This window comes from Pseudomonas cremoris, assembly GCF_014230465.1.
This window is the reverse complement of the sequence record NZ_JAAXCY010000001.1, coordinates 627,447-683,621: the sequence shown is the minus strand read 5'-3', so window position 1 is coordinate 683,621 and position 56,175 is coordinate 627,447. Positions and strand designations below refer to the sequence as shown.

55 protein-coding genes, 1 tRNA gene and 1 pseudogene (2 of these 57 running past the window's edge) are annotated in these 56,175 nt (G+C 59.9%); 29 read left to right on the top strand and 28 right to left on the bottom strand.

Annotated elements, in window-relative coordinates:
- On the top strand, window positions 1–945 hold the 3' portion of the coding sequence (gene araH / locus HF257_RS03140; protein ID WP_185703284.1) for an L-arabinose ABC transporter permease AraH. It extends 21 nt beyond the left edge of the window; only the last 945 of its 966 coding nucleotides appear in the window; its start codon lies beyond the left edge, outside the window; its stop codon occupies window positions 943–945.
- A 186-nt stretch (window positions 946–1,131) separates the two neighbouring features.
- Window positions 1,132–1,935: an IclR family transcriptional regulator gene (locus HF257_RS03135; protein ID WP_185703286.1), complete on the top strand. Its 804-nt coding sequence runs from the start codon at window positions 1,132–1,134 to the stop codon at window positions 1,933–1,935.
- On the opposite strand, the gene HF257_RS03130 is transcribed toward HF257_RS03135, so the two are convergent.
- Window positions 1,936–2,988: an NAD(P)-dependent alcohol dehydrogenase gene (locus tag HF257_RS03130; RefSeq protein ID WP_185703288.1), complete on the bottom strand. Its 1,053-nt coding sequence runs from the start codon at window positions 2,986–2,988 to the stop codon at window positions 1,936–1,938.
- 182 nt (window positions 2,989–3,170) lie between these two features.
- Here HF257_RS03130 and HF257_RS03125 point away from each other — a divergent pair, with 182 nt between their 5' ends.
- Complete coding sequence (locus tag HF257_RS03125) at window positions 3,171–4,064, top strand: AraC family transcriptional regulator (protein ID WP_185703290.1); 894 nt, start codon at window positions 3,171–3,173, stop codon at window positions 4,062–4,064.
- A 172-nt stretch (window positions 4,065–4,236) separates the two neighbouring features.
- On the opposite strand, the gene HF257_RS03120 is transcribed toward HF257_RS03125, so the two are convergent.
- On the bottom strand, window positions 4,237–5,901 hold the full coding sequence (locus HF257_RS03120) for an electron transfer flavoprotein-ubiquinone oxidoreductase (protein ID WP_185703292.1): 1,665 nt from the start codon (window positions 5,899–5,901) through the stop codon (window positions 4,237–4,239).
- A gap of 505 nt (window positions 5,902–6,406) precedes the next feature.
- Between HF257_RS03120 and HF257_RS03115 the strand changes: the two genes are divergently transcribed.
- From HF257_RS03115 to HF257_RS03050, 14 genes are all read left to right on the top strand, one after another.
- A complete protein-coding gene (locus HF257_RS03115) occupies window positions 6,407–7,156 on the top strand; it encodes an electron transfer flavoprotein subunit beta/FixA family protein (protein ID WP_105697633.1) in 750 nt (249 codons plus the stop codon).
- A gap of 2 nt (window positions 7,157–7,158) precedes the next feature.
- Window positions 7,159–8,088 carry an electron transfer flavoprotein subunit alpha/FixB family protein gene (locus HF257_RS03110; protein WP_185703293.1) on the top strand — a complete coding sequence of 310 codons (930 nt, stop codon included), beginning with the start codon at window positions 7,159–7,161 and terminating at the stop codon, window positions 8,086–8,088.
- 73 nt (window positions 8,089–8,161) lie between these two features.
- A complete protein-coding gene (locus HF257_RS03105; RefSeq protein WP_185703295.1) occupies window positions 8,162–8,977 on the top strand; it encodes a substrate-binding periplasmic protein in 816 nt (271 codons plus the stop codon).
- Window positions 8,978–8,986: 9 nt separating this feature from the next.
- Window positions 8,987–9,349 carry a DUF4398 domain-containing protein gene (locus tag HF257_RS03100; RefSeq protein WP_185703297.1) on the top strand — a complete coding sequence of 121 codons (363 nt, stop codon included), beginning with the start codon at window positions 8,987–8,989 and terminating at the stop codon, window positions 9,347–9,349.
- On the top strand, window positions 9,346–10,161 hold the full coding sequence (locus HF257_RS03095; protein ID WP_185703299.1) for an OmpA family protein: 816 nt from the start codon (window positions 9,346–9,348) through the stop codon (window positions 10,159–10,161). Before HF257_RS03100 ends, HF257_RS03095 begins: the two co-directional genes overlap by 4 nt.
- A 287-nt stretch (window positions 10,162–10,448) precedes the next feature.
- Complete coding sequence (locus HF257_RS03090; protein ID WP_185703301.1) at window positions 10,449–11,888, top strand: aminotransferase-like domain-containing protein; 1,440 nt, start codon at window positions 10,449–10,451, stop codon at window positions 11,886–11,888.
- 104 nt (window positions 11,889–11,992) lie between these two features.
- Window positions 11,993–12,484, top strand: coding sequence for a translation initiation factor 2 (locus HF257_RS03085; RefSeq protein ID WP_185703303.1), 492 nt, complete (start codon window positions 11,993–11,995; stop codon window positions 12,482–12,484).
- A 162-nt stretch (window positions 12,485–12,646) separates the two neighbouring features.
- Complete coding sequence (locus HF257_RS03080) at window positions 12,647–12,901, top strand: YkgJ family cysteine cluster protein (RefSeq protein WP_185703305.1); 255 nt, start codon at window positions 12,647–12,649, stop codon at window positions 12,899–12,901.
- Between the two features lie 41 nt (window positions 12,902–12,942).
- Window positions 12,943–13,548, top strand: a complete 606-nt coding sequence (locus tag HF257_RS03075; RefSeq protein ID WP_185703307.1) for an START domain-containing protein — start codon at window positions 12,943–12,945, stop codon at window positions 13,546–13,548.
- A gap of 103 nt (window positions 13,549–13,651) precedes the next feature.
- On the top strand, window positions 13,652–13,888 hold the full coding sequence (locus tag HF257_RS03070; protein ID WP_185703309.1) for a hypothetical protein: 237 nt from the start codon (window positions 13,652–13,654) through the stop codon (window positions 13,886–13,888).
- A gap of 213 nt (window positions 13,889–14,101) precedes the next feature.
- On the top strand, window positions 14,102–14,443 hold the full coding sequence (locus HF257_RS03065; protein WP_003193463.1) for a ribonuclease E inhibitor RraB: 342 nt from the start codon (window positions 14,102–14,104) through the stop codon (window positions 14,441–14,443).
- A gap of 409 nt (window positions 14,444–14,852) precedes the next feature.
- Entirely contained in the window at window positions 14,853–16,262 is a 1,410-nt protein-coding gene (locus tag HF257_RS03060; RefSeq protein WP_092242611.1) for a circularly permuted type 2 ATP-grasp protein, read from the top strand.
- A gap of 5 nt (window positions 16,263–16,267) precedes the next feature.
- On the top strand, window positions 16,268–17,218 hold the full coding sequence (locus HF257_RS03055; protein ID WP_185703311.1) for an alpha-E domain-containing protein: 951 nt from the start codon (window positions 16,268–16,270) through the stop codon (window positions 17,216–17,218).
- Entirely contained in the window at window positions 17,215–18,018 is an 804-nt protein-coding gene (locus HF257_RS03050; protein WP_185703313.1) for a transglutaminase family protein, read from the top strand. Before HF257_RS03055 ends, HF257_RS03050 begins: the two co-directional genes overlap by 4 nt.
- Window positions 18,019–18,133: 115 nt before the next feature.
- Here HF257_RS03050 and HF257_RS03045 read toward each other — a convergent pair whose 3' ends face one another.
- Window positions 18,134–18,940, bottom strand: coding sequence for a c-type cytochrome (locus HF257_RS03045; protein WP_185704336.1), 807 nt, complete (start codon window positions 18,938–18,940; stop codon window positions 18,134–18,136).
- A 646-nt stretch (window positions 18,941–19,586) separates the two neighbouring features.
- Between HF257_RS03045 and HF257_RS03040 the strand changes: the two genes are divergently transcribed.
- The 3 genes from HF257_RS03040 (at window position 19,587) to HF257_RS03030 (ending at window position 23,791) form a co-directional block, all read left to right on the top strand.
- Window positions 19,587–20,792, top strand: a complete 1,206-nt coding sequence (locus HF257_RS03040; RefSeq protein WP_185703315.1) for an acetyl-CoA C-acetyltransferase — start codon at window positions 19,587–19,589, stop codon at window positions 20,790–20,792.
- 16 nt (window positions 20,793–20,808) lie between these two features.
- The gene (locus tag HF257_RS03035) at window positions 20,809–22,956 is read left to right on the top strand and encodes a 3-hydroxyacyl-CoA dehydrogenase NAD-binding domain-containing protein (protein ID WP_185703317.1); all 2,148 of its coding nucleotides are present in this window, start codon (window positions 20,809–20,811) and stop codon (window positions 22,954–22,956) included.
- 109 nt (window positions 22,957–23,065) lie between these two features.
- Complete coding sequence (locus HF257_RS03030) at window positions 23,066–23,791, top strand: amidotransferase (RefSeq protein ID WP_185703319.1); 726 nt, start codon at window positions 23,066–23,068, stop codon at window positions 23,789–23,791.
- On the opposite strand, the gene HF257_RS03025 is transcribed toward HF257_RS03030, so the two are convergent.
- From HF257_RS03025 to HF257_RS03015, 3 genes are all read right to left on the bottom strand, one after another.
- The gene (locus HF257_RS03025) at window positions 23,788–24,759 is read right to left on the bottom strand and encodes a magnesium and cobalt transport protein CorA (RefSeq protein ID WP_185703321.1); all 972 of its coding nucleotides are present in this window, start codon (window positions 24,757–24,759) and stop codon (window positions 23,788–23,790) included. The genes HF257_RS03030 and HF257_RS03025 overlap by 4 nt on opposite strands.
- A 122-nt stretch (window positions 24,760–24,881) precedes the next feature.
- Window positions 24,882–25,604, bottom strand: a complete 723-nt coding sequence (locus tag HF257_RS03020) for a 1-acylglycerol-3-phosphate O-acyltransferase (RefSeq protein ID WP_185703323.1) — start codon at window positions 25,602–25,604, stop codon at window positions 24,882–24,884.
- A gap of 213 nt (window positions 25,605–25,817) precedes the next feature.
- Complete coding sequence (locus HF257_RS03015; RefSeq protein ID WP_185703325.1) at window positions 25,818–26,510, bottom strand: crotonase/enoyl-CoA hydratase family protein; 693 nt, start codon at window positions 26,508–26,510, stop codon at window positions 25,818–25,820.
- Window positions 26,511–26,831: 321 nt separating this feature from the next.
- Between HF257_RS03015 and HF257_RS03010 the strand changes: the two genes are divergently transcribed.
- Window positions 26,832–26,921 (top strand) — tRNA-Ser (locus HF257_RS03010).
- A gap of 290 nt (window positions 26,922–27,211) precedes the next feature.
- Here HF257_RS03010 and HF257_RS03005 read toward each other — a convergent pair.
- The 7 genes from HF257_RS03005 to HF257_RS02975 form a co-directional block, all read right to left on the bottom strand.
- Window positions 27,212–27,772 (bottom strand): fasciclin domain-containing protein, encoded by a 561-nt coding sequence (locus HF257_RS03005; RefSeq protein ID WP_185703327.1) that lies wholly within the window; start codon window positions 27,770–27,772, stop codon window positions 27,212–27,214.
- A 461-nt stretch (window positions 27,773–28,233) separates the two neighbouring features.
- Window positions 28,234–28,611, bottom strand: coding sequence for a c-type cytochrome (locus HF257_RS03000; RefSeq protein WP_185703329.1), 378 nt, complete (start codon window positions 28,609–28,611; stop codon window positions 28,234–28,236).
- Between the two features lie 65 nt (window positions 28,612–28,676).
- Window positions 28,677–29,717 carry an EamA family transporter gene (locus HF257_RS02995; protein WP_185703331.1) on the bottom strand — a complete coding sequence of 347 codons (1,041 nt, stop codon included), beginning with the start codon at window positions 29,715–29,717 and terminating at the stop codon, window positions 28,677–28,679.
- A gap of 48 nt (window positions 29,718–29,765) precedes the next feature.
- A complete protein-coding gene (locus tag HF257_RS02990) occupies window positions 29,766–30,119 on the bottom strand; it encodes a gamma-glutamylcyclotransferase family protein (RefSeq protein WP_185703333.1) in 354 nt (117 codons plus the stop codon).
- Window positions 30,120–30,128: 9 nt separating this feature from the next.
- Complete coding sequence (locus tag HF257_RS02985) at window positions 30,129–30,788, bottom strand: M24 family metallopeptidase (protein WP_185703335.1); 660 nt, start codon at window positions 30,786–30,788, stop codon at window positions 30,129–30,131.
- An 86-nt stretch (window positions 30,789–30,874) separates the two neighbouring features.
- On the bottom strand, window positions 30,875–31,453 hold the full coding sequence (locus tag HF257_RS02980; RefSeq protein ID WP_185703337.1) for a DUF4337 domain-containing protein: 579 nt from the start codon (window positions 31,451–31,453) through the stop codon (window positions 30,875–30,877).
- Between the two features lie 54 nt (window positions 31,454–31,507).
- The gene (locus tag HF257_RS02975) at window positions 31,508–32,392 is read right to left on the bottom strand and encodes a LysR family transcriptional regulator (protein WP_185703339.1); all 885 of its coding nucleotides are present in this window, start codon (window positions 32,390–32,392) and stop codon (window positions 31,508–31,510) included.
- 93 nt (window positions 32,393–32,485) lie between these two features.
- On the opposite strand from HF257_RS02975, the gene HF257_RS02970 reads away from it, so the two are divergent.
- Entirely contained in the window at window positions 32,486–33,454 is a 969-nt protein-coding gene (locus tag HF257_RS02970) for an NAD-dependent epimerase/dehydratase family protein (protein WP_185703341.1), read from the top strand.
- Here the strand turns inward: HF257_RS02970 and HF257_RS02965 are convergent.
- From HF257_RS02965 to HF257_RS02945, 5 genes and pseudogenes are all read right to left on the bottom strand, one after another.
- Window positions 33,441–33,797: pseudogene (locus HF257_RS02965) on the bottom strand (DUF2784 domain-containing protein). The gene HF257_RS02970 and the pseudogene HF257_RS02965 sit on opposite strands and share 14 nt — an antisense overlap.
- Window positions 33,798–33,872: 75 nt before the next feature.
- Complete coding sequence (locus HF257_RS02960) at window positions 33,873–34,667, bottom strand: energy transducer TonB family protein (RefSeq protein ID WP_233100256.1); 795 nt, start codon at window positions 34,665–34,667, stop codon at window positions 33,873–33,875.
- Between the two features lie 72 nt (window positions 34,668–34,739).
- Entirely contained in the window at window positions 34,740–37,478 is a 2,739-nt protein-coding gene (locus tag HF257_RS02955; RefSeq protein WP_185703345.1) for a TonB-dependent receptor, read from the bottom strand.
- A gap of 94 nt (window positions 37,479–37,572) precedes the next feature.
- A complete protein-coding gene (locus HF257_RS02950; RefSeq protein WP_185703347.1) occupies window positions 37,573–38,514 on the bottom strand; it encodes a FecR family protein in 942 nt (313 codons plus the stop codon).
- Window positions 38,507–39,034, bottom strand: coding sequence for a sigma-70 family RNA polymerase sigma factor (locus HF257_RS02945; RefSeq protein WP_185703349.1), 528 nt, complete (start codon window positions 39,032–39,034; stop codon window positions 38,507–38,509). The genes HF257_RS02950 and HF257_RS02945 overlap by 8 nt, the downstream gene beginning before the upstream one ends.
- 153 nt (window positions 39,035–39,187) lie before the next feature.
- Here HF257_RS02945 and HF257_RS02940 point away from each other — a divergent pair, with 153 nt between their 5' ends.
- Window positions 39,188–39,874 (top strand): HAD-IA family hydrolase, encoded by a 687-nt coding sequence (locus HF257_RS02940; RefSeq protein WP_185703351.1) that lies wholly within the window; start codon window positions 39,188–39,190, stop codon window positions 39,872–39,874.
- A gap of 134 nt (window positions 39,875–40,008) precedes the next feature.
- On the opposite strand, the gene HF257_RS02935 is transcribed toward HF257_RS02940, so the two are convergent.
- A complete protein-coding gene (locus HF257_RS02935; RefSeq protein ID WP_185703353.1) occupies window positions 40,009–40,755 on the bottom strand; it encodes a 3-oxoacyl-ACP reductase family protein in 747 nt (248 codons plus the stop codon).
- A 126-nt stretch (window positions 40,756–40,881) separates the two neighbouring features.
- Between HF257_RS02935 and HF257_RS02930 the strand changes: the two genes are divergently transcribed.
- Window positions 40,882–41,805 carry a LysR family transcriptional regulator gene (locus HF257_RS02930; protein WP_185703355.1) on the top strand — a complete coding sequence of 308 codons (924 nt, stop codon included), beginning with the start codon at window positions 40,882–40,884 and terminating at the stop codon, window positions 41,803–41,805.
- On the opposite strand, the gene HF257_RS02925 is transcribed toward HF257_RS02930, so the two are convergent.
- From HF257_RS02925 to HF257_RS02915, 3 genes are all read right to left on the bottom strand, one after another.
- Window positions 41,806–42,534 carry an aspartate/glutamate racemase family protein gene (locus HF257_RS02925; protein ID WP_185703357.1) on the bottom strand — a complete coding sequence of 243 codons (729 nt, stop codon included), beginning with the start codon at window positions 42,532–42,534 and terminating at the stop codon, window positions 41,806–41,808. It abuts the gene before it with no gap.
- Window positions 42,535–42,547: 13 nt separating this feature from the next.
- Window positions 42,548–44,074, bottom strand: coding sequence for an NCS1 family nucleobase:cation symporter-1 (locus tag HF257_RS02920; RefSeq protein ID WP_185703359.1), 1,527 nt, complete (start codon window positions 44,072–44,074; stop codon window positions 42,548–42,550).
- A 475-nt stretch (window positions 44,075–44,549) separates the two neighbouring features.
- The gene (locus HF257_RS02915) at window positions 44,550–45,284 is read right to left on the bottom strand and encodes a phosphoadenylyl-sulfate reductase (RefSeq protein WP_185703361.1); all 735 of its coding nucleotides are present in this window, start codon (window positions 45,282–45,284) and stop codon (window positions 44,550–44,552) included.
- 152 nt (window positions 45,285–45,436) lie between these two features.
- Here HF257_RS02915 and thrH point away from each other — a divergent pair, with 152 nt between their 5' ends.
- The gene (gene thrH, locus HF257_RS02910) at window positions 45,437–46,054 is read left to right on the top strand and encodes a bifunctional phosphoserine phosphatase/homoserine phosphotransferase ThrH (protein WP_185703364.1); all 618 of its coding nucleotides are present in this window, start codon (window positions 45,437–45,439) and stop codon (window positions 46,052–46,054) included.
- A 138-nt stretch (window positions 46,055–46,192) separates the two neighbouring features.
- Here thrH and HF257_RS02905 read toward each other — a convergent pair whose 3' ends face one another.
- From HF257_RS02905 to rloA, 6 genes are all read right to left on the bottom strand, one after another.
- Window positions 46,193–46,549: a helix-turn-helix domain-containing protein gene (locus tag HF257_RS02905; RefSeq protein WP_185703366.1), complete on the bottom strand. Its 357-nt coding sequence runs from the start codon at window positions 46,547–46,549 to the stop codon at window positions 46,193–46,195.
- On the bottom strand, window positions 46,549–46,851 hold the full coding sequence (locus HF257_RS02900; protein ID WP_185703368.1) for a type II toxin-antitoxin system HigB family toxin: 303 nt from the start codon (window positions 46,849–46,851) through the stop codon (window positions 46,549–46,551). The genes HF257_RS02905 and HF257_RS02900 overlap by 1 nt, the downstream gene beginning before the upstream one ends.
- A gap of 229 nt (window positions 46,852–47,080) precedes the next feature.
- Window positions 47,081–48,424, bottom strand: a complete 1,344-nt coding sequence (gene pabB / locus HF257_RS02895; protein WP_185703370.1) for an aminodeoxychorismate synthase component I — start codon at window positions 48,422–48,424, stop codon at window positions 47,081–47,083.
- 178 nt (window positions 48,425–48,602) lie between these two features.
- Window positions 48,603–49,589: an alpha-L-glutamate ligase-like protein gene (locus HF257_RS02890; RefSeq protein WP_017739219.1), complete on the bottom strand. Its 987-nt coding sequence runs from the start codon at window positions 49,587–49,589 to the stop codon at window positions 48,603–48,605.
- The gene (gene rloB / locus HF257_RS02885) at window positions 49,589–51,124 is read right to left on the bottom strand and encodes an osmotic stress tolerance membrane protein RloB (RefSeq protein WP_185703372.1); all 1,536 of its coding nucleotides are present in this window, start codon (window positions 51,122–51,124) and stop codon (window positions 49,589–49,591) included. Before rloB ends, HF257_RS02890 begins: the two co-directional genes overlap by 1 nt.
- A gap of 5 nt (window positions 51,125–51,129) precedes the next feature.
- A complete protein-coding gene (gene rloA, locus HF257_RS02880) occupies window positions 51,130–51,666 on the bottom strand; it encodes a retropepsin-like aspartic peptidase RloA (protein ID WP_185703374.1) in 537 nt (178 codons plus the stop codon).
- Window positions 51,667–51,938: 272 nt separating this feature from the next.
- Between rloA and HF257_RS02875 the strand changes: the two genes are divergently transcribed.
- The 4 genes from HF257_RS02875 to acnD all read left to right on the top strand — a co-directional run.
- A complete protein-coding gene (locus tag HF257_RS02875; RefSeq protein WP_185703376.1) occupies window positions 51,939–52,649 on the top strand; it encodes a GntR family transcriptional regulator in 711 nt (236 codons plus the stop codon).
- Entirely contained in the window at window positions 52,649–53,542 is an 894-nt protein-coding gene (prpB, locus tag HF257_RS02870; protein ID WP_025854214.1) for a methylisocitrate lyase, read from the top strand. The genes HF257_RS02875 and prpB overlap by 1 nt, the downstream gene beginning before the upstream one ends.
- Before the next feature lie 40 nt (window positions 53,543–53,582).
- A complete protein-coding gene (gene prpC, locus HF257_RS02865; RefSeq protein WP_185703378.1) occupies window positions 53,583–54,710 on the top strand; it encodes a bifunctional 2-methylcitrate synthase/citrate synthase in 1,128 nt (375 codons plus the stop codon).
- 153 nt (window positions 54,711–54,863) lie between these two features.
- Window positions 54,864–56,175, top strand: partial view of a Fe/S-dependent 2-methylisocitrate dehydratase AcnD gene (gene acnD / locus HF257_RS02860; protein ID WP_185703380.1) — the 5' portion only. 1,283 nt of this gene lie beyond the right edge of the window; only the first 1,312 of its 2,595 coding nucleotides appear in the window; its start codon is at window positions 54,864–54,866; the stop codon falls past the right edge of the window.

Here is a 56,175-nt window from a genome sequence, read left to right as displayed (position 1 = left end):
AAGGGCTTCTGGCCGGGTTTCAACCAGCGCAAGTTCCTCGATGATTGGGTGATGCTGCTCGCGGCGCTGAGCATCTTTGTGCTTAGCGCGCTGTTTATCGACAACTTCCTCTCCCCGCTGAACATGCGCGGCCTGGGCCTGGCGATTTCCACCGTGGGCATCGCCGCGTGCACCATGTTGTTCTGCCTGGCATCCGGGCATTTCGACCTGTCGGTTGGCTCGGTGATTGCCTGCGCCGGTGTGGTGGCGGGCATCGTGATCCGCGACACTGACAGCGTGGTACTCGGCGTGTCGGCAGCCTTGGCCATGGGCCTGGTGGTGGGGCTGATCAACGGAATCGTCATCGCCAAGCTGCGCATCAACGCGTTGATCGCGACGTTGGCGACGATGCAGATCGTGCGCGGGCTGGCCTACATCTTCTCCAACGGCAAGGCGGTGGGGGTGATGGACGAAAGCTTCTTCGTGTTCGGCAACGGCCAACTGCTGGGCGTGCCGGTGCCGATCATCATCACGGTGCTGTGCTTTGTGTTTTTTGGCTGGCTGCTCAACTACACCACCTACGGTCGCAACACCATGGCCATCGGCGGTAATCAGGAAGCGGCGTTGTTGGCGGGGGTGAACGTTGATCGCACCAAGATCATCATCTTTGCCGTGCATGGCTTGGTGGGCGCGTTGGCCGGGGTGATCCTTGCGTCGCGGATGACCTCCGGCCAGCCGATGATCGGGCAGGGGTTTGAGCTGACGGTGATCTCTGCATGCGTGTTGGGCGGGGTGTCGTTGAGTGGTGGCATTGGCATGATCCGGCATGTGATTGCCGGGGTGTTGATTCTGGCGATCATCGAGAATGCGATGAACCTCAAAAACATCGACACGTTCTATCAGTACGTTATCCGCGGCTCCATCCTGCTGCTGGCGGTGATCATCGACCGCCTGAAACAACGCTAAGCCATGCCATGTGAGGACTAAATGTGGGAGCGGGCTTGCTCGCGAACGCGGTGTATCAGAAACAGATGTGCTGACTGACACTCCGCTTTCGCGAGCAAGCCCGCTCCCACATTTTGATCTCCACTGTGCTCAGGTTCAGCATTTGCCATAATGCCGCCAGTTTTCGTACCACCACATAGGCCCGATATGCAGGAAAACGCCCAACTCCCCGCCAAAGACGCCGCACCCACCGGCACCCAAACCCTGCTGCGTGGCCTGGGCGTGGTGCAAGCGGTGGCGGCTGGTGCGCGGGATCTGAAAGAGATCGCCAAGCGCATCGGCACTACCCGCAGCACCACCCATCGCCTGGCCAGTTGCCTGGTGGAAGAGCGCTACCTGCGCGTGGTGCCGCAGGTCGGTTACCTGCTGGGGCCCAAGTTGATCGAATTGGGCTTCCAGGCGCGTGAAGAATTGCCGCTGGTGACCCTGGCGATACCGTATCTGGACGAGCTGTCGGCGCTGACCGGCGACACCATCCACCTGGCTATTCGCGAATACGACGACGTGCTTTACCTGCACAAGAACCCCGGTCGCAACGGCCCGGAAATGCGCTCGCGGGTCGGCCATCGCATGCCGTTGGCACGCACCGGGATCGGCAAGGCGTTGCTGTTGGATGACACGCTGCAGGAGTGGCAGCGCCTGTACGAAGTGAGCCAGCCGGTCGCGGGCAAAAGCCAGCAATGGCCGCAGCACCCGGAACAGTCCTGGGCGCAGTTCGAGCAGCGCATGCACGAATACGTGGTGGGGGGCTATGCGTTCGACCTGGAAGACAACGAACCGTCGATCCGTTGTGTGGCAGCACCGGTGCGCGATGCCAGCCGGCGAATCGTCGCCGGCATCAGCATCGCCAGTACCGTGCCCTACATGCCGCTGGAGAAAATGGCCGAGCTGATCCCTGTGGTCAAACAGGTCGCAGCGCGGCTGTCGGCGGAGTTGGGCGCGAAGGCCTGATCAGACCTTCAGGGTCGCCATGTCGATGACAAAGCGGTACTTCACATCGCCGGCGATCATGCGGCTGTAGGCTTCGTTGATGTGGCGGATATCGAGCATCTCGATGTCGCAACTGATGCCGTGCTCGGCGCAGAAATCCAGGACTTCCTGGGTTTCGGCAATGCCACCGATCAGCGAGCCGGCCAGCACCTTGCGGCCCAGGATCAGCTTGGCGGCGTTTACCGGCGGGTCGACCGGCTCGATCAGGCCCACCAGGATGTGTACGCCGTCAAAGCGCAGCACGTCGAGGTAGGGGTTGAGGTCGTGCTGCACCGGGATAGTGTCCAGCAGGAAATCGAAGTGCCCGGCAGCGGCTTTCATCTGCTCGGCGTCGGTGGACACGATCACATGGTCGGCGCCTTGGCGGCGGCCTTCTTCGGCCTTGCTCGCGGAACGGGTGAACAGGGTCACCTCAGCGCCAATCGCCTTGGCCAGCTTGATGCCCATATGGCCCAGGCCACCCATGCCCAATACGCCGACCTTGTCACCGGCCTTGATGCCGTAGTGCTTGATCGGCGAGTACATGGTCACGCCGGCACACAGGATCGGCGCAGCACTGGCCAGGTCAAGCTTGGCGGGGATCTTCACCACGAAGTGTTCGCTGACCACGATGCTGTCGGAGTAGCCGCCCATGGTGTTGCTGCCGTCGATGCGGTCCGGGGTGGCGTAGGTCATGGTCGGACCTTCGAGGCAGTATTGCTCCAGGTCCGATTTGCACGCGTCACAGTGGCGGCACGAGTCGACCATGCAGCCCACGCCCACCAGGTCACCGACTTTGTGCGCGGTGACGTTGGCGCCGACGGCGGTGACCTTGCCGACGATCTCGTGGCCGGGCATCAGTGGGTACACGGCGATGCCCCATTCGTTGCGCGCCTGGTGGATGTCGGAGTGGCACACGCCGCAGTAGAGGATCTCGATGGCCACGTCATCCACGCGTGGGCTGCGGCGCTGGAAGGACATGGGGGCGAGGGGAGTGGTGGCCGACTGGGCGGCATAACCGATGGCGGTGTACATGGGGAGAACCTCGCAAAAGCAATCACAGGAGAGGCGGCGCATTCTCCGCGCCGGGCCTGGAGGCGGCCATGGCGATTGCTCCGAGTCTCATGCCTATTCGTCCGGGAGTGCCCCGTGTTTGGATTTATGTGTCGCCAGACCTGCGATGATGCTCTGATCCCTTTTTTGCGAAGTTTTTTGCCATGTTGTTGACCCGCCATCTTGATGCCAACGCCACGCTGGTCTCCTTGATTGAGGGGCTTACGCCCTGCGATGGTTTCTCCCCGACGAACCTGCCCGGCGTGAAGGTACTGCGCGCCAGTTGCGACGTGGCACGTGGGCCGCAGATCTATGAGCCGAGCCTGATGTTCGTGGCCCAGGGCAGCAAGGTCGCGTACCTGGGCCCGCGCACGCTGGAGTACGGCGCGGGGCATTACTTGATCCAGGCGATGCCGGTGCCGTTCGAGTGCGAGACCTTTGCCATGGCGCCGGATGCGCCGTTGTACGGGGTAACGGTGGGCATTGATCGCGTGGTGTTGGGGGAGTTGGTGATGGCCATGGGCATTCAGGCCGGGCCGCCGCCGACGGCGCAAACACTGGAGTCGATGAGTTCAGTGGTGCTCGATGACGCCATGCGCGGTTGCGTCGAGCGGCTGTTGCAGTGCCTGCACGATCCGCTGGAAAGCCGGATCATGGGCCCGGCGCGAGTGCGCGAATTATTGTTCACTGCGTTGCGCGGGCCGCAGGCGGATGTGTTACGTGCCTTGGTGGAACAGCAGGGACAGTTTTCGCGGATTGCCACATCGTTGAACCACCTGCATGCGCATTTTGATGAGCCGTTGAACATCGAAACGCTGGCCGGGTATGCACACATGAGTGCGTCGACGTTCCATGAGCATTTCAAACGTTGCACGTTGTTGTCGCCGGTGCAGTATCTGAAGCGTTTGCGCTTGTTGAAGGCCCAGCAGTTGCTGCTGGTGGACGGCATGGGGGTGGCGCAGGCGGCGCATAGCGTGGGGTATCAGAGTACGTCGCAGTTCAGTCGGGAGTACAAGCGCTACTTTGAGCGTAACCCTGGTGAAGAACGGGCTGCATAATTTCACTGACACGATGGGATCAAAAATGTGGGAGCGGGCTTGCTCGCGAATGCGGTAGATCAGTTAAAACATCTTTGACTGACACACCGCATTCGCGAGCAAGCCCGCTCCCACATTTGACCGAATTGTGTCAGTTATAAAAAAGGCTCCCATTTGGGAGCCTTTTTTGGGTTTACATATTCGGGTAAGTCGGCCCACCCGCGCCTTCCGGCGTGACCCACGTGATGTTCTGCGAAGGGTCCTTGATGTCACAGGTCTTGCAGTGCACGCAGTTCTGGGCGTTGATCTGGAAGCGTTTGGCGCCGTCTTCCTGGGTGATCACTTCATACACGCCAGCCGGGCAGTAACGTTGCGCCGGTTCATCGTAGAGCGGCAGGTTGGTGCCGATCGGGATGCTCGGGTCTTTCAACTTCAAGTGGCACGGCTGCTCTTCTTCATGGTTGGTGCTGGAGAGGAACACCGAGCTCAGCTTGTCGAAGCTCAACTTGCCGTCGGGTTTGGGGTAGTCGATCTTCTTGCTGTCCTTGGCGAGCTTCAAGCAGGCGTAGTCCGGCTTGGTGTCGTGCAAGGTGAACGGCATTTTGCCGCCGAGGATGTTCTGGTCGAACCAGTTGAAGCCGGCGCCGATGATCGGGCCGAACTTGTGCATCGCCGGGCCGAAGTTGCGAGTGGCGAACAGTTCTTCGTACAACCAGCTGGCTTTGAAGCTGTCGACGTAGTTGGTCAGTTCATCACCGCCTTCGGACTCGGCGAACAGACGCTCGGCTACCGCGTCGGCGGCGAGCATGCCGGATTTCATCGCGGTGTGGCTGCCTTTGATCTTGGCCACGTTCATGGTGCCCAGGTCGCAGCCGATCAATGCGCCGCCCTTGAATACCATCTTTGGCAGCGAGTTGATGCCGCCTTTGGCCAGGGCGCGTGCGCCGTAGCTGATGCGCTTGCCGCCTTCCAGGTACTGGGCCAGCACCGGGTGATGTTTGAGACGCTGGAACTCATCGAACGGCGACAGGAAGGTGTTGCTGTAGGACAGGTCGACGATCAGGCCGACAACCACTTGGTTGTTTTCCAGGTGATAAAGGAACGAGCCACCGGTGTTCTCGTTGCTCATGATGTCCAGCGGCCAGCCGGCGGTGTGCACCACCAGGCCTGGCTGATGTTTGGCTGGGTCGATTTCCCAGATTTCCTTCAGGCCGATGCCGTAGTGTTGTACGTCCGAGTCACTGTCCAGCTTGAAGCGCTGGATCAGTTGCTTGCCGATGTGGCCACGGCAGCCTTCGGCGAACAGCGTGTACTTGCCCCGCAGTTCCATGCCGGGGGTGTACACGCCTTCTTTCGGGTTGCCTTCGCGGTCGACGCCGAGGTCGCCGGTGATGATCCCGCGCACCACGCCGTTCTCGTCGAACAGCGCTTCCTGGGCGGCGAAGCCTGGGTAGACTTCCACGCCCAGGTTCTCGGCCTGCTGGGCCAGCCAGCGGCACAGGTTGCCCAGGGAGATGATGTAGTTGCCTTCGTTGTGCATGGTCTTGGGCACAAAGAAGTCAGGAACCTTGGTGGAGGTTTCGGGGCTGCGCAGTACATAGATGTCATCGCGCACCACGGGGGTGTTGAGCGGAGCGCCGAGTGCTTTCCAGTCCGGGAACAGTTCGTTCAAGGCACGTGGTTCAAACACGGCACCGGAGAGGATGTGGGCGCCGACTTCGGAGCCTTTCTCGACCACGCAGACGCTGATTTCCTTACCGGCTTCGGCGGCCTTCTGCTTCAGTCGGCAGGCGGCAGACAGGCCTGCCGGGCCAGCGCCGACGATGACCACGTCGAATTCCATGTATTCGCGTTCCACAGGTTATCTCCTACTCAAGGCTCAACAGGCTTTTTTTCTAATGGATGGAGGTTCGGTGTCGCCCCGCGCCAAGGCGTGACCCACCTTTCTCTCTAGGTGGCGCATTATATATAGACCACTGTCAGCGTCCAATACAAACGTTTGTTTGAATTGCCCGCAGGCTAGGTAAATCAAAGAGACGCGGCTTATGACTGGCTATTTTGCCGTATTGACCAGAATAGGTGTTCCGGTCAATATACGGTCGGTTTTGCGCTTACCGTAGGCAGACAGCGGGTTTCAAGAGTACGTCCAAAGACAGGCTAAAGGCATGCGTGCCCATAGGGTGGTGCGCAGTTTACACGCCGCGATAAAGAATGACCTCTCAGTCACCACTGACGAACGGTCATCACTTCCCGATCGCTGAGTCACTGCCGAAGGTTTTGGAGGTGCCCTTGTGTGCCGACGAGCATCAACCGCCAGGTTCGCCTAGGCGACTTTCTTTTCACCGGAGAGTAACGAGGAATCCATGAAGGTTCTTGTAGCTGTCAAACGCGTTGTCGATTACAACGTGAAAGTTCGCGTCAAGGCGGACAATTCCGGCGTCGATCTTGCTAACGTCAAGATGTCGATGAACCCTTTCTGTGAAATCGCTGTGGAAGAAGCCGTACGCCTGAAAGAGAAAGGCGTGGCGACTGAAATCGTCGTGGTTTCCATCGGTCCTACCACTGCTCAAGAGCAGCTGCGTACCGCCCTGGCCCTGGGCGCCGACCGCGCTATCCTGGTCGAGTCCGCTGAAGACCTGACCTCCCTGGCCGTTGCCAAGCTGCTCAAAGCCGTTGTCGACAAGGAACAGCCTCAGCTGGTGATCCTCGGCAAACAAGCCATCGACAGCGACAACAACCAGACTGGCCAGATGCTGGCTGCCCTGACCGGTTACGGCCAAGGCACCTTCGCTTCCAAAGTCGAAGTCAGCGGCGACAGCGTGGCTGTCACCCGTGAAATCGACGGCGGCGCCCAGACAGTTTCGCTGAAACTGCCGGCCATCGTGACCACCGACCTGCGTTTGAACGAGCCGCGTTATGCGTCCCTGCCAAACATCATGAAAGCCAAGAAGAAGCCGCTTGAGTCGGTCACTCCAGACGCTTTGGGCGTGTCCACCGCCTCTACCAACAAGACTGTAAAAGTTGAAGCACCGGCTGCTCGCAGCGCGGGCATCAAGGTCAAGTCGGTGGCTGAACTGGTCGAGAAACTGAAAAACGAAGCGAAGGTAATCTAACAATGACTATCTTGGTAATCGCTGAACACGACAACAAGGTCGTGGCTCCGGCCACCCTGAACACCGTGGCTGCTGCCGCTAAAATCGGTGGCGACATCCACGTGCTGGTAGCCGGCCAAGGCGCAGCCGCTGTGGCTGAAGCCGCTGCGAAAATCGCTGGCGTGAGCAAAGTACTGCTGGCCGACAACGCCGCTTACGCTCACCAGCTGCCGGAAAACGTTGCCCCGCTGATCGCAGAGCTGGGCGCTGGCTACAGCCACATCCTGGCTGCCGCCACTTCCAACGGCAAAAACATCCTGCCACGCGTTGCCGCGCAGCTGGACGTTGACCAGATCTCCGAGATCATCTCGGTTGAAAGCGCTGATACCTTCAAGCGCCCGATCTACGCCGGTAACGCCATTGCTACCGTGCAATCGACCGCCGCCATCAAAGTGATCACCGTGCGTGCCACCGGTTTCGACCCGGTAGCCGCTGAAGGTGGTTCGGCTGCCGTTGAGGCCGTCGCTGCTGCCCACAACGCTGGCACCTCCAGCTTTGTTGGCGAAGAGCTGGCCAAGTCGGATCGTCCTGAGCTGACCGCTGCCAAGATCGTCGTTTCCGGCGGCCGTGGCATGCAGAACGGTGACAACTTCAAGCACCTGTACGCCCTGGCCGACAAGCTGGGTGCTGCGGTCGGCGCCTCCCGCGCAGCCGTCGACGCAGGTTTCGTACCCAACGACATGCAGGTCGGCCAGACCGGCAAGATCGTTGCGCCACAGCTGTACATCGCCGTCGGTATCTCCGGCGCGATCCAGCACTTGGCCGGTATGAAAGACTCCAAAGTGATCGTTGCGATCAACAAGGACGAAGAAGCACCGATCTTCCAGGTGGCTGATTACGGCCTGGTGGCGGACTTGTTCGAAGCCGTACCTGAGTTGGAGAAGCTGGTCTAATCCAGTCGCTTCACTTATAAAGAGCCCGGTCCTTGTGACCGGGTTTTTTTTTGACTTGCTGGAGAGCTTCCCAATGGAACTGCGCCCCTGGACCGTATTACTGGGCCTTACGCTGCTGCCGAGCCTGGCGTTGGCCGCCGGCAAATGTGAGCGCCTGGTGATCACCGGCAGCCCGGACGCGCCGCCCTTGCTCTGGCGCGACCCGCAGGACCCCACGCACCTGATCGGCGCCACCGCCGATGTGCTGCAACAAGTGGGCAAGGACCTCGGCTTGAAAGTCGACCTGCTCTACGGCGGCAAGCGTTCCCTGGCCCTGAACGAAGTGCGCAGTGGGCGCATGGACATCCTCGCCGATGCACCGCTGAACCTGGGCGAGCTGGAAACCCTCGATTACATTCACCCGGCGCTGGTGCAACTCGACTACCTGGTTTGGACGCGCAAGGATTCGGCACTGGCCTATGCCACGGCGGCCGACCTGCATGGTCACAAGGGGGCGGTCTCGGAGCGCGCTCGCTTGAGCGCCGATTTTGAGACGTTCGCCGGCCAGCATCTCACCTTGCAACGGCTGCCGAGCCTGACCCCGGCCTTCCAGAAACTGCTGTTGGGTGAAGTGGACTACGTCCTCGCCGGCCGTTATTCCGGCATGGCCATGGCCCAGACCTTGGGAATGAGCAATGACCTGATCGCCCGCGAAGTGCCCGTCGATCAGCCAGGCCTGTACCTGGCTGTTTCCCACAACTCCGCCTGCAATGATCCGTGGCTGCGCGGACAGTTGGCCAAAAAGATGACAGAATTGTCCGCCTCCGGTGTGGCGCAAGCAGCATTGCAGAGCAATCTGGAACGCTGGAAAGCGCAATTGCAGCAACCCGTCGGCACCCCAGCAAAGTAAGGATTTTCAGTGACTCTTCGACCTCTATTCGCGGCCCTCGCCGTTGTCGCTCTGGCGGGATGTGCAACCGATCCTGCGCCGAATGAACAAATGCGCCTCACCCAGCAAGCCCTGGAACAAGCCAGCGCGGTGGGTGCCAGCGCGGATGAATCGCCTGAATTGAAAATGGCCGAAGCCAAATTCGCTCGGGCCCAGGGCAGCATGGCCGACGAGTCCTACAAGAACGCGCGTATGCGCGCCGAGCAAGCCGAACTGGATGCACGCCTGGCCGAAGCCAAAGTGCTGACGCGCAAAAGCCAGGAGCAATTGAACGTGCTCAACACCCGCATCACGCGCCTGCGCAAGCAATTGCAGTTGGGGGAAGCCCAATGAGCCCGATGATTCGTGGTGTGAGCTGTGCGCTGCTGTTGGCCTCTGCCGTCCTCGGCGGTTGCGCCAGCCACCCCGACAGCGAACAGGCCTTGCAACAGGCGGGCAGCGACTTCCAGAAGGTCAAGGAAGACGCCAACGTGCTGCGCTTTGCGCCCAAGGACGTGATTCGCGCAGGTGAGTCCCTGGCTCGCGCCGACCGTTTGTCCAGCTACTGGGGCAGCGGCGCGGACGTGGCGCATTACGCCTACCTGAGCCAGCGCTACAGCGCCATTGCCCGTGAGCACACTGAGCAGGGGCTCAATGCCGAGCGCGGTACCAAGCTCGAACTGGAGCGTCAGCGCCTGCAATTGGCTCTGCGTGAAAACAAGCTGACCAGCGTGCAACAACAGGGCAAATGGCTAGAGCAGCAAATCGCCAGCCTGACCACCACCCAGACTGATCGCGGCCTGGTGATGACCCTGGGCGATATGCTGTTCGACACGGGTGAAGCCGAACTGGAAAACTCGGCCAATCGCACCGTGTTGAAGATCGTGCAGTTCCTGCAACTGAACCCCCGGCGCGTGGTGCGCATCGAGGGGTACACCGACAACACCGGCGGTGAGCAGGAAAACCTCAAGCTGTCCCGTGACCGAGCGCAGTCGGTGGCCGATGTGCTGATAGACCTGGGCATCGACGAAAAACGCATCCAGGTTGAAGGGTATGGCGACCAATATCCCGTGGAAGCTAATGCTTCCGAGCGGGGCAGGGCGCAAAACCGTCGGGTAGAGATCGTCTTCTCTGACGAAAAAGGCCAGTTGGGCGCAGCTCGCTAGAGCTCGACACAAATCAAAATGTGAAAGCCGGCCTGTGTGGGAGCGGGCTTGCTCGCGAATACGGTGTATCAGCCACTAAATCTGGAGACTGAAACACCGCATTCGCGAGCAAGCCCGCTCCCACATTTGGTTGGGGGTACCTCAGGAAATCTCTTCACCACCCCTACAGTTTTTACTGTCACTCCCGCCTGCGCTCGACTATTGTGGCAACTGTCCCCGTACACTTCTAAACTGTGCCGGTATGTTTCACACAAAAATAAAATACCCGTGAAATCGAGTGCTGCGTCATGACCAATCTGTTGCTCTACCAACGTATCGCCCAGCAGCTGGCTGAGGATATCCGACGCGGTGTCTATCAACCGGGCGAGCGCGTGCCTTCGGTGCGCAAGATGAGCTCCCAGCTCAATGTGAGCCACGCCACGGTATTGCAAGCCTATGCCAACCTGGAAGACCAGGGCCTGATTCGCGCGCGGCCACAGTCCGGTTACTACGTGCACCAGACCCCCGCGCTCACGGCACCTACGCCGGACATCGCGCGGGTCGAGCGCCCGGGGTTGGTCACCCGCAGCAGCATCATCCAGCAGGTGTTGGTCGAATCGCGCCGCGAAGGCGTGTTCCCGTTGGGCGCCGCCGTGCCGAGTGTGGATTATTTGCCGGTACGGGCACTGCACCAGCAATTGGCCAAGGTCACGCGCTTTCAGAGCCCACGGGCGTTCAGTTACATGTTCAGCCCAGGTTTCGAACCGTTGCGCCGTCAGGTGGCGATCCGCATGCGTGATGCGGGCGTGGTGGTGGACCCCTCCGAAGTGGTGATCACCCACGGTTGCGTCGATGCGTTACAAATGTCGCTGCGGGTGCTGACCCGTCCCGGCGACCTGATCGCCGCAGAATCACCGACCTATTACGGTTTGCTGCAACTGGCGGATTTGCTCGGCCTCAAGGTCATCGAGATCCCCAGCGACCCCTCCACAGGCATGAGTCTGGAAGCCCTGCAACTGGCGGCCAACCAGTGGTCGATCAAGGCCCTGGTGTTGACCACTCGCCTGAGCAACCCCCTGGGCGGCACCATGCCCGAGGAGCGACAAAAACAGTTGCTGCGCCTGGCATCGGATTTCGATATCCAGATCGTCGAGGACGATATCTACGGCGAGCTGATGTTCGAAGTCGGCCGCACCAAGGCGTTGAAAGCGTATGACCGCCTGGACCGGGTCATCTACTGCTCAAGTTTTTCCAAGACCTTGTCCCCCGGCGTGCGCATCGGTTGGATGATCGCCGGCAAATACCAGCAGGAGATCCAGCGCCTGCAGATGTTCAGCACCCATTCGGCCTGCAGCGTCACGCAGATGGGCGTTGCGGCGTACCTGGAGAACGGCGGTTACGACCGGCACCTGCGCTACATTCGTCAGGAATACCGCAAGAACCTCAACGCCTTCCAACTGGCGGTGCAGCAGTATTTCCCCGAAGGCACTCAGATGACTCGTCCAAGCGGTGGCTTCATCCTGTGGGTCAGTTTGCCGGGGCGGGTCAATACCCAGGAACTGCACGTGCGTGCCCTGCAACAGGGCATCAGCATCGCGCCGGGACTTATTTTCAGTAATACCGAGCAGTTCAACCACTGTATCCGCCTTAACTGCGGCACGCCGTGGAACCGCGAAGCAGAGCGCGCGCTGATGACATTGGGGATGCTGGCCAGCCAGTTATGCCAGGAAACGGCAGCGGGCTTTTGAGCCAAGGAACGGGGACAACTCCGGTAGCAGGCTAATCACCAGGCTTGTCATGCCGCGCACAACAAGCGAGCATATGGCCCTCTGCCGTTAAAGCTGTTGGCGATATGACCCCTATTTTTCGCGCTGTCATGGTGATTGGCCTGTTAAGTCTGTGCAACGTCGGCACCGTGCTGGCGGCATCGCCTGTGACACCAGACAAACCGGCTGCCAGCAGCCAGCAGAAGCCCCCCGCGAAAAAACCGGCGTCCGCCAAAAAAGCCCCCGAAACGAAGAAAAAAGCCGCCCCGGTAAAAAAACGTGCACCGATTGCAACCAAGTCCAAGTCGGCCCATGAAGTCGCGCAGACCAAATTGCCACCGGCACAGTTGGACCTGTCCCTGCCTTCTGACATGGTTCGGCACTTGCAACCCCTCGGCACCGTGCCCAAACCAAAGAGCGTGCCCTTGTTGCCGCCGATGTTTGGCGAAAAGCCTACCGACAACAGCGCCTTCCAGATCAACGGTCGCCTGCTCAGCAATGAGATGAAGCTGCAACTGCGCAACGAAGAACGCCGCGAGGTGGAAGGCGCCGCGTTGGAATTCGAGTTCAAGCAGTAAACTTTTCCCACAAACGTGACGTCGCTCTTCGACCATGTGTCGGAGACTGGTCGGTCATTTTTGTTTTCTGCGAAAAACCCCTGTTAGACCATTTTAAAACGGCTGTTTAAGGGCGTACTCTAGCCCGGCCATCCACATTGAGTCGTCGAGGACCTGCTGGTCATGAATTGCCGTGAAGGCTGTGGCGCTTGCTGCATCGCCCCCTCCATCAGTTCGCCCTTACCGGGAATGCCCCATGGCAAACCTGCGGGCGAACGCTGCCTGCACCTGTCGGTCGAACAGCTATGCCAGCTGTTCGGACAACCGGAGCGACCGGCGGTGTGCAGTGATTTCAAGGCAGACATCGAGGTCTGTGGCACCGACCAAGCCGATGCGATCCGGTTGATCGGCTGGTGGGAGCAAATGACGGCGGCTTGATGGGCTTTACTATCGGAACTTCAACAATAAGGAATACAACAATGGGTTCGCTGAAACGAATGGCTGTGTTGTGCGGTTTTACGGTGTTGTTTGCTGCCACTGCCCAGGCTGAGGATTGGCAAGTCGCCAAGGACGAAGACGGTATCAAGGTGTCCCTGAGCGAAATTGCCGGCTCCAAGTACAAGGCGTATCGCGGCGTTACCACGATCAAGGCGCCAGTTGCCAAGATCCAGGCGCTGCAGGAAGACGTGGTCGGTGCCTGCTCCTGGATCCACGAGTGCAAGTCGCAAAAGCTGCTCAAGACCGAGGGTGACAAGAGCTGGACCTACACGCAGTTCAAGGCTCCGTTCCCAGTGACCGACCGTGATTCCATCCTGGAAATCACCACCAGCAAGGCCGCTGACGGCACCGTCACCCGCAAGCTGCTGGAAGTGCCTACCTATCAGCCAGAAGTGAAAGGCTATGTCCGCGTGGCGCAGGTGGACGGCTACTGGAAACTGGTACCCAAAGGCGACAACCTCACCGAAGTCACCTACCAAGTGCACACCGAGCCAGGCGGCAGCGTGCCATCGTGGTTGGCCAACAAGTTTGTGGTGGACGCGCCGTTCAACACCTTGAAAGCCCTGAAAGACCACGCTGAAAAATAAGCGCAACTGATCCGGTGCCTCCGGCCTTGAGTGGAACGTTTGGCGAGCCCTCAAGGTCCAGATAGATGTAAGCCCACACACGGGTTTTATCGAGGAGGCACCGATGCAAAAGTGGCAAATTACCTTCGTTGATGATCATGGTCAGAAAACCGTGGAAGAGGTGACCTGCGATCAAAAGCCCAGCCTCGAAGACGCTGCGCACATGATTCGCAGCAAGCTGGTGCCCATCGCCGCCGAGCTCGACCTCAATGACCTTGAGGGCCGCAAGCCCGAGCCGACCGTCAAGATCCTCAAAGACCAGAACAGTATCCAGATCCTCGACATCTCTCCTGCCGCCTGAACATTCCCTGTCAGCCCTTAAAGCGCCTCTGGTGGAGGTGATAGCTTCGCGCTACTCTGCAATCGAGATCAGCGAATGAATCGCTAAGGTCTGGTCTTGTCAGCTACATGCTTGTTTTCCAGCGGTGATGTCAGTGCCGTAGCACCCACGCTCGTACGGCGTGGGCTTCGGGAAGCACGGAAAGTCTATCCATCGGTTTGAGGAGGACGTTTCATGAGCACAGCCTATCAAGAAGACATCAGCACCAACGTTCTGCGCCGCATGAAAGAAGGCGGCTTCGACTTCTCACGTTTCCACCCCATCGAGTTCTACGCCATTTTCCCGGATGAGGAACGTGCGCGCAGGGCTGCGGGTCGGTTTCGTGGGGAATCCCTGAATGCCCAGGTCAGTGCGCGCGACGATGGCGCCTGGTACCTGGAACTGAGCAAAATCATGTTCGCTACCTACGACGGCATAGGAGACTTCGAGCAAGACTTTGAGGCGGTGGTCGAGCCGCTGGGCGGGATCATCGAAGGATGGGGCGTCAAGCAGGAGGTGCGTGGTTTACCCATGTAGTTGCATGAAAAACACAGCGTATCGGCTGACCTTTGGGTCGGCCGTTTTTGTTTGTGCGGTGGGAAAACTATTCGGAACTTGCGCGCCACTTTCGCGCACCAAAAAAAAGGCCACCCAAGAGGGTGGCTTAAAGGGAAGAGTGGAGGGCTGAAGCTGTAGGACGAGTCCTGTTCAGCAGATGGGGCCGATTATCCGCAGGCCAGGTCGGGCAGTGAAATCAACTCTGGCTATGCTGTTGATAGTCAAAGCCCGCATTACGATGAAGCGCACCACAGGACAGCGGGCATTCTGCGCACCAGGACGGTGCGATTAGATCCCTGTGTTTATTCAACTCACTGATTTTTAAGTGTTTATGCCGCTGGCACGGGCCTTGCGATGGTTCTTGCGCCCGGGTGACAAGGAGTTCGGCATGATCCGCACTTATTACGACGAAATGTACGATGGGGCAGGCCAGGTCCGCCCTCACTACCGCGAGTTCGCCCGCTGGTTGGCTGAAACCCCGCCAGAATTGCTGGCGCAGCGCCGGCGTGAAGCAGATTTGCTGTTTCACCGCGCCGGCATCACCTTCACGCTGTACGGGGACGAACAGGGCACCGAGCGGCTGATTCCCTTCGACACCATCCCACGCAGCATTCCAGCCAGCGAATGGCGGATTGTCGAGCGCGGCTGCATCCAACGGGTCAAGGCGCTGAACATGTTTCTCGCCGACCTCTATCACGAGCAGCGCATCATCAAGGCCGGGATCATTCCCGCCGAGCAGGTGCTGGCCAACGAGCAATACCAACTGGCGATGCAGGGCCTGGATCTGCACCGCGACCTGTATTCCCACATATCCGGTGTCGACCTCGTACGTGATGGCGACGGCACCTACTACGTGCTGGAAGACAACCTGCGTACGCCGAGCGGTGTCAGCTACATGCTCGAAGACCGCAAAATGATGATGCGCCTGTTCCCCGAGCTGTTTGCGGCCCAACGCATCGCACCGATCGATCACTACCCCAACCTGCTGCTCGACACCCTTAAAAGCTCCAGCCCCCTGGATAACCCCAGCGTGGTGGTGCTGACCCCTGGGCGTTTCAACAGCGCGTTCTTTGAACATGCGTTCCTCGCCCGGGAAATGGGCGTGGAGTTGGTCGAAGGCGCCGATCTGTTCGTACGCGACGACCGCGTGTTCATGCGCACCACCGATGGCCCCAAAGCCGTGGACGTGATCTACCGTCGGCTTGACGATGCTTTCCTCGACCCGCTGGCTTTCAACCCGGATTCCATGCTCGGCGTGCCTGGCCTGCTCGCGGCCTATCGGTGCGGCAACGTGGTGCTGGCCAATGCCATCGGCACTGGGGTGGCGGATGACAAGTCGGTGTATCCATTCGTCACCGAGATGATCCGTTTTTACCTGGATGAAGAGCCGATCCTGAAGAACGTTCCGACATTCCAATGCCGTAAGCCCGACGAACTGTCCCACGTACTGGCCAACCTGCCGGACTTGGTGGTGAAGGAAACCCAAGGCTCCGGCGGCTACGGCATGCTGGTGGGGCCGGCGTCCACGGCGGCGGAAATCGAAGCCTTCCGCGCGCGTATCAAAGCCAAGCCCCATGCGTATATCGCCCAGCCGACCCTGTGTTTATCCACGTGCCCGACGTTTGTCGAAAACGGCATTGCACCACGCCATATCGACCTGCGCCCGTTCGTGTTGTCTGGCAAGGAAACCCGCGTGGTGCCTGGCGGCTTGACCCGCGTAGCGCTGCGAGAAGGCTCGCTGGTGGTGAACTCGTCCCAGGGCGGCGGCACCAAAGACACCTGGGTGGTAGAGGACTGAATGCCATGCTGAGTAGAACTGCCTCGGATTTGTACTGGATGTCGCGCTATCTGGAGCGTGCGGAAAACCTCGCGCGCATGCTCGATGTCAGCTATTCGCTGTCGCTGATGCCCCAAGATGGGCATGGCGATGGCCTGCACGAACTGGCCATGCCGTTGCTGATCACCGGCACCCTGGAGGATTACCACGAGCGCCACGGCGAACTGCACGCCGAACGCTTGCTGCACTTCTTTGCCTTGGACGCGGCCAACCCGGCGAGCATCTACAGCTGCCTCGGCGCCGCGCGGGCCAGCGCCCATGCGGTGCGTGGGCGAATTACGGCGGACATGTGGGAAAACATCAACGCCACCTGGCTGGATATTCGCGATATCGCCCAGCAAGGCTTGAGCCGCTACGGCATGAGCCGGTTCTGTGAGTGGGTCAAGGAGCGCTCCCATCTGTTTCGCGGTGCGACTTACGGCACGATCATGCGCAACGATGCCTTTCGCTTCATTCGCCTGGGCACGTTTATCGAACGAGCCGACAACACCCTGCGCCTGCTGGACGCCCGCTACGAGATGGCCGGCGACCGCGCCGAAGCCGTCACCGATGGCACGGCGCACGCCTACTATCAGTGGAGCGCCTTGCTGCGAGCGCTGTCGTCGTTCGAGGCTTACACCGAGATCTATCGTGATGCGCCGGGCGCCCGCCAAGTAGCCGAATTGTTGCTGTTGCGCGCCGATGTACCGCGTTCGTTGCGGGCCTGCAGCGAGGAGATCGATCAGATCCTTGCCAGCTTGCCCGGCCTCAACGGCCGCCCGGCCCAGCGCCTGGCCGCCGAGATGGACGCGCGCCTGCGCTTTACCGCGATCGACGAAATTCTGGAGGAAGGCCTGCACGCCTGGCTGACCGATTTCATTCCCTTGGTCCGCCAGTTGGGCGACGCCATCTACAGTTCCTACCTGGAGGCCGCATGAGACTCTCCATCAGTCACGAAACCACCTACCACTATGACGACCAAGTCCGCGCCAGCATCCAGTATCTGCGCCTTACGCCCCACGACAGTGAGCGCCAGCACGTCCTTAGCTGGCAGCTCGACTTGCCCCGCCCGGTGCGTGCGCAGGTGGACCCATTCGGCAACATCCTGCATGTACTGACCCTGGATGAACCCCACGACGCCATCATCATCGGCGCCCGTGGCCAGGTGGATATCGACGAGTTGCGCGAGGCCGAACATGAAAGCCAGTCGGCGTTCCCGTTTCTGCGCAGCACACGCCTGACCGAGCCGGACGATGCTCTGCGCCGTTTTGCCGAGCAGCACTGCCATCAACGACGCGACCGCACGGCGTTGATCGACCTGATGCAGGCGCTCAACCAGGCGATGGTCTACACCCCTGGTGCCACCGAAGTCGACACCAGCGCCGCCCAAGCCTTCGCCGGGCGTGCGGGCGTGTGCCAGGACCACACCCACGCGTTCCTGGCTTGCGCGCGCAGCCTCGGGATTCCGGCGCGGTATGTGTCAGGGTATTTGTACACCGAAGACAGCGCACACCTGGCCAGCCACGCCTGGGCCGAAGCCTGGCTGGACGACGCTTGGTATAGCTTTGATGTGACCAACCAGTTGGCAAGGCCGGAGCGGCATTTGAAGCTGGCGGTAGGGCTGGATTACCTCGACGCCTGCCCGGTACGCGGCATGCGCCGTGGCGGTGGGCATGAGCAGATGCATGCCAAGGTGTTTGTGGCGCCGACGCCGGTTATTTCTGTGCAACAGCAATAATCTCCAAAACGCAGCAGATCTCCTGTGGGAGCGGGCTTGCTCGAAAAGGCGGTGGTTCAGTTAGAGCATTTTTGACTGACACATCGCCTTCGCGAGCAAGGGGACTGTTTTGGACTCAGGGCTGTTGTTTGCGGCTGGCCATATGCTTCAAATACCCCACCAGCAACTCCAGCTCATTGTCCGGCAACACACTGGTCGCAAACGCCGGCATCTTCGCCTGCGGCCAGTGCCGCAAGCTCTGCGGGTCACGGATATAACGCTTGAGGAAATCGCCGCCGAAATATTCAGTAGGGTTGTAGGGAATATTCAAGTCCGGCCCCACCTGCGCGTCACCCGCACCATTGAGGCGGTGGCAGGCCAGGCAGTTCTTCTGGAACAACCCAAAGCCCTGGTTGATCGGGTCATTGGCCGCCAGTTTCGGGTCTGGCAGCAGGGCTGGAAAACGCTCAGCCACCGTCTTCAACTGCTTAATCCCGGAGATCTGGAACGGCCACTGCTCCGGGCTGATATGCCCGGCTTGGGGGTTAGTCCACACCAGGTAAAACGGCCCAGCACTCGGCTTGCCCTCTGCCAGTGCAGGCCACGGCTGCGCCGGGTCTTCCACCGCCAGCCACGCACGAGCGCCTTTTTGTTCCAGCAGCGGCGCGGCGGCGAGTTCGGCGGCGAATCCATCCAGGGCAACGGCCTGCAGATGACTCTTCGGCTCAAGCCCCGGTAGGAGCACTGCCAGCGGTACTGCGCGATAGGTCATGGTGCGCTTGTAGGACACGTCGTCGATGATCTGTACGGTTTGCACGTCGGGGTGCTTGAGCAGGTCGGCGGTCTGCCAGGTCTTGCTGGCGTGGTCCAGTTCGAGGGTCAGTTGCGCCGCCGAAACCGGCAGGGCGATTAACAAGGCGAGGAGGGCGAGGATCGATTTCAAGAGGAAGGCCCGATGCAAGGTGGCGATGGGGCTCACGATACCGGAAATCTGCATGCAAAAAGGCAGCCCCTGCAGGACCGCTATGCGCAATGTCCCGGCAGGTGCTGCCAAAAACTGCAGTCCTGATGCTGTGTGTGCATGGAATGTGGCGGTTGAGGGGTCACCCAATAACCTTGGTTAAATTGGGCAAGATCAGAATCAGTGTGGTGGCGAAGAGAATAAGTCCCGCCTGGCGTACTTTCGTATGTTTGAACATGGCTGACTGCCTTTTGTTGTTATTCCTGAGCGTCAAATGCGTGCCGGTCAATTTCAGTATCGCGGTGTGACGTGACACTTTTCTTACAGCTGCTCCAGCAAAACCCGGCAGCAACCTCCTACTGATTCAACCTTAGAGCCCTCGTTCTGCGTGGCTTAGATCCATTTCATATCAGCTAAGCCGAATTTGCGCTTAAAACGGCATGAGGCCTAACGCCATCTTGGCGCCAGCCCCTTGGCTAGACAGCTAAAACGATTAATCACCCAACGGCGTCGGGTGCCTACCGTTCGTCCGAGCGAGAGGGTCAAAAGCAATGAGCGCATCCGTCATTGAAACCGTGTCAATCGGGCCTAAGGTAGGGGCACACACGCACAGCGGTTCGAGGACGTCATGACCCAAGCTTTGATCTTTGATGCGATACGCACGCCCCGTGGCAAAGGCAAGGCCGACGGCGCCTTGCACAGTGTCAAACCGGTAAACCTGGTGGCCAGCTTGCTCACCGCGCTGGCCCAACGCAGCGACCTCGATACCCATCAAGTCGATGACATTGTCCTCGGCTGCGTCACCCCGATAGGCGACCAGGGCGCCGACATCGCCAAGACCGCCGCCTTAGTGGCGGACTGGGACATCAGCGTCGCCGGCGTGCAAATCAACCGCTTCTGCGCCTCGGGCCTGGAAGCGGTGAACCTTGGCGCGATGAAAGTGCGTTCCGGGTTCGAAGACCTGGTGGTGGTCGGTGGCGTCGAGTCCATGTCCCGCGTGCCCATGGGCAGTGATGGCGGGGCCTGGGTGCTCGACCCGCAGACCAATATGCACAGCCACTTCACCCCTCAAGGCATCGGTGCGGATTTGATCGCCACCCTCGAAGGCTTCACCCGCCAGGACGTCGACGCCTTCGCCTTACATTCCCAGCAGAAAGCCGCCAGGGCCCGCGCAGACGGTTCCTTCAACAAATCGCTGATCGCGGTGCAGGACCAGAACGGCATTGTGCTGCTGGATCACGATGAATTTATCCGTGCCGACTCCACCCTCGACGGCTTGGGCAAGCTCAAGCCGAGCTTTGAGATGATGGGGCAAATGGGCTTCGACGCCACCGCATTGCGGGTCTACAGCCATGTGGAGCGCATCAACCACGTGCACACGCCGGGCAACAGTTCCGGCATTGTCGACGGCGCGGCGCTGATGTTGATCGGCTCTGAGGCGAAGGGCCGCGAGTTGGGCCTGCAGCCCAGGGCGCGCATCGTCGCGACAGCGGTGACCAGCACCGACCCGACCATCATGCTCACCGGCCCCGCGCCCGCTACGCGCAAGGCCTTGGCCAAGGCCCGCCTGCGGGTCGAGGACATCGACCTGTTTGAAGTGAATGAAGCGTTCGCGTCGGTGGTGCTCAAGTTCATCAAGGACATGGGCATCGATGCCGGGCGGGTCAACGTCAACGGTGGCTCCATCGCCATGGGCCACCCGCTGGGCGCTACGGGTTGCGCGATTCTGGGCACCTTGCTCGATGAATTAGAGGCGCGCCAACAGCGCTACGGCCTGGCCACCCTGTGTGTCGGTGGTGGGATGGGCATCGCCACGATTATTGAACGCCTCTGAGCCCAAGGAATTTGTCATGACCCAAGCCATTCGTTACGAAAAAGGCCAGGACCAGATCGTGGTGCTGACCCTCGACATGCCTGGCCAGAGCGCCAACACCATGAACGGTGCGTACCGCGAAGCCATGGCCGCCACCGTTACACGCCTGGAGGCGGAAAAAGACACGCTGGCCGGGGTAGTCATCACTTCGGCTAAAAAGACGTTCTTTGCCGGCGGTGACCTCAATGAGTTGATCAAGGTCGACAAGGCCCACGCCAAGGACTTCTACGACGGCGTGCTGGTACTGAAAGCGCAGCTGCGCCGCCTGGAAACCCTCGGCAAACCGGTGGTGGCCGCGATCAACGGTGCGGCCTTGGGCGGCGGTTGGGAGATTTGCCTGGCGTGCCATTACCGGGTCGCGCTGGACGACAAGTCGGTGCAACTTGGCTTGCCGGAAGTGACCTTGGGCCTGCTGCCGGGCGGCGGCGGAGTGGTGCGCATGGTGCGCATGTTGGGGTTGGAAAAGGCCTTGCCGTATTTGCTGGAAGGCAAAAAGGTGCGACCACAGCAGGCGCTGCAAGCGGGATTGATTCATGCGCTTGCAGCAGACCGCGACGAGCTGCTGGCCAAGTCCCGCGCGTGGATTCTGGCCAACCCGGAGGCCAGGCAGCCTTGGGACAACAAGGCCTATCAGATCCCCGGCGGCACGCCATCGAGCCCGAAGATGGCGCAGATGCTTGCCATTGCACCGTCGATCTTGCGCAGCAAGACCAACGGTTGTTTCCCCGCTCCGGAGAAGATTCTCTGTGCTGCCGTCGAAGGCGCGCAGGTGGATTTTGACACCGCCCACCTGATCGAAACCCGTTATTTCACCGAACTGGTGACGGGCCAAGTGGCGAAAAACATGATTGGCACCTTCTGGTTCCAGCTCAATGAGATCAACGCAGGCAGTTCGCGCCCGCGAGGTTTTACGCCCTATGTGACGCGTAAGGTCGGTGTATTGGGCGCCGGGATGATGGGGGCGGGCATTGCTTATGTCAGCGCCAGTGCGGGCATCGAAGTGGTGCTCAAGGACATCAACCTGGCGGCGGCCGAGAAGGGCAAGGCACATTCGGCAGCGTTGCTGGACAAGAAGGTCAGCCGTGGGCAATTGGCCGCCGAGCAGCGCGAAACCATCTTGTCGCGGATTCTTCCCACGGCGTCCGATACCGATCTGGCCGGTTGCGACCTGATCATCGAGGCGGTGTTTGAAGACCGTGAGCTCAAAGCCAAAGTCTCCGTCGCCGCCCAAAGCGTGGTCGGCGCCGACGCAGTCATCGCCTCTAACACTTCAACCTTGCCCATCAGCGGATTGGCCAAGGCGGTGCCCGATCAAGCCAAATTCATCGGCCTGCATTTTTTCAGCCCAGTGGACAAAATGCCCTTGGTGGAGATCATCAAGGGAGCCCAAACGTCAGATGAAACCCTCGCCCGGGGTTTCGATTTCGTGCTGCAAATCAAGAAAACGCCGATTGTGGTCAACGACAGTCGCGGCTTCTTCACGTCGCGCGTGTTCGGCACCTTTACCAACGAAGGCATCGCCATGCTCGGCGAAGGCGTGCCCGCGCCGATGATCGAGACCGAAGCACGCAAGGCCGGCATGCCGGTGGGGCCGTTGGCGGTGTCGGATGAAGTGTCCCTCAGCCTCATGAGCCATATCCGACAGCAGGCGACCAAGGATCTGCAGGCGGAAGGCAAAGCCTTGCCGAACCATCCTGCGACGGCGGTGATCGACTTGTTGGTGAACGAGTACAAGCGCACGGGCAAGGCGGCGGGCGGCGGTTTTTACGACTATCCCGCCGGTGGCCCAAAGCACCTGTGGCCCGAGCTTAAACACCGTTTTGAACGGCCCGATCAACGCATCTCGCCGCAGGATGTGCGCGACCGTCTACTGTTCATCCAGGCCATCGAGACCGTGCGGTGTGTGGAGGAGGGCGTGTTGATGTCCACGGCGGATGCCAACGTCGGTTCCATCTTCGGCATCGGCTTTGCCGCGTGGAGCGGTGGCGCGTTGCAGTTCATCAACCAGTACGGTTTGGACGACTTCATCGCGCGGGCGCGTTATTTGGCGGAGCAGTATGGCGAGCGTTTTGCGCCTCCTGCGTTGTTGCTGGAGAAAGCCGCACGGGGCGAAGTCTTCCGGTGATATCTCTGTAGGAGCGAGCACGCTCGCTCCCATGGGGACTTGCTTTACCGACAGGTTTCAAGGCAGGCTTGGGTGTGCATTATTCCCATCACCGTGTCAGGTATTTTTTATGTCGCTACGCGTCTGCATTCTGGAAACCGATGTCCTGCGCCCGGAGTTGGTGGATCAATATCAGGGCTACGGGCATATGTTCCAGCGTCTGTTCTCCCAGCAGCCGATTGCGGCCGAGTTCACCGTGTACAACGTGATGGACGGCGACTACCCCGCTGACGACCAGGTGTTCGACGCTTATCTGGTCACCGGCAGCAAGGCCGACTCATTCGGCACCGACCCGTGGATCCAGACCCTCAAGACCTACCTGCTAAACCGCTACGAGCGTGGCGATAAGTTGCTGGGCATCTGCTTCGGTCACCAACTGCTTGCGCTGCTGCTGGGCGGTAAGAGCGAGCGTGCCAGCCAGGGCTGGGGCGTGGGCATCCACAACTATCAAATGGCCGCCAAGGCGCCGTGGATCAGCCCGGTGGTAGAGGAACTGACGCTGCTGATCAGCCACCAGGACCAAGTCACCGCGCTGCCGGAAAACGCCACCGTTATCGCCTCCAGCGATTTCTGCCCGTTCGCCGCCTACCACATCAATGACCAAGTGCTGTGCTTCCAAGGCCATCCGGAATTCATCCACGATTACTCCCGCGCCCTGCTGGATATTCGCCAGCAGAACCTCGGTGAGCAGATCTACACCCGCGGCGTGGCCAGCCTGGAACATGACCACCACGGCGTCACCGTGGCGGAATGGATGATGCGCTTTGTGGCACACAAGCCGGACGCGGCGGCTTAAAGCCAGCCCGACCGCTTGAAGCTGGCCCACAGGCCGGTGCAACCCACCGCGATAAACCCGAGCACCGCAAAGTAGCCGTAGTGCCATTGCAGCTCGGGCATGTTCTGGAAGTTCATCCCATAAATCCCTGCCACCGCTGTGGGGAAGGCGAGTATCGCCGCCCAGGCGGCGAACTTGCGCTGCACCACGCTCTGGCGCGAGGCCTCCAACAGCACACCGATCTCGATGGTCTGGCTGGCAATGTCGCGCAAGGTGGTGAGGTCTTCCATCTGCCGCGTTACGTGGATCTGCACGTCACGAAAATACGGGCGCATGTTCTTGTCGATAAACGGGAAGCTCAGCTTCTGCAACTCCTGGCTGATCTCCACCATCGGCGCCACATAGCGCTTGAGCCGCAGCACGTCACGGCGCAGGCCGTGGAGATTCTGGATATCGCGCTCGTTCAGCGAGCTGCACAGCACGTTGCGCTCCAGCTCATCGATCTCGGCGTGGATGGCTTCGCTGACCGGCTGGTAGTTTTCGGTGACGAAATCCAGCAGCGCATACAGTACGAAATCTTCCCCATGCTCCAGCAGCAATGGCCGTGCCTCACAACGCTGGCGCACAAAACCGTAGGACGCCGAGTGGCCGTTGCGCGCCGTGATGATGTAGCCGTTGCCGGCAAAAATATGGGTCTCGATAAACTCCAGCTTGCCGTTCTCGCGCACTGGGGAATAGGTGACGATAAACAGCGCATCGCCGAAGGTTTCAAGCTTGGGACGGCTGTGTTTTTCCAGGGCGTCTTCGATGGCCAGCTCATGCAGGTTGAACTGGCGTTGCAGGTTGGCCAGCTCCTGGGCGCTGGGTTCTTCCAGGCCTATCCACACAAAGTGATCGGGTTTGGCGGCCCAGGCCGCGCCTTCATCCAGGGTGATATCCCTGACTTTCTTACCGGCGCTGTAGACAGCGGCCGCAACAACTCTACCCATGGTGCTGATCACTTCTTATTGGGAGGACAGGTGTTGGGCAGCTTAGCCTGAATGACGTTCCCTTGCGGATGGGCTTTTGTAGTGAGCGAGCTTGCTCGCGCTGGGGTGCAACGCGCGCCCAATCAGACCGCCCCCAACTCCCGATCCATCTGAGCAATACACGCCTCCATCTGCGCCTGACACGCCTGCATCAACCCCGGAACGTCATCCGCCGTCATACCAGCCGTGGGAATTGGCGGCAACGAGCGTATGAGCACATCCCCACTGTTCCAACGATTGAGCCGCATCTGCGTAACGTAATTGCTCACGCACACCTGCACGATCGGCACCCCGGCGGCAATCGCCATGTGAAACGCGCCTTTCTTGAACGGCAGCAAGCCTTTGCCCAGGTTGCGCGTGCCTTCCGGGAACACCCAGATCGACGTGTCCTCATGTTGCAAGGTGTGGGTGGTGGTGAGCATCGCCCGGCGCGCCTTGTGCGCATTGCCACGGTCGATCAACACATTGCCCGCCAGCCAGAACAACTGACCGAACAGCGGTACCCATTTCAAGCTCTTCTTGGCGATACACACCGTGCGATGGGGCACCACATTGCCAAACACAAACAGGTCATAGTTGGACTGATGGTTGGCGACAACCACGCAGGTGCCAGGCTTATTGCGCAGCGAGTCCACGTCGGTCTTCACGTTCAACCCCAGGATCCGCATGGCCGGCACGGCATAGAGGCGCGCGCACAGGCGGCTGTTGTCCGGGTTGAACGGCCGGCAGATGCCAACCAGCACGCCAAGCACGCCAGCGATCATAAAATGCAGGCCCATCAACAACATACGTAACAGGAAAAGCATCGACACGGCCTATCGAGACAAAAGGTGGCGCAGTGTACGGATGTGCACTGTATTCGGCAATTAGCCCGGTAGAGGTAGGAGATAGGCGATGTTTAAGTACATGTTTCAACATCTACTGACACCGCCCGGCTAGAGCGGCTAAAGACATTTCTGGTTTGCTTGTAAGAAAAAGCCCGACACTAGGTCGGGCTTTAGCGTTGTAGCTGTAAGGGCTTAGCTCAGAATGTGGCCCTGGTCCTGGATGATCGCGTCATCCAACGCCTCCAGCAGCGCCTTACGCACTTTCAGTTTGGTGTGCTTGTGGGCGTTCATATTGATCTTCTTCAATTGACGCGCCGCTTCCAGCGCCGCCGCATGCAACTCCTCCGGTGCCACCACTTTATCGAGGAAACCGGCCACTACGGCGCCCTGCGGGTCGAACATCTCGGCGTTGATCACCGAGCGCTGGAACGCCGCCTTGCTCAGGCGATCCTGCGCCAGCTCAATCCCGGCGTGGTGCATGGTCATGCCGATGGCCACTTCATTCAGGCCGATGCTGAACGGGCCTTCCACACCAATCCGATAATCCGCCGACAGCAACAAAAAGGCACCCTTGGCAACCGCATGCCCAGGGCACGCCACAATCACCGGGAACGGATGCGACAACAAGCGACGCGCCAGCGTCGAGCCGGAAGTCACCAGGCCGATCGCCTCTTTGGGCCCTGCAGTCATCACCTTCAAATCATAACCACCGGACAAAATCCCCGGCGTGCCGGTGATCACCACCACCGCGCGATCTTTCTCCGCCTGGTCCAACGCTTCATTAAACGCACTGACCACCGCCGGAGAAATGGCATTCACCTTGCCGTTGCTCAAGGTCAGGGTCGCGATACCGTCTTCGAGGTGGTAAGCAATCAACTCACTCATGACGCGGTTCCTTGTAGGACTTGTTATAGAAGGGCATGCACAGACGTTACCCACCACGCCCGCCCCGGTAAAGCGCCATGACTGACTACCCAGTCAGACATTTCCCGCACGCAGGCTGCTACACAGCCCACGGCAGGGCCTAACAACCGCCCCAGACACATGCAGCATATGCCTGAGAATGGCAGAAACACCGCCCCTTGCCGGGCGCGTAACGGCATAACCCGCTAACCGCATGAAAATTCTGAAAAAAACCTTTGCCATCGGAAAGGCTTTCGACTACATTAGCGCGCCTCGACAGACTGAACTGGTTTGACGAGATACGGTGAAGTGTCCGAGTGGCTTAAGGAGCACGCCTGGAAAGTGTGTATACAAGAAATTGTATCGAGAGTTCGAATCTCTCCTTCACCGCCAAATTGATAAAACGCAAACCCCTGATTTTCCTAGAGAAAGTCGGGGGTTTGTGGTTTTTGGCATGCTAAAAATGGCCCCATGGGACCACCATGGGACTGGCGCTCTATTTTGGTGCGGAAAGGAGGCTGATCACTCGTTGCGCTGAAGAGGGTATTTCATCTGTCTGGCCACGACTTTGCCCACAGTAGTTTTTCTTCTGGCAGTGCTGGCTTTGCAGTCCAATGGAAAGCAAAGCCAGTGTCTTTCAAGATCGAACTAAACTGCGTTCGAACGCTTTGATGCTCATGTTTCTACTTCGGCATCAACACTGTATCGATCACGTGAATCACCCCGTTGGACTGCATGACATCGGCGATAGTAATAGCTGCTTTACCGCCTTTAGCGTCCTCCACCCACAACTTGCCATCGTGCAGCCAGACCGTCAGCGACTCGCCTTGAACAGTTTTCAGCGTGACTTTGCCGCCATGCATTTTGGCATCGTCCATGAGTTGCTTAGCGGTATGAGTGCCAGCGACCACGTGATAGGTGAGGACCTTGGTCAGATCGGCTTTGTGTTCCGGCTTGACCAGTGTGTCGACTGTGCCAGCAGGCAATTTGGCGAAGGCCTCATTGGTGGGGGCGAAGACCGTGAATGGCCCTTTGCTGTTAAGCGTATCTACTAGGCCGGCAGCCTTGACCGCTGCGACGAGCGTCGTATGGTCTTTAGAGTTGACGGCGTTTTCTACGATGGTTTTGCTTGGATACATGGCTGCGCCGCCAACCATTACGGTATCGGCGGCGTAGCTGACTCCAGTGCCAACGCAAAAGAGAGTGAAGCAGGCCATAGCAATGCGTTTGATGAGCGTATGCATGATGCGTCTCCTAGATTCTTCGACCCCATCCAATGAGGGGTGATTGATTTACGTAGAAGACGGCGAACTGGATGCACGCAGTGAAAAAATAAATATAGAGAGGTGAGACTTTCTAATAACGCCGTTTATGTTCAAAAGGCCCCTGCACCATAACTAGGTGTGGGGGCCTTTTTTTGTGTGCGTGGAAACCACAACCCCTGAGTCTGGTGTGCCATGAACCTCAGCATTGGTTTTACATACTGCACTCCGATTACTCGAAAAAACGAGATCTCAAACGCGACAATCCTGTCCCATCCGATGCTGCGAACCTGCGCCACTTCGACCGGCGGGGCACACAGGTTCCGCTTGCCTAGCCTTGAACTGCCTTTACAACGCGTTCAGCATTCCACTGGTTCTGTGCGACGACTGCCTGCCGTGCCTTGGCGAGCACGAAGCCTGAATTTCTATCGCCTATCAAAAAATCACCGACTTTTTGAAATCACTCCACTCATGTACTCATTCAAATCGCGAAAATCCTTAACCCTCCAATCAAACGGCGCCAGCTTCACACCATTCTCCCGCAAGGTTCTTGGAATCAAGTCTCCATTGGGACGAAGTATTATCGACGACACAATAACGCCCGGATAATCATTGAGCCGTTTCTTGAAAGCTGCTGCCGTCAGGTTGGGTGTGGGAGGATTGCTTTTGTTAGCCAACGGCCCTGTAGCCTTCAAATCTGCTCCATGGCACATAGCGCATCTCTGCAAGTAGATGTTCTTCCCGTTAACATTGTCCGCAACGGACAGTGATGTTTGAGCCAGCGATAAAAAACCCAGCGAAGCGATAAATACTATTTTCATTCTTATAAGGTCTTGTTGAATAAGTCAGATCTACGTCGAGGGCAACCCCCCTAGATGCCGGATCTTCAATGCCGATGCCGATGATGCACATCCGGAAAATGCGCATGGCTATGCCGCACCGGGCTGTGCACATGCACATGACTATGCGGCTGCGCCGGGTCCCATTCAAACCCATGCTCATGCTGGTGATGCTCATCGTGCACATGCCGATGCCCGTGTTCCGTCGCTTCGTGCTGATGTTCATGGGCATGGCGTTCCGTTAGGTGCAGCCACAACCCCACGGCCATCAGCGCCGAGGCAAGCCAGAACGCTGCCGTTACCGACTCGCCCAGCACCAGCAGTGCAATCGCAGCTCCCAGGAATGGGGCGGTCGAGAAGTAAGCCCCCGTGCGTGCGCTGCCTAGCCCGCGCAGTGCCAGCACGAACATGACCAGGCTGATGCCGTATCCCAGAAAGCCCACCAGCAAGATCGGCGCGAGTTGCGCCGGCGCAGGAATCTGTGCGCCGAGGTGCAGCGCCAGGCCGCAGTTCACCAAGCCCGCGATCAGGCCTTTGGCGCCAGCGATAAACACTGCGTCAGAGGCGGACACTTTGCGCGTCAGGTTGTTATCAATGCCCCAGCACAGGCAGGCCAATGCAACCGCGAAGGGGCCTGTCCAATCGTGGCTGGCTCCGCTGCCGTCAGACCAGGACAGCGCCAAACCGCCCAGCACGATGACGATCATCCCGAGGACGATGCGGCGGTCGGCGTTTTCCTTGAATACCAGCCAGGCGATCAGTGCGGTAAGCACCGATTCTAGGTTGAGCATCAGGGAGGCGGTTGCGCCTGCGGTGCGCGTCAGCCCGAACATCAGCGCCACTGGCCCGAGGATGCCACCGAACGCGATGGCCCCGAGCAGCCAGGGCCATTCCGATGGGCTGAGACCGGTGGGTTTCCATCCGCGATCACGCACCAGGCGAACGCCGGCGAGGCCGACGCCGCTGCCGAGGTAGAGCAGGCCGGCGAGCAGCACGGGCGACAGGCCCAGCCCGAGGCTTTTGGCCAGCGGTGTGCTGGCGCCGAAAAGCGCAGCGGCGGCGAGGGCGTAGACGATGCTGAGGTTCATGGGCGGTCCTCGGAAGTTGCTCCGATCATACGACTTATGCGGTGTTATTCATGCCTGTACATACACCCAAGCCGTCAGCCCGGACGACAGGCTTACTGCCACTCGTTTGTAGTCCGACACCTCATACGCGTCTGCTGCTGCCAACTCCGCGTCGGTGATTTGGAACACCGACCCCTCAACCTTGGCGCCTGGTTCGGTAGTCGGTGCAACGATGGGGTGATGGGTCTTGCCGCTGCTCGCCAAAACCTGCGGGTCGGTGATCTCTACCCAGCTTTTCGAATAGCCCAGCATGGCGTCGTGTTGGCCGACCAGTTCCCTGCCGAAGTTGGCGAGTTGCACGGCCTTGTCCTGCAACGTGCCGTAGGAAAACAACAGCACGGGGTATTCGGTGGAGCGTTCCATTGGGGTTCCTTATGCCAGCAGGTCTTCGTAGAAAGCGCCGTAGGGCTTGGTCGGGTGGGCGATCTGGATTTCGAGAATCCACAGGCCGGCGTTCGGGTAGTGCTCGAAGTCGCCGAGATCGCCGCCACGGTGGATAGCGTGGGGGAAGTCGCTGACGCGATGGCCCTTGATGTCCAGGTTCAGTTGCCAGCCCATGGCCTGGGCCTGTTCTTCGGCGTAGCGGTAAAGCTCGAGGCCCACGACCTGGTCGTTTTTCCAACGGGCTTGCACGCGGTCGAAGAGCTCTTTGGCGGCGTTGGCGCAGGCGATCATTTCTGGGTCGTTGCCGGTGCTGAACGTGGCGCCGGCGTCGCCTTCGTGGCCCTGCCACACGGCACCCATGTCGATGAAGAAAATATCGTTTTCGCCCAACACCGGGTCACCTTCGGAGCGTTGCTTGAAGGTCTTGAGGGTGTTGGCGCCGAAACGCACCAGCAGCGGGTGCCAGATGCGTTGCATGTCGAGGTCGGCGAGGACCTGCTTGCCCAGCTCGCGGGCTTCGGATTCGAGCATGCCAGGGCGGATACGCTGGGAGAGGTTTTCGATGGCTTTCCAGGTCATGGCCTGGGCGTAGCGCATGGATTCAATACTGTAGGCGGCGCCTACGGCTTCTTTGGGTTGTGCACTCACCAGCGTGTCCTCGGCCTAAATAATGTGGTTCGTTATGCGTTTTACTATATAGCGCGCTGATGGCGCAGCAAAACGCAAATTGCGCGTCAGATATGCAGCCACGCCAGGCTACCCAACACTACGGCCACACCTGCCGCTGTATACGACATGCGCTTTAACCATTCCCGCCGGGTCAGCAAAGTAATCGCCGCCAACGAAATCGCGATCTGAATCGCCGTCATCGCCTGGGCCCAACGATGATGCTGGTGCAGCGCCTGCTCCGATTTTTCATCCCATTCCCTGGAGGTGGCCTCAAGCTTTTCTGCCTGCTTGCGCACGTCTTCCTTCTGGCTCTTGTAGCGCTCGATTTCGTCCTTGTAATGCGCCGCGTCGACACCGGGAATATGGGTGGCCAGTTCCGCAAGGTTCTGTCGGCTGGATTTGGCCTGGTAGTAGTTCCACTGGTTGGCCGCTTCGGTCTTGATGATGGCGGCGTTGTTCTTGTCCATCGCCGCTTCGCTTTCGGTGGAGCCGGCCTGGTAGCTGAGCATGGCGCCGAGGGTGGCCATCAGCGCGGTCATCACGGCAATCCGGCTGGCGAAATTGTCGCCGCGGCCGTGGGCATGTTCGGTGGTGTGTTCGACGTGTTTTTCGTGGGGGCTGGGGACTTCGAAGGCTTCGGACATGGCGGCGACTGCGAACGGAATGAGGGAGTCTGATTCTTCACCAGCGAAGCTGTCTCAAGCCTGTACGTAATGTTGCAAACCTTCCACCAGAGCATCAAACATCACGCGGCAGCGTGGGCTGTTGCGCAGGTCTTCGTGCATGGTGACCCAGGTGTCCAGCTTGAGCGCGAAGGCCTCGGGCAAAATCCGATGCAGACGGGGGTCGCGCTTGGCCAGTTGCACCTGGCAGCCGCCGATGCCCGCGCCGGCACGGATCAGGGCCAATTGCGCCAGGTCACTGTCGCTGCTGAGGGCGAAGGTGCTGCGTTCGAAGCCCTTGATGGCGAGGCTGCGGATAAAGGCGTTTTCCTGGTCGAAGCCAATCACTGAGTGCGCCGCCAGGTCCTGCATGTGCTGGGGAATACCGTACTGTTGCAAGTAATCGTCGCGGGCATGCAGGCCCACCTCGATCAGGCCCACACGCCGCGCCAGCAATTGCTCCTGGCGCGGGCGGACCATGCGCACGGCGATGTCGGCTTCCAGTTGCAGCAGGTCGCTGAGGCGGTTGGTCAGGATCAATTCGACCTTGAGATGCGGATGTTGCTGGCGCAATTGCGTGAGGATCGGCGGCAGTATCTCCACACCCACCACTTCGCTGGCGGACACACGCACCACGCCGCGCACTTCGTCACCCTGGGCCGATGCCGCACGCTCAAGGGCGGCGGCTGTACGTGCCATGGTTTCGGCGTGGTCACGCAGCGTATGGGCGACTGCTGTCGGCAGCAACCCGGTAGGTGAGCGGGTAAACAACACCACGCCCAGCGCCGTTTCCAGCGCGGCAATGTGGCGGCCGACTGTGGGCTGTGTAATGCCAAGCTGCCGCGCGGCCCCCGACAACGATCTCTCCTTGAGTACGCCGAGGAACGACCGGTAAAGCTCCCAACCAATATTCGATGCCATGCATAAATGTATAGCGCCTGGATGGTCTTCGACAATTCCTCTATAGCGCGGCCACCAACACAATGAGTTCATCAACAGGTAGGGGAGACGGTGATGAGCAAGGTTTTGGTCTTGGGTGCAACGGGTGGTATCGGCGGTGAAGTGGCGCGACAACTGAAGGCGGCAGGTTGGGAGGTGTGTGCATTGACCCGGGATGTCGACAAGGCGCGCAGCCAGCAGCCTGGGTTTGCCTGGCTCAAGGGGGATGCGCTCAAGCGTGATGAGGTGATCGCAGCCGCCCGAGGTTGTGCGGTAATCGTGCACGCGGTGAACCCACCGGGCTACCGCAATTGGGCCGAGCAGGTGCTGCCGATGATCGACAACAGCATCGCGGCGGCCATTGTTGAGGGCGCAACAGTCGTGCTGCCCGGCACGGTCTACAACTTTGGACCAGATGCGTTTCCGGTGTTGCGTGAAGACTCGCCGCAACATCCGCAAACACGCAAAGGCGCTATCCGGGTGCAGCTGGAGCAGCGGTTACTCCACGCTTCCCGCCAGGGTGCGCGGGGGCTGATCGTACGTGCCGGGGATTTTTTTGGAGCTCAGGCTGCCAACAGTTGGTTTTCCCAAGGGTTGGTCAAGCCAGGTAAACCTGTTTCGACCGTGAGTTATCCGGGCGCACGCGGCGTGGCGCATCAGTGGGCCTACCTGCCGGATGTGGCCCGCACCATGGTTGCGTTGCTGGAGCGCCGCGCAAGCCTCGACGCTTTTGCCTGTTTTCATATGGCCGGGCATATCGACAGGGATGGCATGCAGATGGTCCAGGCCATCCAGCGTGTGGTACTGCGTAGGACAGGCCAACAACCCAGCGTCGGCAGCTTCCCTTGGTGGTTGCTGAAACTGGCCGTGCCCTTTGTGGTGACCTTTCGCGAATTGCAGGAAATGCGTTACCTGTGGCAAACCCCGCTGTGCATGGATAACCAGCGGCTGGTCGAGGTGCTTGGCAGTGAACCTCACACGCCCCTGGAACACGCGGTGGAGGCCACGTTGATTGGCCTCGGCTGCGTGCCTACGAGCGCCTGATCAAACGCACATACACCGCGATATTGATCAGCAACACCAACGCACCCAAGGCCAATTAAATGTTCGGGGTCAGCCCGGCCGGATAGATCAGCGCCAGGATGTAGTGCTCGATAAACCCACCGCCGTAGCCGTCCTGCCCGGCGAGATGGCGGAACAGGTTTTCCCATTGGGTCAGCGGGCAGGGCAGGTGAAACACTTCCACGGCCACGCCCCACGCAGCGGCGGGCAGGTGCAACCACATGACGGGCCGCCATTTGAGCGCCAGTAGCCCGCCGAACAACACGAACAGGATGAAGCACAGGTGGAACAGCACCAGGCCGTCGGCGGCTAAGCGGTAAAGCATGTTTGGGTTCGCTATCAGGGAGGGAAATCCCCGCGAGATTAGCTTGCCCTTTGACGCCGTTGCTATAGGCAAGCCCTATTTGGCAAACACCACCGGCACCGTAAACCGCGTCTTGCTGCCCTCCGGCGGACGAGGCACTGGGGAGGCGCGGTTGATCATGTCCAGCGTGGCGCTGTCCAGTTCGGCAAAACCTGCAGACCGCACGATGCTGGCACTGAGTACTGTGCCGTTGCTGTCGATTTCAAAGCGCAAATACGCCACGCCCCGGTCGCCACGGTCGCGGGCGTTTTGTGGGTAGCGTTTGAAGCGTTCCAGGTGGGCCAGCAGTTGGGCCTCCCATTGCACCTTTTGCGTGGGGTCGGCGCTGCCGCGTGAGGACTGGTTCGCGGCGGTGGTGTCAGAGACCTGTGTGTCGAGCTTGGGCGGTGCGGTGGTGGCGGAGGGGGCGGACGGTTCGGTTGGCGTTTGTGGCGCGCTCGCAAATTCGGCGGCGTGGTCGGGCGCGGAAGAGTAGGTGCCTTGCGCCGAATCCTTGAGTGGTGAGGTGGCTTGCTTGGCCGGGCTCGGTCGGGCTGCCGGCACGACCTTTTTCGGCAGCGCCTTCGCGAGTTTTACCGACGGTGCGTTCAGCTGTTTCTGCACCACCTTGTCGGGCGCTACTTGCAGGTCCTCTTCCACGGCCTGGGCCACGGGAGCGGCGGCCAGTTCGATCATCATCGCAGCGGGCGCAGCTTCGGCCACGGCCACCACGGGCGTGTGCAGCCACCATGCGATGAGGGCGGCGTAGACGCTCAGGGTGATCAGCGTCGCAATGCTCCACAAAGCCTTGCGCGGTGGGTTGAGGTAATCGGGAGCAGTCTTGGACATCATGGGCTTATCAATAGAGATCAACGTAAAACGGGATGCCCATGCAGGGCATCCCGTGGTTTACCCGCGGCGTTATCAGAATTTGACGGTCAACCCGGTGCGCAACGTTCGCCCTGGCGCGGGCATGAAGCTTTGGGCCAGCGGGTCCAGGTAATAGACGTTGGTGAGGTTCTGTACCGAGAAGTCCAGTTGGGTGCCTTTGACAATTTCGAAGCTGGCAAACAGGTCGAAGATCGCCGACTTGCGGTAGTACATCTGGTTGGTGGTGATGCCGTCGTTCCAGGATTTGTCGAGTTTGGCGGTGGGCGCGCTGTTGTAGACCATGCGCCCGCCGAGCACGAGACGGTTGTCAAACCAGCGGCTGCCCAGGGTGGTGTTGACCGAGTATTTAGGCGGGTTTTGGGTATTGGTGTAGGAACCCGGAAAGCCACCGTCGACACAGTTGGGGGTGGCGGGGTTGTCGTCTTCGCGCAGTTTTTTCGCGATGTCCGGCGCGCAGGTCTTGGCATTCAAGTAGTAGGTGGCGGAGATGTCGGTGAACACCCGCCCCATGTCATAGCTGGTTTGCAACTCGATGCCCTTGACCGTGAAGCTGTCGACGTTCTGCAGGTTGCCGGCAAAAATGTCGGTGTAGTCGCGGGTGATGTAGTTTTCGATCTTGTTGTTGAAATACGCCAGCTTGGCAGCCGCCGTGTCGCCGTCGGTCAGCACGCTGTTGTGCAGGGTGCTGACACCGAACTCCCAGTTCTTGCTGCGTTCGGGCTTGATGCCGTCGGTCGGCACGGCGGCCGTGAACAACCCGAGGGTGGATTCGAACAGGCTCGGCATGCGCACGCCTTGGTTGTAATTGACGTAGACGAAGCTGTTGTCGGTGACGTTCAACTTCACACCAAACGATGGCGCAAAGGCGTGATCCTTGCGCTCGATGGGGGGCGCAAAGGTGTAGCTGGTGGGGTTGTCGTCTGCATCGAACGTGGCCGCAGTGGCTTTGCGGTTGTGGTCCTTGCTGTTGAATGCGCTGTAGCGGCCGCCCGCCGTCAGGGTCAGGCGGTTGATTGGCGCCCACTCAAGCGACGTCACCAGGCTGCTTTCTTCGCGTTCGCCACTGCGGATAAAACGGTTCTTTTGCAAGTCCGACAGCAGCACCGGCGAGTTGTCATCGGGGCCCAGGTCTTCGGTCTGATAGGAGCCGCCGTAGGTCAAGGCGAACTTGCCGGCGCGGGTGTCGAAGCGCGAGGTGTTGCTCAGGTCCACGCCCCAACGCTTGTCCTTGGTGCGGTTGCGCAACGCGTCCTTGTAGGTATCGCCGAGCGGGTCGGCATCGTCGTCATGACCATAGAGCGGCGTCACGGTGACCAGGCCGTTGAAGGCTTCGCTCTGGGCTTTGGTGGCCCAGACGTTGGCGCTCAGATCAATCAGCGGATTGTCTTCAGGCTTGTAGGTGTAGCGTGCGGTGTAGGCGTTAATGCGCATTTTTCCTGGGTCCCACTGCGGCACGCTGCCGCTGGTGTTACGGATGACCTGCGACGGCATCACTTCGCCATATTTGCCGTCGGTGTAGCGGTAGGTCAGCTCCAGTTTCTGGTCCGTCGCGGGTTTGATGATCGCCTTGAGCAGCACCGATTCAGTGTCGGTCGCGGTGTTGAACACCTCGGTGTCAGGCTTGAAGAATTTGGCCGCGGTGTTGGCCTCTTGGGTGACGTAGATGTACTTCCGGGTTTTCGGGTCGTATCGACGCACCTGTTGAAACACCTGGTAGTTCTTGAAGCCTTTTTTACCCGCGTAATAGTTGCCGCTTTGGCGCTGGGAGTAGGCCGCGACAAAGTCCACCGTCTCGCTGGTGCTGGCGAACGCCACGCTGCCGGAATGCGCCGGGGAGCCGAGCAGGCCGTTGCTGCCGTGATGCGGTGTGGCTTTGTAGGTGTCGGGTGCATCGACACTGTTGCTGGACAAGTCACCCTTGAGGCGCACGCCGTAGGTTTCGCCCTCCTTGAGGATGTCCTTGGGTTGCAGGGTTTTCATCTTGACCATGCCACCGATGGCGCCCGCCGCATCGGCGCCGAGGCTGGGGCCCTTGTCCACGCGGATTTCGCTGATCAGGTCGGGGTCGATGTAGCTGCGTTGCTGCATACCGCTGTAGCCCCGGTAGGCATCGATGGCTTGTTGGCTGCCGTCGATGGTCACCGGCACGCGGCTCTGGCCCTGAATACCACGGATGTTCACGTCCAGCGCGCCGCCATTGCGAGCGTCGCCGGTTTGCACGCCGGGCACGCCTTTGAGAATGTCGGCCGGGGAAGATCCACGGAAACGGTTGATGGTTTCGCCAGAGATAAACACGCTGGAGCCGGCCTTGGTGTAGACCTCTGCGGCAGTGCCGGTCAAACGGCTGGTTTCGCCGCCCTTGATGGTCACCGGGCCAAGTAATTCGGCGTCGTCGAGATCGTCCAGGCCTGTGTTGGGGGCATCGCGGCGGCTGAGGATCAGGCTGCGTTGGCTGTCGATCTTCCAGTTCACTGGCGCATTACCCAACAGGCGTTGCAGCGCTTGTTCTTGGGTAAAGTTGCCGCGCACGGCCTGGGATTGCAGGCCGTCCACCAGTCCGGCTTGCAGGCCCAATTGCAGGTTGGCCTGGCGGGCGAAGGTGCTCAGCGCAGTCGTCAACGGTTGGGCGGGGATGTCGAAGAAACGGGTCGCCTGATCACTCGGCGTGCCTGCGCTATCGGCCGCCAATGCCAGGGAGGGCTGGAAAATTGCGCTGTGGATGGCAGCGCACAAGATGGCCAGTGCCAGCGGTGCGGGTGATCGGTGACCCATGTTTCATCGCCTTAGTGTTTTGTATTGCGATTCATTCGCAATACGGGGAGCTACAAAGACGAGCACCTGCCGAATTTTTTTCAGGGAAATGTAATTATTTTTCAGTGGCCGACGTTGTGTTGCCGATGACGATCAGCAGCGGCGAGTACGCGCTGACCTCACCGCCAATCGGCGCGACCAATGCCTGGAGGGCGCGTCGGGTGTCGCGCATGTCGTAAAGCCCGGTGACACGCTTGTTGGCCAGGGCCGGATCCTTGATCACGATCCAGCCGCGCTGGTAGCGATCGAGTTGCTCGACCACCTGGGCGACGCTGGCGTTTTCAAAAAACTGTGTGCCGTTGATCCAGCCCGCGACTTCCGTGGGCGCCACTGACGATTGAGTGCCCACGCCGCTTTGGCGATCGATCCACAGCCGTTGTCCCGCCGTCAGCCGGTACTGTTTGTTCACGCCCACGGTGCCGTCACGCACTTCTACCGCCAGGCCATTTTCCGCCCGAGCCACGTCGAAGGCGGTGCCGAGGACGCGGATCACCGCGTCGTTGCTGCGCACTTCAAACGGCTTTTGCGCGTCGTGTACCACATCAAAAAACACCTCGCCGCGTACCAGCGTGACCTCGCGTTGCGCGCCGTCGATGCTCACGTTGATTGCGCTGCGTGGCGCCAGCGTCAAGCGGCTGCCGTCGCTCAGGGTGACTTCGCGGGTTTCGGCGGTGGCGGTGCTGTAGTCGGCACGCCAACCGGGGTTGAACACCAACGCTGCGCACACCGCCAGCGCGCTGATGCAAGCGGCGGCCAGCAACGGCAGGCGCCGGCGGGCAGGGCGTGGCCACTGCTGTTGAGTGGTGGGCGGCAGTTGTTCCAGCGCGTGCAAAACGCGACTGACCTGGGCCCACGCCTCAAAATGATCATCGCTGGCGTGTAACCAGCGATCGAACTCGTCGAAGCGTTCTGGTGAAGCCTGCAGGTCCAGCAGCCACTGGCCGGCGTCTTCCAGGCTTTTGGCCGAGACGTTCCTGGGCGGGTGGGCGTCATGCATACGGGCGTTCCTTACTGTGCGCGCCATGGGTGGCGACACTTGAGGCCAGGTGAACGATGGCGTCCTTGACCAGGCGGTGGGCGGTGGAAAGCGAGATATTGAGATGATCGGCGGTTTGCTGCAACGTGAAACCGCCCAGTCGATTCATCTCGACGGCGATGCGCATTTGTTCCGGCAACCCTGCCAGGGCGGCGGCGATTCGGCTCGCGTCGTCGCCATGCACCACCCGCTGCTCGGGCGATAACTCCTGGCCCGGATGCATCCATTGCGCGGGCATTTTCTGCTGGCGTTTTTCGGTGGCTTGTCGGCGCACGGCGTCCAACGCCAGGTTGCGTACGATCCGGTACAGGTAGGCCACGGGTTGCTCCACGGGGTCTTGCGCGTTGGCGCAAAAGCGCAGGAACGCGTCTTGCACCACGTCTTCGGCGCGTGCGTGTTCACCCACCACAACCTTGGCGTAGTTGATCAGTGCGGGACGGTGGTCAAGGTAGAGTTGCAGCCTGGCGGCGTTGTCAGTCACAGCGAAACTCGAAAAGAGATCAGACCCTCAAGCGCGGCGACGTTAGTTTAATTGAGAGTAATTATCAATACCGAGCTTCGAAGGTTGCTTGAAGGCAACCTGCGCCGTTATTGTGCTGAATCCTTTTAGTCCTTCCCCCAAGGATCTGTTTTGATGAACGCACCGCGTACCGCCGGCCCGATCAAGGCCGTGATTTTCGATATGGACGGTTTGTTGCTGGATACGGAAGGCATCTACACCGAAGTCACACAGATCATCGCTGAACGCTACGGCCGTACCTATGACTGGGGGATCAAGCAGCACATCATCGGTCGCGGCGCCCAGGACCTGGCCGACTACGTGGTCAAGGCGCTGGACCTGCCGATCACGCCAGCCGAGTTTCTAACCATTCGCGAACCGCTGATGAGCGAACGCTTCCCCAAGGCCCTGGGCATGCCTGGCGCCGAAGCGTTGGTGCGGCACTTGAAGGCGCACCACATTCCGATTGCCGTGGGTACCAGTTCGTCGCGCAATTCGTTTGGCCACAAGACCACGTTGCACCGTGAGTGGTTTGGCCTGTTCGACACCATCGTTACCGCTGACGACCCGGAAGTCGGCGCCGCCAAGCCCGCGCCGGACATCTTCCTTACCGCAGCACGCCGCCTGGGCGTTGCGCCCGAGGATTGCCTGGTGTTCGAGGATTCGCCCTTTGGGGTAACGGCTGCGAAGGCTGCCCACATGACCGCCATCGCCGTGCCGGACGAAGCCATGGCGGACAGCAAGTACCACCACGCCGACCAGATCATCCGCAAACTCGCGGAGTTTGATCTGGCGGCCTATGGCTTGCCGCCGTTGGATTGACTGAGCGCAGTCAAAAAATGTGGGAGCGAGCTTGCTCGCGAATGCGGTGGATCAGTCGACCTATTCATTGACTGACACTCCGTCTTCGCGAGCAAGCCCGCTCCCACATTGGGTTTTGCAGTGTTCCTGAAGCCTTAGGCGCTGAAGCCACCATCAATGGTCAAACTTGCCCCAGTGATGTACCCGGCTTCGGGGCCCGCGAGATACGCCACAAAGCTGGCAATCTCCTCCACATGCCCATACCGTCCTACCGCCATCAACCCAATCAAGCTCTCTGCAAAATCACTGTTCGCCGGGTTCATATCGGTGTCCACCGGCCCAGGCTGCACGTTGTTGATGGTGATGCCACGCGGCCCCAGATCCCGCGCCAGGCCCTTGGTCAAACCCACCAGCGCCGCCTTGCTCATCGCATACGGGCCACCGCCGCCAAAGGGCATGCGCTCGGCGTTAGTGCTGCCGATATTGATCACCCGGCCGCCTTCACCCATATGCTTGGCCGCTTCCTGAGTCGCGATAAACACGCTGCGCACGTTGATTGCCAGGGTCTGGTCGAAGTCTTCCAGTTTGAAGTCTTCCAGCGGGGCGATGGCCAGTACGCCAGCGTTGTTCACCAGGATGTCCAGGCGCCCGAAAGCTTCGACGGTGGCGTTGACGGCGTTGCGGATTGCATCGGCGCTGGCGCTGTCGGCGTGGATCGCCAGGGCCTTGCCGCCTTCGCTGATCACGCTGTTCTGCAATTCTTCGGCCTTGGCGGCGGAGCTAACGTAGGTAAAGGCAACCGCTGCACCTTGTGCCGCGAGGCGCTTGACGATGGCGGCGCCGATGCCGCGGGAACCGCCTTGAATCAAGGCGACTTTGCCGCTGAGGTTGTGTGTGGTCATGTCGATCTCCTAGCTGTTCAAGGCGGGATGCCTTGTTGTTGGAGCCGAGTATCGACCTCACCCGTGTCGCCCGGTAGACCGTGATTACTATAGTCTGTGTAAACCAAAAGTTTAGAGTGGGGCGGTATGGAGAGCTTTGGCAGTATCGAATGCTTTGTGCGCAGTGCCGAAGGCGGCAGCTTCGCTGAGGCCGCGCGGCACCTGAGCCTCACCCCGGCAGCGGTCGGCAAGAGCGTCGCCAAGCTGGAAGCCCGGCTTGGCGTGCGTTTGTTCCAGCGCAGTACCCGGCGTCTCACCCTGACAGAAGCCGGCAAGTTGTTCCTGGAAGAAGTCAGCGCCAGCCTCACCACTATTCAGAACGCCGTGGCCAACCTGGCCAGCGCCGAAGGGCGGCCAGTGGGCACGCTTAAGGTCAGCATGGGCACGGTGTTTGGCAATCGTTATGTGGTGCCGCTGTTGGGCGAGTTCATGGGGCGTTTCCCGGACATCAGCCCGGACTGGCATTTCGATAACCGCCAGGTCGACTTGATCGGCCAAGGCTTTGACGCCGCCATCGGGGGTGGTTTTGAACTGCCCCAAGGCGTGGTGGCGCGCAAGTTGACGCCAGCCCATCGGGTATTGGTCGCCTCACCGGATTACCTGGCGCAACGCCCGCCAGTGGTGGTGCCGGAGGATTTGTCGCGGTGCTACGGCATCCTTATCCGTTCACCGCAGACCGGGCGCATACGTTCCTGGCAATTGACCAATCGCGAGCGTGAACAGCGCCCCTTGGTGCTCAAGCCGAGCATGACCATGAGCGACTCCGAGGCCGCCTGCTGCGCCAGCGCCCAGGGCTTGGGCATAGCGCTGGTGAGCATGCCGATGGCCGTACCGTTTCTGGACAGTGGTGCAGTGGTGCGGGTGCTGCCGGACTGGTATGTCGATGATGGCAATATTTCCATTTACTACGCCGAACACAAACTGCTGCCAGGCAAGACCCGGGCGTTTGTGGATTTCATCATTGAGCAATTTGCCGAGCAGCAATTGGGGCAGCGCTTTAGCGCGATTTGATCACCGCCCGAACTGCCCCGGCCAACCCATGACCTTTTTCGGCCTCGGCGTCGCATACGTACGAATCTTCGACGTCGACAACCCCAACCGCACCAGCGATTCGGCAATCGTCACCGCCGCCGTCACGCCGTCCACCACCGGCACGCCGGTGCGCTGGCGAATCTGTTCATCCAACCCGGCCATGCCGCCGCAGCCCAGGCAGATCACCTCGGCCTTGTCTTCGCTGATGGCCAGTTCCGCCTGACGCACGATGGCTTCCATGGCGGCCAGCGGGTTTTCTTCCAGCTCCAGAACCGCCATGCCGCTGGCCCGTACCGAGGCACAGCGCTGGTACAAGCCTGCCAGTTTCAGGCGGTCTTCGATCAGCGGTACGGTGCGGTCCAGGGTGGTCACCACCGAATAGGCGTGGCCCAGGAACATCGCGGTGCTGGCGGCGGCTTCGGTGATGTCCACCACCGGTACGTTGAGCAATTCCTGCAAGCCTTCGCGGCCATGCTCGCCGTAGCCGGCCTGGATCACCGCGTCGAACGGCTGGTCGTAGGCCATCACCCGGTCCATCACCGCGATGGCCGCCAGGTAGCTTTCAAAGTTGCCCTCCACCGACTCCGCGCCAAAGTACGGCGTGAGCCCGACTATTTCGGTACCCGGCGACGCCACGGCCCGCGCTTGCTGGGCGATGGTGTCGGTGATGGATTCGGTGGTGTTGACGTTGACCACGAGAATTCGCATGGAATGTCCTTGATTAATGACTGACGTTATCGACGGCAATGCTTTCGCCACTGACATCGGCGTAGAACGGCTGGCGCTTGGCGATCAGCAGGTACAGCAGCCCTGCAATACCGGCGCCAAACATCCAGGAAAACGGTGAGACGCTGGCGAAACCGGGCAGCAAGGCCAGCAGAATGGCGATCACTGCTGCAGGAATAAACGCCGCCACGGCGCGCAGATTGACGCCACGGCTGTAGTAATAAACGCCGTTCGGGTCTTCGCTATACAGCTGCAGCACGTCCACCTGGCTTTTACGGATCAACCAGTAATCGACCATGATCACCCCGTACAACGGCCCCAGCAGGGCACCCAGCCCGGAGAGGAAATACACGATCACCAGCGGGCTGTTGTAGAGGTTCCACGGCAGGATCAGCACGGCCACGGTGGCGCTGATCAGCCCGGCACGTCGGAAGTTCAGGTACTTGGGCGCCAGGTTGCTCAGCACAAACGCCGGGGCGACGAAGTTGGCCATGATGTTCACCGCCACGGTGACGATCAGGAACGCCAGGCAGCCCAGCACCAGGAAGAATGTATTGGGGATGGCTGCGATGATTTCGGTGGGGCTTTCGATCACCCGGCCATTGAGCTGGAACTGCCCGCCGCATAGCAGCACGGTAATCGCGGCGAACACCAGGATATTCACCGGCAGGCCCCAGAAGTTGCCGACCTGGATGGTCTTGCGGCACGGCGAGGAGCGGGCGAAGTCGCAGAAATTGAGAATCAACGTGCCGTAGATCGCCAGCCACAGTGCGCCGCCGGCAAAGATGTTGCGCCACATCTCGCCGCCGCTCAGCGGTTCGCGGATCGACCAGGCGATGTTGCCGCCGGTTTGGAAGTACATCCAACCGGCCAGGGAAGCCACCGTCAGCAAGATCACCGGCCCAGCGAAGCCTTCGTAGCGGCGCACCATCTCCATGCCGTACGCCAGGATCACCAGTTGCACCACCCAGATCGCCACGAAGCACGCCCAGCCCAGGGACGACAGGCCGAGAATCGAGTTGTGGTCGTATTCGGCAAAACCTGGATGAATCGCGGTCAGCAGCACGCGGAAAACTACTGAAGCCAGGTAGGTCTGGATACCAAACCAGGCGATCGCGATGACCGCGCGGATCAACGCCGGAATCTGCGCGCCATGAATGCCGAAACTGATGCGGCTGATCACCGGGAACGGCACGCCGGTCTTCTGGCCCATATAACCCGACAGGTTCATGAAGAAGTACACCAGTGCCGCGCCAATACCCAGGGACAACAGGATCTGCCAGCCACCCAGGCCCAAGGCATAGAGACCAATGGCAAAGGAGTAGTTGGCGATGTTGTGCACGTCATTGGTCCACAACGCGAAGATGCTGTAGCGCCCCCAACGTCGACCTTCGACCTTGGTGGGTGCAAGGTCCTTGTTGTGCAGGCGCGGGCTCAGCACCAACGGGCCGGGCCCAATGGCCTCGGGGTTCAGGGAGGAGGGCAGATCCAGTGCGATGTTATTCGAGAGACTTGTACGCATTCCGGCAGGCTCCAGCGCATCTGCGAGCAAGTCGCGGATGGAAAAGTGTATGTAGGTTTTGTATTTATTGTATACAAAGCACAATTCACCTTAAGCCACATGCGTGCCAGTTTTCGATCTATGAAAACCGAGGGTAATTTCGTTTTTATAGGTTATTTGAATAACTAACTGAATTAGAAGAAATATAAATTGACCATTTGAACAGCTATTTATTTTTAAACGGGGAGAGGGCGATTCGAGAGAGGGAATTAATGATGGGGATAGGTGTTACGTAATGGTGCGACCGACGATAAATTGCACACATAAATGGCACCGATAGTTACATGTGTGTGTACATCTCTAGCACTCAACACAAAACAAAATGTGGGAGCGGGCTTGCTCGCGAGTGCGGTGTTTCAGTTGATGCATTCATCACTGTGACACCGCATTCGCGAGCAAGCCCGCTCCCACATTGATTTGTTTCACCTGAAGGCCTTCAAGCCTTGCTGATGATATTCCCTGCATGCAGCCCGCATTCCTTCTGCGTGGCTTCTTCCCACCACCAGCGGCCTTCACGCTCGTGCTGGTTCGGCAACACCGGACGGGTGCAAGGCTCGCAACCAATACTGATAAAACCACGCTCATGCAGGCTGTTATACGGCAGCTCCAGCATGCGGATGTAACCCCAGACTTCCTCGCTGGTCATCTGTGCCAGCGGGTTGAACTTGTACAGGGTGCGCTCCGGTGTGGAGAACGCAGAATCGATCTCCAGCGCCGCCACTTGGCTGCGGGTACCGGGGCTTTGGTCGCGGCGCTGGCCGGTGGCCCAGGCACTCACGCCAGAAAGCTTGCGGCGCAGCGGCTCGATCTTGCGCACACCGCAGCATTCGCCATGGCCGTCCTTATAGAAGCTGAACAGGCCCTTTTCCTTGACGAAAGGTTCCAGCTTGGCCTGGTCCGGCGAAATCAACTCGATGTCGATCTTGTAGAACTCGCGCACCTGCTCGATAAACCGGTAGGTCTCCGGGTGCAGGCGGCCGGTGTCGAGGCTGAATACCTTGACGTTCTTGTTCAGCTTCCAGGCCATGTCCACCAGCACCACGTCCTCGGCACCGCTGAAAGAAATCCACAGGTCATCACCGAACTGGCTGAACGCCAGCTTGAGAATGTCCTGGGCGGATTTATTGGCATAAGTCGCGGCGAGTTCAGCGACGTCGAAGGCTTGGTTCATCAGGACGGTTCCTACAAGGTCAGTGGCGCTATGCGCTCTATAGGGGGGCGATGGTATCAAAATCCGCCCTGCGTTGCGGCGGCGAGCATGAATCGCTAGAGTTCGGCAGTCCTTTTGCTCGCTCAACTAACAACATCTAATGGGAGTGTCTTGTGGAAATTGCCTGTCTTGACCTGGAAGGGGTGCTGGTTCCGGAAATCTGGATCGCGTTCGCCGAAAAAACCGGTATTGAATCCTTGCGGGCCACCACCCGGGACATTCCCGACTACGACGTGTTGATGAAGCAGCGCCTGCGTATTCTCGACGAACACGGGCTCAAGCTCGCCGACATCCAGGAAGTGATCGCCACTCTCAAGCCGCTGGACGGTGCCATCGAGTTCGTCAACTGGTTGCGCGAGCGCTTCCAGGTGGTGATCCTGTCCGACACCTTCTACGAGTTCTCCCAGCCGCTGATGCGTCAACTGGGCTTCCCGACCTTGCTCTGCCATCGACTGATCACCGACGAAACCGACCGCGTGGTGAGTTACCAACTGCGCCAGAAAGATCCCAAGCGCCAGTCGGTACTGGCCTTCAAGAGCCTGTACTACCGCGTCATCGCCGCCGGCGACTCCTACAACGACACCGCCATGCTGGGCGAAGCCGACCGTGGGATTCTGTTCCATGCGCCAGAGAATGTGATCCGTGAGTTCCCGCAGTTCCCGGCGGTGCATACGTTTGAGGATTTGAAGCAGGAATTTATCAAGGCGTCGAATCGGCCGTTGAGCCTGTAAGGTCTTCAGCGTGGCTGATGGCCTCTTCGCGAGCAAGCCCGCTCCCACATTTGATCGCATTCCAAAGGATGTACTCGGTCAAATGTGGGAGCGGGCTTGCTCGCGAAGAGGCCGGCTCAACCGCTGCATATCTTTCTACTAACCCCCCACCAACAAGCGCTCATAAGGAATGCGCAAGCCCTCATGCAGGCGCTTGATCATCGCCAGGCTCAGCTTGCGCTTGTGGTTCAAAACCTCGGAAACCCGCCCGCTGGTGCCGATAAAGGGCTCCAGGTCGCGGGCCGTCATGCCAAGTTGTTCCATTCGAAACTTGATGGCCTCTACCGGATCCGAAGCTGGCATTGGACAGTGTTCGGACTCGTACTTTTCGATAAGTATGGCGAGGATTTCCAGCTCGTCGCCCTCCGGCGAGCCAATGTCTGCTCCCCATAGCTGCTCCACGCGCGCAAGTGCCGCGGTCAGGTCTTCCTGGGAATGTATAGGCTTGATGTTCATCACACGGTCTCCGCGTTGATCTGATCGTATTGCGCGTGAGTCCCTACGAAACGTATGAACCCGAGCTGGCGCAGGTAATCGATCGCCATGATCACTCGATATTTGTTGCCGCCCACGTTGAATACAACCCTGCCGCCTTTAAGAATACTCGCGGTCCCAAGCTCTGCTTTGAGCGCTTGTGGTGTCGCGTATTCAGCCTTTTCCATATGGCGGTACAGCTCGACAAGCGGCGTTTTGGCATCGGAAAAAGCCGGCTGGCTTTCCCAGAATATCCGCAGGGTAGAGAGCGCAATTATCCGCATCGCTGCAATCTCCCAATTTGGGAGATGGTAGGTGTGATGGGTTGGAGATGCAATCTTGGAAATGATTTCTGACGAGTATGCAGACGCTTCATGTGATCCTTCACAAACGGCTGGTGGACGGGCGGAGCTGGACGCTATCGCCCAGCTTATATTTCGTCCACAGCCGTTCTGATTCAGATCTTTTCCTATCGTGCGGCTTTCCGTTCGAAAGCCAAAAGCGGCCTGAGTGCTACAGGTTTTCCAAGGTTTGTAACAACACCCGCACCTTCGTCAGCGACTCCTGATACTCCGCTTCCCACTCCGAGTCCGCGACGATCCCGCCGCCGCCCCAGCAGCACACCTGCCCATCCTTGACCAGCAGACTGCGGATGGCGATGGAGCTGTCCATCTCGCCGCGCACGTCCAGGTACACCAACGAGCCGCAGTAAAGCCCGCGTCGAGTGGGCTCCAGTTCATCGATGATCTGCATCGCGCGAATCTTCGGTGCGCCGGTGATGGAGCCGCCGGGGAAGCTGCCGGCGATGAGGTCGAGGGCGTCCTTGCCGTCGGCCAATTCGCCGATGACGCTACTTACCAAGTGGTGCACGTTGGGGTAGCTTTCCAGGCTGAACAGTTCCGGCACACTGACTGAACCGATGCGGCAGGTGCGACCAAGGTCGTTGCGCAGCAGGTCGACGATCATCAGGTTTTCGGCGCGGTCCTTGGGGCTGGCCAGCAGTTCGGCGGCGTTGGCAGCGTCTTCTTCCGGTGTTGAACCACGCGGGCGCGTGCCTTTGATTGGGCGTGTTTCGACCCGGCGTTCGCTGATATGCACGAAGCGCTCAGGCGACAGGCTCAGCACAGCGCCTTCATCCGGCAGGCTCTGGAACCCGGAAAACGGTGTCGGGCAGGCCTCGCGCAAGGCGCAGTAAGCCACCCATGGGTCGCCGATGCACGGCGCGCGAAAGCGCTGGGCGAAGTTGACCTGGTAGCAGTCGCCGGCCTGGATATAGTCCTGGATGCGCACGATGGCCTGGCGATAAGCCTCGGCCGTGAGGTCAGGGGCCATCGCGCCGCCTAGTTTGAACGTTGCAGCGGCGTCGATGACAGGCTGGCCGAACAACGCAATCAAGCGTAGACGCTCGCTGTCGGCCAGCGCCGGATGAAATACAAGCTGGCTGGTTTGCGCCTGGTGATCGCTGATCAGCGCCCAGGCATACAGTCCAAAGCGCGCATCCGGCAGGTGCAGGTCGTCTGCAGCCAAGTGCGGCATCTGCTCCAGGTGCCGCCCGAAGTCATAACTCAGGTACCCGATCAAGCCGCCAGCAAAGGGCAGTTCATAGCCGGCAGGCAGGTCCGCTTCGCCCAGTTTCTTGAGATTTTCCCGCAGGCGATGCAGGAAATCGCTGCCGCTTTCGTCAGGTGAAACCGTCAACGTCGCCTCGGGCCAAGCGCTAAGCAGGTCATAGCGCCCGCGCTCGGCAGCCGGGCGGCCGCTGTCCAGCAGCACCGCGCCAGGCGCATGGCGAATCGCCGCAAAATACTCGGCGGGGTTGGCCCGGTAGGGCAGCGGGTGTACAGAGCAGGTCGACATGCGGGGTGGATCAGCCGTTGGCGTGGGGGAGGGGATTGTAGTCCGCCGAAGGGTTTGGTCCTAGAGCACGGTTCAAATGTGGGAGCGGGCTTGCTCGCGAATGCGGTGTGTCAGTCACAGATATTTCAACTGATCCACCGCCTTCGCGAGCAAGCCCGCTCCCACAATAGATTGGTGTTCAGCCCTCCACAGGCGGAATATGCCCAAACATTTCCTGCACGAACTTCACCCGTTCCTCCGGGGTTTCGCTCACGCCTGCGGCCTTCAACTCTTCTAATCGCGCCTCCACGGCATGGGTGCGCAGCGTCAAGCCGCAGTCGTTGGCAATCTGGATATTCAGTCCCGGACGCGCATTCAGCTCCAGGATCAGCGGGCCTTTCTCCTGGTCCAGCACCATGTCCACGCCGATGTAACCCAGCCCGCACAGCTCGTAGCAGCCTGCCGCAAGCTTCATGAAACCGTCCCAGTTGGGCAGTTGCACGCCGTCCACCGCGTTGGTGGTGTCGGGATGTTTGGTGATGATGTTGTTCAGCCAGGTGCCACGCAGGGTCAAGCCAGTGGCCAGGTCCACACCGACGCCAATGGCGCCTTGGTGCAGGTTGGCCTTGCCGCCGGACTGACGTGTCGGCAGGCGCAACATGGCCATGACCGGGTAACCCATCAGCACGATGATGCGAATGTCCGGCACGCCTTCGTAGCTGATGCTCTTGAAGATCTGGTCGGGCACCACACGGTATTCGATCAAGGCGCGGTCGCGGTGACCGCCCAGGGAATACAGGCCGGTGAGGATGCTGGAGATCTGATGCTCGATCTCTTCGTGGCTGATGATCTTGCCGGACACTGTGCGATAGCGCCCTTCAAAGCGGTCCGCCACCACCAGGATGCCGTCACCGCCGGCGCCTTGTGCCGGCTTGATCACGAAGTCGCTGCGCCCACCGATGATCTCGTCGAGCTTGTCGATTTCCTTCTCGGTGGAGATCACCCCGTACATTTCCGGCACATGGATGCCAGCAGCGATGGCCCGTTCCTTGGTGATGATCTTGTCATCCACGATTGGGTACAGGCTGCGCTTGTTGTACTTGAGCACATAGTCGGCATTACGCCGGTTGATGCCCATGATTCCCCGCGCTTCCAGGGCCTTCCAGGTCTTCCAGAAACCGAACATTACTGATCAGCCTTCTTGAGGAATGCCTTGAAACGCACCAGCTCGGTCAGGCGGTAGCCGCGATAGCGACCCATGGCCAGCATGAAGCCCACCAGGATCAGCAGGATCGCCGGGAAGGTAAACACGAAGTACACCAGCTCTGGCACGCTCATGATCAAGTGCGCCAGGGAGGCGGCGAACAGCGTACCAATCGCCACTTTCAGCGCATGGTTGGCGCCGCGTTCTTCCCAGGTAATCGACAGGCGTTCGATGGTCATGGTCAGAATCACCATCGGGAACAGCGCCACCGACAGCCCGCGCTCCAGCCCAAGCTTATGGCTGAACAGGCTGATAGCCGCGATCAGCACCACCACGAAGGTCAGCACCACTGACAACCTCGGCAGCATTTGCAGCTTCAAGTGTTCCAGGTACGACCGGAGTGACAGCCCCAGCGCCGTAATAATGGTGAACAGCGCAATACCGAAGCCCAACTGGGTTTCGCGGAATGCCAGGGCGATCAGCACCGGGGTAAACGTGCCCAGTGTCTGCAGGCCGATCAGGTTGCGCAGGATCAGGATCACCAGCACGCCAATCGGGATCATCACCATGATCATGAAGGTCTGCTGGGTTTGCAGCGGCAGGCCGTACAACGAATATTCGAGGAAGTTGGCGTCGGTGTTTTCGTCCGTCAGCTTGGCCAGGCGGATCGCGTTCATCTCGCTGTTGTTCAGGCTGAAAGTCACCATGGCCTTCTTGCCACCGTCGACAGTGATCAGGTTTTCATCACCGGTCCACCACAGCAGCCGGTCGGTGGGCAGGCCCTGTTCACCGGTTTCCGGGTTGAAGTACAGCCAGTCGCTGCCATTGAAGCTGCGCAACCACAGCTCCGGGGTTTGTGGTTGGTCGGCCACCAGGCGGATGGTGTGGACCTTTTCCACCGGCACATGGGCGATGGACAGCAGCAACTCGACGATCTTGGCCTTGTGCGGCGTAGACGGGTCGCCCGCCAGCAGCAGCTTCACATTGTCATCGTTGAGGTTGTTGGCGCGCTTGATGGTTTCACTGATAAACGTTTCGACGTCGGCCGAGTGTTGGCGGATCGGTGCCAGCAAGGCTTCGGCGGCGATTTTTTCCGGGCCTTCCACGGCGATGCTGTCACGGAAGGTCGGGCCCTTGACCTTGGCTTTTTCGCCGCTGTAGCGCTTGGTCAACACCAGGCGGTAATACAGGGTTTGCTTGCCATTGGCGCGGCGCGCCGACCAGGTGACCTTACGGTTGCCGTCGATACGATTGACGCTGACCCCGTAGTTGTTCGAGATGAAACTCTCGTTGAGGCTCACGAAATCGCGGCTCAGCGGCGGCACGAACATCTGGATCTTCACCGGGTCTTTCGGGTTGGCGACGAACTCGACCTTGGCGTCGATGTTCCACAAGTCGTCGGTGGCGTCTTCGGTGACGGGGATCCCCAGCACGAAGATCTGGTAGGCGGTGACCGAAATACCCAGCACCACCAGGATGGCGATCAGGATTTTCAGGTGCAGGGTCAGAGAGCGCATTCGGTTTACTCGGCGGTATGAGCGTCGGCGGCACAGGCAGGTTTGCCTGCTGCGTATTTAAGACTGGGGTCGACCAGCGCATCAAAGCGTTTCAACGCTTCGGAGCCGATCAGCAGCGGGTATTGGAATGCGCTGCGGTCAGTCAAGTTCACTTCGATGCTGCGTAAAGCAGTGCCCATGCAGATGTCCAGCGCAATGACTGGGCGGGCGGTGTAGTTCTTGTCCTCATCGGGGTCGTAGTCACCGGCACGGCGCTTGATCTTGCTGACGCGGGCCAGGGGGCGTTCGATGGGGTGGGAATGGGCGGTGTCGATGGCCAGGTAGAAGCGCACCCAGGATTCGCCGTTGCGCTTGAAGCGCTTGATATCACGGGCACTGAGGGAGGCGGTCTTGGCACCGGTGTCCAGTTTGGCGGCGACTTCAAGGTCGATGCCGGCCAATTGGGCGTATTCGTTGAGGCCGTACACGGTCTTCTCGCCGGCAATGGCAAGGCCGGGCACCGATAACAGGCAAATCAGTAAAAGGAAGGGCTTGAGTCTCATAAATCCCGAGGCGGTGCAGTGCGATGTTTGGTTCAAGGCGACTGGCATTGCTGCGCAAGCTCCCTCGTGCGCCGTTTCATCTAATGATGTCAGGCAAAAGCGGCGGGCATTCTAACATGATGCTTTTTTGGCGCCAGCGCTGGCAGGCGGCCATGCCCTGATAGAGTGCGCAAGCGGTTATTAGACGATTGTCGACAATGTGTATTTATTCTTTGACTGCGCGAGGCTAATTGGCTAGTTTTTGCGGCATTGCTTTTAAAGGTGTCGACAATATGCTGGATCAAGCGGAAGCCTCGGTCGCGGTGTCAGACGAATCCCAGACCATGTCTGAAAACGTCTTCCGCCGTATCCAGGCCGCCATCGTCAAGGGTGAGATCGCCCCCGGCAGCAAGATCTCCGAGCCGGAACTGGCGCGTACCTACGGCATCAGCCGTGGCCCGCTGCGCGAGGCGATCCATCGCCTGGAAGGCCAGCGCCTATTGGTGCGCGTGCCCCACGTCGGCGCGCGGGTGGTGTCGTTGAGCCACGCCGAATTGATCGAACTCTACGAAATCCGCGAATCCCTCGAAGGCATGGCCTGTCGCTTGGCTGCCGAGCGCATGACCGATGCGGAGATCGAAGAATTGCGCCAGGTGTTGCACACCCACGAGCGCGACGAATCCTTCCAGTCCGGCCTCGGCTACTACCAGCAGGAAGGCGACTTCGATTTTCATTACCGGATAATTCAAGGTGCCGGTAACCGTACCCTCACCCAAATGCTCTGCGGCGAGCTGTACCAATTGGTGCGCATGTACCGCATCCAGTTTTCCGCGACCCCCAATCGTCCACGCCAGGCTTTTGCCGAGCACCACCGAATTCTCGATGCGATTGCCGATCGCGACGGTGAACTGGCCGAACTGCTGATGCGCCGCCATATCGGCGCCTCCAAACGCAACATTGCCCGTCATTTCCCCGACGGTGCCCCCCAATCACGAGGTGAATGATGAGTTCGAATAATAAGAGCACTCCCGGCCAGCGTTTCCGTGACGCCGTCGCCAGCGAGCATCCCTTGCAGGTGGTCGGCGCGATCAACGCCAACCATGCGCTGCTGGCCAAGCGTGCCGGTTTCAAGGCGATCTACCTGTCGGGTGGCGGTGTTGCTGCCGGTTCCCTGGGCGTGCCGGACTTAGGGATTACCGGCCTGGATGACGTGCTCACCGATGTGCGCCGCATTACCGACGTCTGCGACCTGCCGCTGCTGGTGGATGTGGACACTGGTTTCGGCTCCTCGGCGTTCAACGTGGCGCGCACCGTCAAGTCGATGATCAAGTTCGGCGCCGCCGCCATCCATATCGAAGACCAGGTCGGCGCCAAGCGCTGCGGCCATCGTCCGAATAAAGAAATCGTGTCCCAACAAGAAATGGTCGACCGCATCAAAGCCGCCGTGGATGCGCGCACCGATGACAGCTTCGTGATCATGGCGCGTACCGACGCGCTGGCGGTCGAAGGCCTGGAGTCCGCCCTGGAGCGTGCCGCCGCTTGCATCGAAGCCGGCGCCGACATGGTCTTCCCCGAAGCCATTACCGAACTTGAGATGTACAAGCTGTTCGCCTCTCGCGTGAAGGCGCCGATCCTGGCCAACATCACCGAGTTCGGCGCCACACCGCTGTACACCACCGAACAGTTGAAATCTGCCGATGTTTCCATCGTGCTGTACCCGCTCTCGGCCTTCCGTGCCATGAACAAGGCCGCCGAGAACGTCTACACCGCGATCCGTCGCGACGGTACCCAGCAGAACGTGATCGACACCATGCAAACCCGCATGGAGCTTTACGATCGCATCGACTACCACACCTTTGAGCAGAAGCTCGACGCGCTGTTCGCAGCCAAGAAGTAAAGAACAGCCTCCCTAATAAATTCAAGATTGGAGAACCGACATGGCTGAAGCAAAAGTACTCAGTGGCGCTGGCCTGCGTGGCCAAGTAGCCGGCCAGACCGCACTGTCCACCGTGGGCCAGGCGGGTGCCGGCCTGACCTATCGCGGCTATGACGTGCGCGAACTGGCCGCCGATGCGCAGTTCGAAGAAGTCGCCTACCTGCTGCTGTATGGCGAGTTGCCGACTAAAACCGAGTTGGCGGCCTACAGCGCCAAGCTGAGCAAACTGCGTGACCTGCCCCAAGCGCTGAAAGAAGTGCTGGAACGCATCCCGGCTGACGCCCACCCGATGGACGTGATGCGCACCGGTTGCTCGTTCCTCGGCAATATCGAGCCCGAGAAAGATTTCAGCGTGCAGCGCGATGTCACCGACCGCTTGCTCGCCGCCTTCCCGGCGATCATGTGCTACTGGTACCGCTTCAGCCACGACGGCAAGCGCATCGACTGCGTGACCGACGAGCCTTCCATCGGCGGCCACTTCCTGCACCTGCTGCACGGCAAGAAGCCAAGCGAGTTGCACGTAAAAGTGATGAACGTGTCGCTGATTCTCTATGCAGAGCACGAATTCAACGCCTCGACGTTCACCGCGCGTGTATGTGCCTCGACCCTGTCCGACCTGTATTCCTGCGTCACCGCTGCCATCGGCTCGCTGCGCGGCCCGTTGCATGGCGGCGCCAACGAAGCAGCGATGGAAATGATCGAGCGCTTCACCTCGGCCGAAGACGCCGTGGAAGGCACCCTCGGCATGCTGGCGCGCAAGGACAAGATCATGGGCTTCGGCCACGCGATCTACAAAGACAGCGACCCGCGTAATGAAGTGATCAAGGGCTGGGCGAAAAAGCTCGCCGATGAAGTAGGCGACAAGGTGCTGTTCCCGGTCTCCGAAGCCATCGACAAGACCATGTGGGAACAGAAGAAACTGTTCCCCAACGCCGACTTCTACCATGCCTCGGCGTACCACTTCATGGGCATCCCGACCAAGTTGTTCACGCCGATCTTCGTGTGCTCACGCCTGACCGGCTGGGCCGCTCATGTGTTCGAGCAGCGCGCCAACAACCGCATCATCCGTCCAAGCGCCGAATACATCGGCGTTGAGCAGCGCAAGTTCGTGCCAATCGAACGTCGCTGAGTGGGAGCACCGACGACCATGAAGTGGTAACCGGATCCAATGTGGGAGCGAGCAAGTCGAATCGTCGCACCGCCGCTCCCACATTTGGACCCTATTCCACATCAAGCCAGCATCGGCTCTTCCTTTTGCAACTACCGTGACCGAGTCCTGACGATGAACACTGAATTTCGCAAACCGCTCCCCGGCAGCCGCCTGGATTTCTTCGACGCCCGTGCGGCTGTCGAGGCAATCACCCCTGGCGCCTACGCCACCTTGCCTTACACCTCCCGCGTACTCGCCGAGAACCTGGTGCGTCGCTGCGACCCGGCCACTCTCAATGCGTCCCTGAGCCAACTGATCGAGCGCAAGCGCGACCTCGACTTCCCCTGGTTCCCGGCGCGCGTGGTGTGCCACGACATTCTCGGCCAGACCGCCCTGGTGGACCTCGCCGGCCTGCGCGACGCCATCGCCCAGCAAGGTGGCGACCCGGCGCAGGTCAACCCGGTGGTGCCGACCCAACTGATCGTCGACCACTCCCTGGCCGTCGAAGCCGGTGGTTTCGACCCGGACGCGTTCGAAAAAAACCGTGCCATTGAAGACCGTCGCAACGAAGACCGTTTCCACTTTATCGAGTGGACCAAAAAGGCCTTCAAAAACGTCGACGTGATCCCGCCGGGCAACGGCATCATGCACCAGATCAACCTGGAGAAAATGTCTCCGGTGATCCAGGTGCGTGACGGCGTGGCGTTCCCCGACACCTGCGTCGGCACCGACAGCCATACCCCGCACGTGGACGCACTGGGCGTGATCGCCATCGGCGTCGGTGGCCTGGAAGCCGAGAGCGTGATGCTTGGCCGCGCGTCGTGGATGCGCCTGCCGGAAAGCGTCGGCGTGGAACTGACCGGCAAGCTGCAACCGGGCATCACTGCCACCGATATGGTGCTGGCGCTGACGGAGTTTTTGCGTAAGCAGAAAGTGGTCGGCGCGTGGCTGGAGTTCTTCGGCGAGGGCGCGTCGGCACTGACGCTGGGCGACCGCGCGACCATCTCCAACATGGCCCCGGAATACGGCGCCACCGCAGCGATGTTCTACATCGACCAACAGACTATCGCTTACCTGAAACTCACGGGCCGTGAAGACGAACAAGTCACTCTGGTGGAGCAATACGCTCGCCACACTGGCCTGTGGGCGGATGACCTCAAAGGCGCGCAATACGAGCGTGGCCTGACGTTCGATCTGTCCAGCGTCGTGCGCAACATGGCAGGCCCGAGCAACCCGCACGCCCGCGTCGCGACCAGCGACCTCGCATCGAAAGGCATCAGCGGCCAGTGGGAAGAAGTGCCCGGCCAAATGCCAGATGGCGCAGTCATCATTGCCGCCATTACCAGCTGCACCAACACCAGCAACCCGCGCAACGTGATTGCCGCAGGCCTGTTGGCGCGCAACGCGAACAAGCTGGGGCTGGTGCGCAAACCGTGGGTCAAAT

Coding starts and splice junctions, on each gene's coding strand:
- HF257_RS02875 (WP_185703376.1), top strand. CDS start 51,939: ATGCTGGATCAAGCGGAAGCCTCGGTCGCGGTGTCAGACGAATCCCAG.
- HF257_RS03065 (WP_003193463.1), top strand. CDS start 14,102: ATGAGCACAGCCTATCAAGAAGACATCAGCACCAACGTTCTGCGCCGC.
- HF257_RS03110 (WP_185703293.1), top strand. CDS start 7,159: ATGACTATCTTGGTAATCGCTGAACACGACAACAAGGTCGTGGCTCCG.
- HF257_RS03090 (WP_185703301.1), top strand. CDS start 10,449: ATGACCAATCTGTTGCTCTACCAACGTATCGCCCAGCAGCTGGCTGAG.
- HF257_RS03040 (WP_185703315.1), top strand. CDS start 19,587: ATGACCCAAGCTTTGATCTTTGATGCGATACGCACGCCCCGTGGCAAA.
- rloA (WP_185703374.1), bottom strand. CDS start 51,666: ATGAGACTCAAGCCCTTCCTTTTACTGATTTGCCTGTTATCGGTGCCC.
- HF257_RS02970 (WP_185703341.1), top strand. CDS start 32,486: ATGAGCAAGGTTTTGGTCTTGGGTGCAACGGGTGGTATCGGCGGTGAA.
- HF257_RS02975 (WP_185703339.1), bottom strand. CDS start 32,392: ATGGCATCGAATATTGGTTGGGAGCTTTACCGGTCGTTCCTCGGCGTA.
- HF257_RS02955 (WP_185703345.1), bottom strand. CDS start 37,478: ATGGGTCACCGATCACCCGCACCGCTGGCACTGGCCATCTTGTGCGCT.
- HF257_RS02980 (WP_185703337.1), bottom strand. CDS start 31,453: ATGTCCGAAGCCTTCGAAGTCCCCAGCCCCCACGAAAAACACGTCGAA.
- HF257_RS02960 (WP_233100256.1), bottom strand. CDS start 34,667: ATGATGTCCAAGACTGCTCCCGATTACCTCAACCCACCGCGCAAGGCT.
- HF257_RS03020 (WP_185703323.1), bottom strand. CDS start 25,604: ATGCTTTTCCTGTTACGTATGTTGTTGATGGGCCTGCATTTTATGATC.
- rloB (WP_185703372.1), bottom strand. CDS start 51,124: ATGCGCTCTCTGACCCTGCACCTGAAAATCCTGATCGCCATCCTGGTG.
- HF257_RS03070 (WP_185703309.1), top strand. CDS start 13,652: ATGCAAAAGTGGCAAATTACCTTCGTTGATGATCATGGTCAGAAAACC.
- HF257_RS03115 (WP_105697633.1), top strand. CDS start 6,407: ATGAAGGTTCTTGTAGCTGTCAAACGCGTTGTCGATTACAACGTGAAA.
- HF257_RS03105 (WP_185703295.1), top strand. CDS start 8,162: ATGGAACTGCGCCCCTGGACCGTATTACTGGGCCTTACGCTGCTGCCG.
- prpB (WP_025854214.1), top strand. CDS start 52,649: ATGAGTTCGAATAATAAGAGCACTCCCGGCCAGCGTTTCCGTGACGCC.
- HF257_RS03135 (WP_185703286.1), top strand. CDS start 1,132: ATGCAGGAAAACGCCCAACTCCCCGCCAAAGACGCCGCACCCACCGGC.
- prpC (WP_185703378.1), top strand. CDS start 53,583: ATGGCTGAAGCAAAAGTACTCAGTGGCGCTGGCCTGCGTGGCCAAGTA.
- HF257_RS03085 (WP_185703303.1), top strand. CDS start 11,993: ATGACCCCTATTTTTCGCGCTGTCATGGTGATTGGCCTGTTAAGTCTG.
- HF257_RS02925 (WP_185703357.1), bottom strand. CDS start 42,534: ATGCGAATTCTCGTGGTCAACGTCAACACCACCGAATCCATCACCGAC.
- HF257_RS03015 (WP_185703325.1), bottom strand. CDS start 26,510: ATGAGTGAGTTGATTGCTTACCACCTCGAAGACGGTATCGCGACCCTG.
- HF257_RS03130 (WP_185703288.1), bottom strand. CDS start 2,988: ATGTACACCGCCATCGGTTATGCCGCCCAGTCGGCCACCACTCCCCTC.
- HF257_RS03030 (WP_185703319.1), top strand. CDS start 23,066: ATGTCGCTACGCGTCTGCATTCTGGAAACCGATGTCCTGCGCCCGGAG.
- HF257_RS03055 (WP_185703311.1), top strand. CDS start 16,268: ATGCTGAGTAGAACTGCCTCGGATTTGTACTGGATGTCGCGCTATCTG.
- HF257_RS03035 (WP_185703317.1), top strand. CDS start 20,809: ATGACCCAAGCCATTCGTTACGAAAAAGGCCAGGACCAGATCGTGGTG.
- HF257_RS02920 (WP_185703359.1), bottom strand. CDS start 44,074: ATGCGTACAAGTCTCTCGAATAACATCGCACTGGATCTGCCCTCCTCC.
- HF257_RS03000 (WP_185703329.1), bottom strand. CDS start 28,611: ATGAAAATAGTATTTATCGCTTCGCTGGGTTTTTTATCGCTGGCTCAA.
- HF257_RS03075 (WP_185703307.1), top strand. CDS start 12,943: ATGGGTTCGCTGAAACGAATGGCTGTGTTGTGCGGTTTTACGGTGTTG.
- HF257_RS03095 (WP_185703299.1), top strand. CDS start 9,346: ATGAGCCCGATGATTCGTGGTGTGAGCTGTGCGCTGCTGTTGGCCTCT.
- HF257_RS03080 (WP_185703305.1), top strand. CDS start 12,647: ATGAATTGCCGTGAAGGCTGTGGCGCTTGCTGCATCGCCCCCTCCATC.
- HF257_RS03060 (WP_092242611.1), top strand. CDS start 14,853: ATGATCCGCACTTATTACGACGAAATGTACGATGGGGCAGGCCAGGTC.
- HF257_RS02935 (WP_185703353.1), bottom strand. CDS start 40,755: ATGACCACACACAACCTCAGCGGCAAAGTCGCCTTGATTCAAGGCGGT.
- HF257_RS02990 (WP_185703333.1), bottom strand. CDS start 30,119: ATGGAACGCTCCACCGAATACCCCGTGCTGTTGTTTTCCTACGGCACG.
- HF257_RS03125 (WP_185703290.1), top strand. CDS start 3,171: ATGTTGTTGACCCGCCATCTTGATGCCAACGCCACGCTGGTCTCCTTG.
- HF257_RS02905 (WP_185703366.1), bottom strand. CDS start 46,549: ATGAACATCAAGCCTATACATTCCCAGGAAGACCTGACCGCGGCACTT.
- HF257_RS02950 (WP_185703347.1), bottom strand. CDS start 38,514: ATGCATGACGCCCACCCGCCCAGGAACGTCTCGGCCAAAAGCCTGGAA.
- HF257_RS03005 (WP_185703327.1), bottom strand. CDS start 27,772: ATGCATACGCTCATCAAACGCATTGCTATGGCCTGCTTCACTCTCTTT.
- pabB (WP_185703370.1), bottom strand. CDS start 48,424: ATGTCGACCTGCTCTGTACACCCGCTGCCCTACCGGGCCAACCCCGCC.
- HF257_RS02890 (WP_017739219.1), bottom strand. CDS start 49,589: ATGTTCGGTTTCTGGAAGACCTGGAAGGCCCTGGAAGCGCGGGGAATC.
- HF257_RS03050 (WP_185703313.1), top strand. CDS start 17,215: ATGAGACTCTCCATCAGTCACGAAACCACCTACCACTATGACGACCAA.
- HF257_RS02915 (WP_185703361.1), bottom strand. CDS start 45,284: ATGAACCAAGCCTTCGACGTCGCTGAACTCGCCGCGACTTATGCCAAT.
- HF257_RS02940 (WP_185703351.1), top strand. CDS start 39,188: ATGAACGCACCGCGTACCGCCGGCCCGATCAAGGCCGTGATTTTCGAT.
- HF257_RS02995 (WP_185703331.1), bottom strand. CDS start 29,717: ATGAACCTCAGCATCGTCTACGCCCTCGCCGCCGCTGCGCTTTTCGGC.
- HF257_RS02930 (WP_185703355.1), top strand. CDS start 40,882: ATGGAGAGCTTTGGCAGTATCGAATGCTTTGTGCGCAGTGCCGAAGGC.
- HF257_RS02900 (WP_185703368.1), bottom strand. CDS start 46,851: ATGCGGATAATTGCGCTCTCTACCCTGCGGATATTCTGGGAAAGCCAG.
- HF257_RS03025 (WP_185703321.1), bottom strand. CDS start 24,759: ATGGGTAGAGTTGTTGCGGCCGCTGTCTACAGCGCCGGTAAGAAAGTC.